The organism is Streptomyces sp. NPDC029041, assembly GCF_040637515.1.
In the GTDB taxonomy this organism is placed as follows: Bacteria; Actinomycetota; Actinomycetes; order Streptomycetales; family Streptomycetaceae; genus Streptomyces.
Genome location: NZ_JBEZWO010000017.1, coordinates 55,391 through 111,756 on the forward strand (window position 1 = coordinate 55,391; position 56,366 = coordinate 111,756).

At 72.8% G+C, this 56,366-nt stretch carries 51 protein-coding genes and 1 pseudogene (2 of these 52 running past the window's edge); 25 read left to right on the forward strand and 27 right to left on the reverse strand.

Annotation, left to right across the window (positions count from 1 at the left end; translation table 11 throughout):
• Positions 1 to 153: the 5' portion of a YiaA/YiaB family inner membrane protein gene (locus tag AB0F04_RS33135; RefSeq protein ID WP_362048551.1), read on the reverse strand. 99 nt of this gene lie to the left of the window's left edge; 153 of the gene's 252 nt are visible here — the first part of the coding sequence; it begins with the start codon at positions 151 to 153; its stop codon lies beyond the left edge, outside the window.
• Positions 154 to 212: 59 nt separating this feature from the next.
• Positions 213 to 1,364, reverse strand: coding sequence for an acyl-CoA dehydrogenase family protein (locus AB0F04_RS33140; protein WP_362048554.1), 1,152 nt, complete (start codon positions 1,362 to 1,364; stop codon positions 213 to 215).
• A gap of 82 nt (positions 1,365 to 1,446) precedes the next feature.
• Here AB0F04_RS33140 and AB0F04_RS33145 point away from each other — a divergent pair, with 82 nt between their 5' ends.
• The 3 genes from AB0F04_RS33145 to AB0F04_RS33155 all read left to right on the forward strand — a co-directional run bounded on the left by AB0F04_RS33145 (position 1,447) and on the right by AB0F04_RS33155 (position 4,134).
• Positions 1,447 to 2,088, forward strand: coding sequence for a TetR/AcrR family transcriptional regulator (locus tag AB0F04_RS33145; RefSeq protein WP_362048557.1), 642 nt, complete (start codon positions 1,447 to 1,449; stop codon positions 2,086 to 2,088).
• 47 nt (positions 2,089 to 2,135) lie between these two features.
• Positions 2,136 to 2,846, forward strand: coding sequence for a winged helix-turn-helix domain-containing protein (locus tag AB0F04_RS33150; protein WP_362048559.1), 711 nt, complete (start codon positions 2,136 to 2,138; stop codon positions 2,844 to 2,846).
• A 319-nt stretch (positions 2,847 to 3,165) separates the two neighbouring features.
• Entirely contained in the window at positions 3,166 to 4,134 is a 969-nt protein-coding gene (locus AB0F04_RS33155) for an EamA family transporter (RefSeq protein WP_362048736.1), read from the forward strand.
• Here the strand turns inward: AB0F04_RS33155 and AB0F04_RS33160 are convergent.
• The 11 genes and pseudogenes from AB0F04_RS33160 to AB0F04_RS33210 all read right to left on the reverse strand — a co-directional run.
• Positions 4,123 to 5,502 (reverse strand): MFS transporter, encoded by a 1,380-nt coding sequence (locus AB0F04_RS33160; protein WP_362048561.1) that lies wholly within the window; start codon positions 5,500 to 5,502, stop codon positions 4,123 to 4,125. The two genes, AB0F04_RS33155 and AB0F04_RS33160, sit on opposite strands and share 12 nt — an antisense overlap.
• Positions 5,503 to 5,691: 189 nt before the next feature.
• The gene (locus tag AB0F04_RS33165; RefSeq protein ID WP_362048564.1) at positions 5,692 to 6,774 is read right to left on the reverse strand and encodes a Zn-dependent alcohol dehydrogenase; all 1,083 of its coding nucleotides are present in this window, start codon (positions 6,772 to 6,774) and stop codon (positions 5,692 to 5,694) included.
• A 20-nt stretch (positions 6,775 to 6,794) separates the two neighbouring features.
• On the reverse strand, positions 6,795 to 8,183 hold the full coding sequence (locus AB0F04_RS33170) for an aldehyde dehydrogenase family protein (protein WP_362048566.1): 1,389 nt from the start codon (positions 8,181 to 8,183) through the stop codon (positions 6,795 to 6,797).
• 145 nt (positions 8,184 to 8,328) lie between these two features.
• Entirely contained in the window at positions 8,329 to 9,663 is a 1,335-nt protein-coding gene (locus tag AB0F04_RS33175; RefSeq protein ID WP_362048569.1) for an ABC transporter ATP-binding protein, read from the reverse strand.
• Positions 9,664 to 9,856: 193 nt separating this feature from the next.
• A complete protein-coding gene (locus AB0F04_RS33180) occupies positions 9,857 to 10,945 on the reverse strand; it encodes a class F sortase (RefSeq protein ID WP_362048572.1) in 1,089 nt (362 codons plus the stop codon).
• A 523-nt stretch (positions 10,946 to 11,468) separates the two neighbouring features.
• The gene (locus tag AB0F04_RS33185; protein WP_362048575.1) at positions 11,469 to 12,056 is read right to left on the reverse strand and encodes a hypothetical protein; all 588 of its coding nucleotides are present in this window, start codon (positions 12,054 to 12,056) and stop codon (positions 11,469 to 11,471) included.
• A 100-nt stretch (positions 12,057 to 12,156) separates the two neighbouring features.
• Complete coding sequence (locus AB0F04_RS33190) at positions 12,157 to 13,461, reverse strand: MFS transporter (RefSeq protein WP_362048739.1); 1,305 nt, start codon at positions 13,459 to 13,461, stop codon at positions 12,157 to 12,159.
• A 23-nt stretch (positions 13,462 to 13,484) separates the two neighbouring features.
• Positions 13,485 to 14,960 carry a CitMHS family transporter gene (locus AB0F04_RS33195; RefSeq protein ID WP_362048577.1) on the reverse strand — a complete coding sequence of 492 codons (1,476 nt, stop codon included), beginning with the start codon at positions 14,958 to 14,960 and terminating at the stop codon, positions 13,485 to 13,487.
• A 99-nt stretch (positions 14,961 to 15,059) separates the two neighbouring features.
• Positions 15,060 to 17,366: a molybdopterin oxidoreductase family protein gene (locus AB0F04_RS33200; RefSeq protein ID WP_362048580.1), complete on the reverse strand. Its 2,307-nt coding sequence runs from the start codon at positions 17,364 to 17,366 to the stop codon at positions 15,060 to 15,062.
• Positions 17,367 to 17,459: 93 nt separating this feature from the next.
• A complete protein-coding gene (locus tag AB0F04_RS33205; RefSeq protein ID WP_362048583.1) occupies positions 17,460 to 18,080 on the reverse strand; it encodes a TetR/AcrR family transcriptional regulator in 621 nt (206 codons plus the stop codon).
• A gap of 461 nt (positions 18,081 to 18,541) precedes the next feature.
• A pseudogene (locus tag AB0F04_RS33210) lies at positions 18,542 to 19,060 on the reverse strand (hypothetical protein); the annotation flags it as partial.
• A 153-nt stretch (positions 19,061 to 19,213) separates the two neighbouring features.
• On the opposite strand from AB0F04_RS33210, the gene hmgA reads away from it, so the two are divergent.
• The 3 genes from hmgA to AB0F04_RS33225 are packed head-to-tail and all read left to right on the forward strand — an operon-like array spanning position 19,214 to position 22,547.
• Complete coding sequence (hmgA, locus tag AB0F04_RS33215; protein ID WP_362048585.1) at positions 19,214 to 20,560, forward strand: homogentisate 1,2-dioxygenase; 1,347 nt, start codon at positions 19,214 to 19,216, stop codon at positions 20,558 to 20,560.
• Between the two features lie 56 nt (positions 20,561 to 20,616).
• The gene (locus AB0F04_RS33220; protein ID WP_362048588.1) at positions 20,617 to 21,366 is read left to right on the forward strand and encodes a GntR family transcriptional regulator; all 750 of its coding nucleotides are present in this window, start codon (positions 20,617 to 20,619) and stop codon (positions 21,364 to 21,366) included.
• A 26-nt stretch (positions 21,367 to 21,392) separates the two neighbouring features.
• A complete protein-coding gene (locus tag AB0F04_RS33225; protein ID WP_362048591.1) occupies positions 21,393 to 22,547 on the forward strand; it encodes a type ISP restriction/modification enzyme in 1,155 nt (384 codons plus the stop codon).
• A gap of 21 nt (positions 22,548 to 22,568) precedes the next feature.
• Here AB0F04_RS33225 and AB0F04_RS33230 read toward each other — a convergent pair whose 3' ends face one another.
• The gene (locus tag AB0F04_RS33230) at positions 22,569 to 23,285 is read right to left on the reverse strand and encodes a TetR/AcrR family transcriptional regulator (protein ID WP_362048594.1); all 717 of its coding nucleotides are present in this window, start codon (positions 23,283 to 23,285) and stop codon (positions 22,569 to 22,571) included.
• Positions 23,286 to 23,348: 63 nt separating this feature from the next.
• Here AB0F04_RS33230 and AB0F04_RS33235 point away from each other — a divergent pair, with 63 nt between their 5' ends.
• Both AB0F04_RS33235 and AB0F04_RS33240 read left to right on the forward strand, forming a co-directional pair.
• Positions 23,349 to 24,389 (forward strand): ATP-binding cassette domain-containing protein, encoded by a 1,041-nt coding sequence (locus AB0F04_RS33235; RefSeq protein ID WP_362048597.1) that lies wholly within the window; start codon positions 23,349 to 23,351, stop codon positions 24,387 to 24,389.
• A complete protein-coding gene (locus tag AB0F04_RS33240) occupies positions 24,386 to 25,168 on the forward strand; it encodes an ABC transporter permease (protein WP_362048600.1) in 783 nt (260 codons plus the stop codon). Before AB0F04_RS33235 ends, AB0F04_RS33240 begins: the two co-directional genes overlap by 4 nt.
• Before the next feature lie 174 nt (positions 25,169 to 25,342).
• On the opposite strand, the gene AB0F04_RS33245 is transcribed toward AB0F04_RS33240, so the two are convergent.
• From AB0F04_RS33245 to AB0F04_RS33255, 3 genes are all read right to left on the reverse strand, one after another.
• Entirely contained in the window at positions 25,343 to 25,609 is a 267-nt protein-coding gene (locus AB0F04_RS33245; RefSeq protein WP_362048603.1) for a hypothetical protein, read from the reverse strand.
• 126 nt (positions 25,610 to 25,735) lie between these two features.
• Positions 25,736 to 26,557, reverse strand: coding sequence for an anti-sigma factor (locus AB0F04_RS33250; RefSeq protein ID WP_362048606.1), 822 nt, complete (start codon positions 26,555 to 26,557; stop codon positions 25,736 to 25,738).
• Positions 26,554 to 27,096: a sigma-70 family RNA polymerase sigma factor gene (locus AB0F04_RS33255; protein WP_104778577.1), complete on the reverse strand. Its 543-nt coding sequence runs from the start codon at positions 27,094 to 27,096 to the stop codon at positions 26,554 to 26,556. The genes AB0F04_RS33250 and AB0F04_RS33255 overlap by 4 nt, the downstream gene beginning before the upstream one ends.
• A 227-nt stretch (positions 27,097 to 27,323) precedes the next feature.
• On the opposite strand from AB0F04_RS33255, the gene AB0F04_RS33260 reads away from it, so the two are divergent.
• The 4 genes from AB0F04_RS33260 to AB0F04_RS33275 all read left to right on the forward strand — a co-directional run bounded on the left by AB0F04_RS33260 (position 27,324) and on the right by AB0F04_RS33275 (position 34,167).
• Positions 27,324 to 28,856: a DUF4331 domain-containing protein gene (locus AB0F04_RS33260; RefSeq protein ID WP_362048609.1), complete on the forward strand. Its 1,533-nt coding sequence runs from the start codon at positions 27,324 to 27,326 to the stop codon at positions 28,854 to 28,856.
• A 101-nt stretch (positions 28,857 to 28,957) separates the two neighbouring features.
• The gene (locus AB0F04_RS33265) at positions 28,958 to 30,832 is read left to right on the forward strand and encodes a tetratricopeptide repeat protein (protein WP_362048612.1); all 1,875 of its coding nucleotides are present in this window, start codon (positions 28,958 to 28,960) and stop codon (positions 30,830 to 30,832) included.
• The gene (locus tag AB0F04_RS33270) at positions 30,829 to 32,403 is read left to right on the forward strand and encodes a nickel transporter (RefSeq protein ID WP_362048615.1); all 1,575 of its coding nucleotides are present in this window, start codon (positions 30,829 to 30,831) and stop codon (positions 32,401 to 32,403) included. Before AB0F04_RS33265 ends, AB0F04_RS33270 begins: the two co-directional genes overlap by 4 nt.
• A 141-nt stretch (positions 32,404 to 32,544) precedes the next feature.
• Positions 32,545 to 34,167, forward strand: coding sequence for a serine/threonine-protein kinase (locus tag AB0F04_RS33275; RefSeq protein ID WP_362048618.1), 1,623 nt, complete (start codon positions 32,545 to 32,547; stop codon positions 34,165 to 34,167).
• Between the two features lie 4 nt (positions 34,168 to 34,171).
• Here AB0F04_RS33275 and AB0F04_RS33280 read toward each other — a convergent pair whose 3' ends face one another.
• Entirely contained in the window at positions 34,172 to 34,978 is an 807-nt protein-coding gene (locus tag AB0F04_RS33280; protein WP_362048621.1) for an SGNH/GDSL hydrolase family protein, read from the reverse strand.
• A 336-nt stretch (positions 34,979 to 35,314) separates the two neighbouring features.
• Between AB0F04_RS33280 and AB0F04_RS33285 the strand changes: the two genes are divergently transcribed.
• From AB0F04_RS33285 to AB0F04_RS33315, 7 genes are all read left to right on the forward strand, one after another.
• A complete protein-coding gene (locus tag AB0F04_RS33285; protein WP_362048624.1) occupies positions 35,315 to 36,520 on the forward strand; it encodes a S8 family peptidase in 1,206 nt (401 codons plus the stop codon).
• Between the two features lie 495 nt (positions 36,521 to 37,015).
• Positions 37,016 to 37,837: a glycosyltransferase family 2 protein gene (locus AB0F04_RS33290; RefSeq protein ID WP_362048627.1), complete on the forward strand. Its 822-nt coding sequence runs from the start codon at positions 37,016 to 37,018 to the stop codon at positions 37,835 to 37,837.
• Positions 37,834 to 38,832 (forward strand): glycosyltransferase family 2 protein, encoded by a 999-nt coding sequence (locus AB0F04_RS33295; RefSeq protein WP_362048630.1) that lies wholly within the window; start codon positions 37,834 to 37,836, stop codon positions 38,830 to 38,832. Before AB0F04_RS33290 ends, AB0F04_RS33295 begins: the two co-directional genes overlap by 4 nt.
• A complete protein-coding gene (locus AB0F04_RS33300; RefSeq protein ID WP_362048633.1) occupies positions 38,825 to 39,625 on the forward strand; it encodes a polysaccharide deacetylase family protein in 801 nt (266 codons plus the stop codon). The genes AB0F04_RS33295 and AB0F04_RS33300 overlap by 8 nt, the downstream gene beginning before the upstream one ends.
• Positions 39,626 to 39,700: 75 nt before the next feature.
• Entirely contained in the window at positions 39,701 to 40,795 is a 1,095-nt protein-coding gene (locus AB0F04_RS33305) for a DUF5925 domain-containing protein (RefSeq protein WP_362048636.1), read from the forward strand.
• A gap of 112 nt (positions 40,796 to 40,907) precedes the next feature.
• Complete coding sequence (locus AB0F04_RS33310) at positions 40,908 to 41,303, forward strand: hypothetical protein (protein WP_362048639.1); 396 nt, start codon at positions 40,908 to 40,910, stop codon at positions 41,301 to 41,303.
• A gap of 25 nt (positions 41,304 to 41,328) precedes the next feature.
• Positions 41,329 to 42,105, forward strand: coding sequence for a DUF72 domain-containing protein (locus AB0F04_RS33315; protein WP_362048641.1), 777 nt, complete (start codon positions 41,329 to 41,331; stop codon positions 42,103 to 42,105).
• Between the two features lie 59 nt (positions 42,106 to 42,164).
• Here AB0F04_RS33315 and AB0F04_RS33320 read toward each other — a convergent pair whose 3' ends face one another.
• Positions 42,165 to 42,533 carry a GntR family transcriptional regulator gene (locus tag AB0F04_RS33320; protein ID WP_362048643.1) on the reverse strand — a complete coding sequence of 123 codons (369 nt, stop codon included), beginning with the start codon at positions 42,531 to 42,533 and terminating at the stop codon, positions 42,165 to 42,167.
• A gap of 72 nt (positions 42,534 to 42,605) precedes the next feature.
• Here AB0F04_RS33320 and AB0F04_RS33325 point away from each other — a divergent pair, with 72 nt between their 5' ends.
• Complete coding sequence (locus AB0F04_RS33325) at positions 42,606 to 43,535, forward strand: GNAT family N-acetyltransferase (protein ID WP_362048646.1); 930 nt, start codon at positions 42,606 to 42,608, stop codon at positions 43,533 to 43,535.
• Positions 43,516 to 44,037, forward strand: a complete 522-nt coding sequence (locus AB0F04_RS33330; RefSeq protein WP_362048649.1) for a DUF402 domain-containing protein — start codon at positions 43,516 to 43,518, stop codon at positions 44,035 to 44,037. Before AB0F04_RS33325 ends, AB0F04_RS33330 begins: the two co-directional genes overlap by 20 nt.
• Here the strand turns inward: AB0F04_RS33330 and AB0F04_RS33335 are convergent.
• A complete protein-coding gene (locus AB0F04_RS33335; protein WP_362048652.1) occupies positions 43,996 to 44,628 on the reverse strand; it encodes a class I SAM-dependent methyltransferase in 633 nt (210 codons plus the stop codon). The two genes, AB0F04_RS33330 and AB0F04_RS33335, sit on opposite strands and share 42 nt — an antisense overlap.
• A gap of 139 nt (positions 44,629 to 44,767) precedes the next feature.
• Here AB0F04_RS33335 and AB0F04_RS33340 point away from each other — a divergent pair, with 139 nt between their 5' ends.
• Complete coding sequence (locus AB0F04_RS33340; protein WP_104778565.1) at positions 44,768 to 44,902, forward strand: hypothetical protein; 135 nt, start codon at positions 44,768 to 44,770, stop codon at positions 44,900 to 44,902.
• A gap of 30 nt (positions 44,903 to 44,932) precedes the next feature.
• On the opposite strand, the gene AB0F04_RS33345 is transcribed toward AB0F04_RS33340, so the two are convergent.
• Positions 44,933 to 45,382 carry a GNAT family N-acetyltransferase gene (locus AB0F04_RS33345; RefSeq protein WP_362048656.1) on the reverse strand — a complete coding sequence of 150 codons (450 nt, stop codon included), beginning with the start codon at positions 45,380 to 45,382 and terminating at the stop codon, positions 44,933 to 44,935.
• A gap of 182 nt (positions 45,383 to 45,564) precedes the next feature.
• Here AB0F04_RS33345 and AB0F04_RS33350 point away from each other — a divergent pair, with 182 nt between their 5' ends.
• On the forward strand, positions 45,565 to 46,563 hold the full coding sequence (locus tag AB0F04_RS33350; protein ID WP_362048659.1) for a lytic polysaccharide monooxygenase: 999 nt from the start codon (positions 45,565 to 45,567) through the stop codon (positions 46,561 to 46,563).
• 127 nt (positions 46,564 to 46,690) lie between these two features.
• Here the strand turns inward: AB0F04_RS33350 and AB0F04_RS33355 are convergent, their stop codons facing one another.
• Entirely contained in the window at positions 46,691 to 47,551 is an 861-nt protein-coding gene (locus AB0F04_RS33355; RefSeq protein WP_362048662.1) for an alpha/beta fold hydrolase, read from the reverse strand.
• A 172-nt stretch (positions 47,552 to 47,723) separates the two neighbouring features.
• A complete protein-coding gene (locus tag AB0F04_RS33360) occupies positions 47,724 to 48,170 on the reverse strand; it encodes a MarR family winged helix-turn-helix transcriptional regulator (RefSeq protein WP_362048665.1) in 447 nt (148 codons plus the stop codon).
• Between the two features lie 79 nt (positions 48,171 to 48,249).
• Between AB0F04_RS33360 and AB0F04_RS33365 the strand changes: the two genes are divergently transcribed.
• On the forward strand, positions 48,250 to 48,624 hold the full coding sequence (locus AB0F04_RS33365) for a cupin domain-containing protein (RefSeq protein WP_362048668.1): 375 nt from the start codon (positions 48,250 to 48,252) through the stop codon (positions 48,622 to 48,624).
• A gap of 43 nt (positions 48,625 to 48,667) precedes the next feature.
• Here the strand turns inward: AB0F04_RS33365 and AB0F04_RS33370 are convergent, their stop codons facing one another.
• Both AB0F04_RS33370 and AB0F04_RS33375 read right to left on the reverse strand, forming a co-directional pair.
• Positions 48,668 to 49,663, reverse strand: coding sequence for a hypothetical protein (locus tag AB0F04_RS33370; RefSeq protein WP_362048671.1), 996 nt, complete (start codon positions 49,661 to 49,663; stop codon positions 48,668 to 48,670).
• On the reverse strand, positions 49,660 to 53,169 hold the full coding sequence (locus tag AB0F04_RS33375) for a DNA polymerase III subunit alpha (RefSeq protein ID WP_362048674.1): 3,510 nt from the start codon (positions 53,167 to 53,169) through the stop codon (positions 49,660 to 49,662). The genes AB0F04_RS33370 and AB0F04_RS33375 overlap by 4 nt, the downstream gene beginning before the upstream one ends.
• A 154-nt stretch (positions 53,170 to 53,323) precedes the next feature.
• On the opposite strand from AB0F04_RS33375, the gene AB0F04_RS33380 reads away from it, so the two are divergent.
• Positions 53,324 to 54,340 carry a DUF3533 domain-containing protein gene (locus AB0F04_RS33380; RefSeq protein ID WP_362048677.1) on the forward strand — a complete coding sequence of 339 codons (1,017 nt, stop codon included), beginning with the start codon at positions 53,324 to 53,326 and terminating at the stop codon, positions 54,338 to 54,340.
• A 268-nt stretch (positions 54,341 to 54,608) separates the two neighbouring features.
• Here the strand turns inward: AB0F04_RS33380 and AB0F04_RS33385 are convergent, their stop codons facing one another.
• Positions 54,609 to 55,691, reverse strand: a complete 1,083-nt coding sequence (locus AB0F04_RS33385) for a S1 family peptidase (RefSeq protein WP_362048680.1) — start codon at positions 55,689 to 55,691, stop codon at positions 54,609 to 54,611.
• Positions 55,692 to 56,083: 392 nt separating this feature from the next.
• Positions 56,084 to 56,366, reverse strand: partial view of a S1 family peptidase gene (locus tag AB0F04_RS33390; protein WP_362048683.1) — the final stretch only. It continues 623 nt past the right edge of the window; the window shows 283 of its 906 coding nt (coding positions 624-906); its start codon lies beyond the right edge, outside the window; the stop codon is at positions 56,084 to 56,086.

Here is a 56,366-nt window from a genome sequence, read left to right on the forward strand (position 1 = left end):
CAGGACGGCGATGGCGAGGAAGGCCCGCACCCAGGCGTCGGCGCTCAGCTGGTAGATGCCGATCGCGGTGGCCGCCATGGCGACGGCGAAGGAGGCGACGGCCTGGCCGTAGAAGGCGGCCGTGTTCTGCTGCTTGCCCGGTGTGTCACTCATGGGGAAAGCATCGGCGGACGTGGCCCGCGCCACATCCGCCGAAGTACTCAGAGACGTACTCAGAACGCCGAGACGCCCGTCAGCGCCCGCCCGATGACCAGCTTCTGGATCTGACTCGTGCCCTCGTAGAGGGTCATCACGCGGGCGTCCCGCAGGAGCTTGCCCACCGGGTACTCGTCGATGTAGCCGTAGCCGCCGAAGACCTGGAGCGCGTTGTTCGCGGCGCGGACGGCGGCCTCCGAGGCGAACAGTTTGGCCTTGGACGACTCCACGGCGAACGGCCGCCCCCGGTCGATCAGGTCGGCGACCCGCCAGGTCAGCAGCCGGGCGGCGTCGACGTCGAGGGCGATGTCGCTGAGCAGCTCCTGGACGAGCTGGTGGTGGGCGATGGTCCTGCCGAACTGCTCCCGCTCCCCCGCGTATCGCACGGCTTCGTCGAGGGCGGCCTGGGCGATGCCGACGCAGCCCGCGGCGACGGACATCCGGCCCTTGGCGAGGGCCGACATGGCGATCGAGAAGCCCTTGCCCTCCTCCCCGAGCAGGGCGGAGGCGGGTACGCGCACGTCCTCCAGGACGAGTTCGGCGGTGGCCTGGCCGCGCAGCCCGAGCTTGCCGTGAAGGGTGCGGCGGGTCAGTCCGGGGGTGTCGGTGGGGACGAGGAAGGCGGAGACGCCCTTGTGGCCGGGGGCGTCCGTGGAGCGGGCGAAGAGCAGGACGACGTCGGCCCAGGTGCCGTTGGTGATGAACATCTTGGTGCCGCTCAGGACGTAGTCGTCGCCGTCCCGCGCGGCCCGGGTCACGAGACTGCCCGCGTCCGAGCCCGTGCCGGGTTCGGTGAGGCCGAAGCAGCCGATCGACGCACCGGAGGTCAGCCCGGGCAGCCAGCGCCGCTTCTGCTCCTCGCTCCCGAAGGCGGCGACGGTCTTGGCGACGAGCCCCAGGGAGACGGAGACGATGCCGCGCACGGACGAGTCGCCCCGGCCCAGCTCCTCCGTGACCAGGCAGTACGCGAGGTGGTCGCCGCCGGAGCCGCCGTACTCCTCGTCGATCGTCAGGCCCAGGAAGCCGATGTCACCGAGCTTCTCGACGATGCCCCGGTCGACCTGCTCGGCGCGGTCCCAGGCGGCGACGTGCGGGGTGATCTCGCGCTCCACGAAGTCCCGCGCGAGCCGCCGGACCGCGCTCTGCTCCTCGCTGAGCTCCAGATTCACCACGAGTCACCCCACCGCACGCCGTAAGTATCGATTTAAATTAGCACTGCTAGTTTCTCGGTGCAGCCCTACTATGTGCGCCATGGCCCGACCGCGCAAGCCCCTGCTCAGCACCGACCGGATCGTCGAGACGGCCCGCGCGCTCGTGGACGCCGAGGGGCTGGCCGCCGTCTCCACGCGGCGGCTCGCCGCAGAACTGGGGGTCAGCGGGCCCTCGCTGTACAACCACTTCCGCACCAAGGACGAGATCCTGGAGGCGGTCGCCGACTCGGTGAGCGGCCAGGTGGACCTGTCGATGTTCCAGGACGGCAGGGACTGGCGGACCGCGCTGCACGACTGGGCCGTCTCCTACCGGGCCGCGCTGCGCGACCACCCGAACATCGTCCCGGTGCTGGCCCGCGGCCCGGGCCGCCGCCCGGCCGGGCTGCGCCTCGCGGACGCCGTCTACGGCGCCATGGTCGCCGCCGGCTGGCCGCCCGCGCAGGCCACCTCCATCGGCGCGCTGATGCGCTACTTCGTGATGGGCTCCGCGCTCGGCTCCTTCGCCGGGGGCTTCGTGGACGACGCGAGCGCCTACGACCCCGCCGACTACCCCCACCTGCAGCAGGCCCACCTCCTCTCCGAGCGGCAGGAGAAGATCGACGAGAGGGCATTCGAGACCGGGCTGAGGGCCCTGCTGGACGGGCTGGCGCGGCAGTACGAACAGGTGCGGCGCACGGCGTAGCGACACTTCGGCGCCCGCCGAACCGTTCGTGTTCCATGCTGGAGGGCATGACCACGAGGGACCCGCGGGCGACGGCCCTGGCACGGCTCGCCGCGCTGTTCGCGGACGAGACCCGGGCCGCGTGCCTGCTGGCGCTGCTCGACGGACGGGCCTGGACCGCGAGTGAACTGGCGCGGCACGCGGGAGTCGCCGCGTCGACGCTGAGCGAGCACCTGGGCCGGCTCGTCGCGGGCGGACTGCTCGCCGAGGAACGGCAGGGCCGGCACCGGTACGTCCGGCTGGCCGACGCGCGGGTCGCGCAGCTGCTGGAGGACCTGGCCGCACAGGTCGCGCCGGACGCGGCCGTACGGCCGCGCACCCTGCGGGAGTCGAGCGCCGGCTCGGCGATGGCCCGGGGCCGCACCTGCTACGACCATCTCGCCGGGCGGCTCGGCATCGCGGTCACCGACGCGCTGACGGCACGCGGCCTGCTGGAGCAGGAAGCGGGGTTCGCGCTCACCGACGCGGGGGTGGCGTGGTTCGGCTCGGCCGGGATCGGCCTGGAACGCCGGGGCCGGAGGCCGCTGGCCCGGGGCTGTCTGGACTGGACCGAGCGCCGCCCCCATCTCGCGGGCCTGGCGGGCGCGGCGCTGTGCCGGCACGCCCTGGAAGCGGGGTGGTGCGTGCGCATCGGCTCGGAGCGGGCCGTGAAGGTGACGGCGGCCGGTGAACGCGCCCTCTTCGATCTCCTGGGCGTGGCGGCGACGGCGCTGCGCTGAGACCCGAAGCCGGTCCGGACCTGTCGCGGCAGGTGACGGCGGCCGGCGAACGGGCTCTCTCGGTCTGCTGGGCGTACAGGTCGGTACCCACTGGGGTACCCGACGGCGTGAAAAAAATCGCCGGTCGACCCCGCGGCGGCGCTGCGCTGCGGTAACCGCGCACCACGCCCCGTCCCGCCGGCACCCCCTCCGACCGCACGACGCCCCATCCGGCCCGGCACCTCTTCGATCGCGCACGGCGCCTTCCGGCCCGGGCACGGTGCCCCGTCCGAAATCCGCGAGCCTTCGGGCCCCTCCCCCTCCTAGCCTCTGGAGCGTGATGTCGAACTCCTCCCCGTCCCGACCCGCCCGCCGCGCGGATCTGCTCGCCGCCGGTGCGGCCGCCGTGACCGTCGTGCTGTGGGCCTCCGCCTTCGTCTCGATCCGCAGCGCGGGTGACGCGTATGCACCGGGCGCGCTCGCGCTCGGGCGGTTGCTGGCCGGGGCGCTGACGCTGGGGGTGATCTGCCTGCTGCGGCGGGAGGGCCTGCCGCCCCGCTCGGCCTGGCGCGGGATCGCGCTATCGGGCGTGCTGTGGTTCGGCTGCTACATGGTCGTCCTGAACTGGGGCGAGCAGCAGGTCGACGCGGGCACGGCCGCCCTGGTCGTGAACACCGGGCCGATCCTCATCGCGCTGCTCGGTGCCCGGCTGCTCGGCGACCCGATGCCGCCGCGGCTGCTGGCAGGGATGGCCGTGTCGTTCGCCGGTGCCGTGACGGTGGGTCTGTCGATGTCGGGCGAGGGCGGTTCCTCGGTGCTCGGGGTGGTGCTGTGCCTGCTGGCGGCGATCACGTACGCCGCCGGTGTCGTGGCGCAGAAGCCGGCGCTGGGCACGGCGAGCCCGTTGCAGGTGACGACGTTCGGGTGCCTGGTCGGCGCGGTGCTGTGCCTGCCGTTCGCCGGGCAGCTCGTGCGGGAGGCCGCCGCGGCGCCCGCCACCGCGACGCTCAACATGGTGTATCTGGGCGTCTTCCCGACCGCCCTCGCCTTCACGACCTGGGCGTACGCCCTGTCCCGGACGACCGCGAGCCGGATGGGCGCGACGACGTACGCGGCGCCCGCCCTGGTCGTGCTGATGTCCTGGCTGTTCCTGGGCGAGGTGCCGGGGCTGCTCACGCTGGTCGGCGGTGTGCTGTGCCTTGCGGGTGTGGCGGTGTCGCGGTCGCGGTCGCGGGCGGCGGCCCGGGCAGTGGTTCCGGCGGCGGCGCCGGAACCACGGCCCGAGGAGACCCGGGACTCAGCCCGCTGACTCGGCCTTGGCCTCCGGCTCGGCCTTCGTCTCCGGCGCGGCCTGAGCCTCGGCCGCGCGCGCCCGGTCCGCGAGGATCTTGATCGACACCAGGGCGATCACCGAGAGCACGACGATGTAGCCGGACACGGCCATCGAGGTGCCGGTCGCCTCCAGCAGCAGCACCATCACGAAGGGCGCGAGGCCGCCGCCCGCCACGGCTGCGATCTGGTAGCCGAGGGAGGCGCCGGTGTAGCGCATCTCGGGCGTGAACAGCTCGGCGAACAGGGCGGCCTGGGGGCCGTACATGATGCTCAGGAAGCAGCTGGCGACGAACGTGCCGACCGCGAGCCACAGCAGCGAGCCGGTGTCGATCAGCAGGAAGAGCGGTACGGCCCACAGGGCGATGCCGACGGCCCCGAAGGCGTAGATCCGGATACGGCCCACGCGGTCGGAGAGGGCCGCGGCGGCCGGGATCAGCACGAGCTGGGTGAGGCTGACGCAGAGCGAGACCATGAGCACCGGGCCCTTCTTCATGTCCAGTTCCCGGGTCGTGTAGTCGAGGACGCCGGTGATGAGGATGTAGAAGGTGGCGGTGTTCACGGCGAAGGAGCCGCCGGCCAGGAACACCGTGCCCAGGTGGCCGCGCAGGATCGTGCGCAGCGGCGAGCTCTGCTCGGACTTCTCCTTCTCGGCGAGCGCCCGTTCGGCCTCCCGGAACGCCGGGGTCTCCTCGACGCGCGTGTGGATGTACCAGGCGAGGCCGAGGACCAGCAGGCCGACCAGGAACGGCACCCGCCAGCCCCAGGCCGCGAACGCCGAGTCGCTGGTGAGCGCGCCGGCCAGCAGGAAGACGGTGTTGGCGGTGACCACGCCGATGGGGACGCCGAGCTGGACGAAACTGCCGTAGACACCGCGCTTGCCCTCCGGGGCGTACTCGGTGGCCAGGAGCATCGCGCCGCCCCACTGGGCGCCGACGGCGACGCCCTGCGCGACCCGGAGCAGGACGAGCAGGATCGGCGCGGCCACGCCGATCGTGTCGTACGTCGGCAGCAGGCCGATGGCGGTCGTGGCCACGCCCATCAGGGTCAGGGCGAGGACCAGCATCGGCTTGCGGCCGCGCTTGTCGCCGAGGTGGCCGGCGACGATGCCGCCGATGGGCCGGGCGAGGAAGCCCACGGCGAAGGTCGCGAACGAGGCGAGGACGCCTGCCGTGGCGCTGCCGGCGGGGAAGTAGAGGTCGCCGAGCACGAGGGCGGCGGCGATGCCGAAGACGAAGTAGTCGTACCACTCGACGGCCGAGGCGAGCGCCGCCGCGGTGGCCACCCGGCGTCGGTTGCCGACGGCGGGCGTGGTGGTGACGGGCTGAGCGGAAGGTGCCGTGTCCATGCGGTGCACGCTCCGGGGGTGCGGGGACGGAACGGGGGGTGGCTCGAGTTCCGGGGAACGTACTGACCGGACGGTATGGACGTCAACGGGTCGTGCACCAGGACTTTTACCTGTACTTGGCATCGATCACGGGCCGGGCACGCCGAGGACCCCGGCCTCGCGAGGAGGCCGGGGTACGCCGGAGCCGGGCTAGAAGACGACCAGGGCCCGGCCGCCCTTGCCCGCCAGCATGTTCTCGAAGGCCGCCGGAATGCCGTCCAGGCGGATGCGTTCCGTGACCAGCGCGCTCAGGTCGAGGCGGCCGGCCCTGATGTGCCCGGCCAGGACCGGGAGGTCTTTCGCCGGGTCGGAGTTGCCGTAGACGCAGCCGGAGAGGGTGCGGCCCCAGTGGAAGATCTCCAGGGCGTTGAACGTGACCTGCTGGTCCTTGCCGCCGATGCCGACGACCGTGGTGCGGCCGCCGCGCCGGGTGGAGTCCCAGGCCGTGCGGATGCTGACCGCGCGGCCCGCGCACTCGACGGCGACGTCGACGCCCTGCTTGCCGGTGAGACCGCGGATCTCGCGGGCGGTGGTCTCGGAGGCGACGACGTAGTCGGTGGCGCCGGCCGCCCTGGCCAGGTCCTCCTTCCCGGGCGACACGTCCACCGCGACGATCTTCGACGCGCCCGCGATCCGGGCCGCCTGGAGGGCGGCGAGGCCCACTCCCCCGACGCCGAACACCGCGACCGTCTCGCCCTGGCGGACCCGGGCCGCGTGGTGGACGGCTCCGTAGCCGGTGAGGACGGCGCAGCCGAGGAGGGCGGCGTCGGTGAGCGGGACACCGTCCGGCACGGGCAGCACGCAGGACGCGGAGACGACCGTCTCCTCGGCGAACGCGGCGACGTTCAGGCCGGGGTGGAGGTCGGTGCCCTCGGTGGTGCGGGCGTAGACGTCGGCGGCGCCGCTGAGGGCGTTGGCGCACAGCCACACCTCGCCCAGGGAGCAGGCGTGGCAGGCACCGCAGGACGGGGCCCAGTTGAGGACGACCCCGTCGCCGGGCGAGACGTGGCCGACCCCCTCGCCGACGGCGACGACCGTGCCGGCGCCCTCGTGCCCGAGGACGGCCGGGACGGGCAGGCGCATGGTGCCGTCCGACAGGGACAGGTCGGAGTGGCACACCCCGGCGGCGGCGAGCCGGACCCGGACCTGGCCGGGCCCGGGGTCGGGAAGTTCGATGCCGGTGATCTCCAGCGGGGAGCCGACGGCGGGCAGGACGGCGGCGCGGACAGCCATGACGGAGGGACTCCCCTGGACTAGAACTGGAGGGACTTGGTCTGGAGGTACTCGGCCAGGCCGTGCACGCCGAGTTCGCGGCCCACGCCGGACTGCTTGTAGCCGCCGAACGGGGCGAGGGGGTTGAAGCGGCCGCCGTTGATGTCGACCTGGCCGGTCTCCATGCGGCGTGCGAAGGCCACCGCCTCGGCCTCGTCCCCGGCCCAGACGGCGCCGGCCAGGCCGTAGACGGTGCCGTTGGCGATGCGCAGGGCGTCCTCCTCGTCCTCGTACCGCAGGATCGACAGGACCGGGCCGAAGATCTCCTCCTGCGCGATGGTCATGTCCTCGGTGACGTCGGCGAAGACGGTCGGGCTGACGAAGTACCCCTCCGCGCGCGGCGCCTCGGGGCCGCCGGCGACCAGGCGGGCACCCTCCGCGACGCCCTTCTCGATGTAACCGCGGACCCGTTCCTGCTGCTTGGCGTTGACGACGGGGCCGATGCGGTCGCCGTACTTGGCGGCGGCGGCCGCGGCCAGCTCGACGGCTTCGTCGTACTGGTCGCGGTGGACGAGCATGCGGGTCCAGGCGCTGCACGTCTGCCCGGAGTTGGACATGACGTTGGCGACCCCGACGTTGACCGCCTTGGCCAGGTCGGCGCTCGGGAGGATGACGTTGGCGGACTTGCCGCCGAGTTCGAGGGCGACCTTCTTGATCTGCCCGGCGGCGATCGCGGCGATCTGCCGGCCCACGGCGGTGGAGCCGGTGAAGGAGACCAGGTCGACGCCCGGGTGCTCGGCGAGGGCCTGCCCCGCGACCGGGCCGAGGCCGGTGATCAGGTTGAAGACGCCCGCCGGGACGCCCGCCTCGTGCACGGCGTCGGCGAAGAGCCGGGCCACCAGCGGGGTGTCCTCGGCGGGCTTCACCACCACCGTGCAGCCCGCCGCGAGGGCCGGGGCGACCTTGGCGACGATCTGATGCAGCGGGTAGTTCCAGGGCGTGATCGCGGCCACGACACCGACCGGCTCCTGGTGCACCACCGAGTTGCCGGTCTTCTCCTCGAAGGCGTACGTCGCCGCCAGCTCCGCGTACGAGCCCGCCACCGCGATCGGCACGCCCGCGTGGACGGCCTGCGAGAACTTCAGCGGCGAGCCCAGCTCGGCCGTGACGGTCTCGGCGATCTCGTCCGCGCGGGCCGCGAGCACATCGCGGAGGGCGGAGAGCCGCGCCGCCCGCTCGGCCGGCGGGGTCGCGGCCCAGCGCGGAAGAGCGGCGCGGGCGGCCCGTACGGCGGTGTCGACGTCCTCGGCGGTGCCCGCGGGGACGGTTCCGATGACCTGCCCGTCGACCGGGTTCACGACCTCGATCACGTCCTGGCCGGCGGCGGGGCGCCAGGCGCCGTCGATGTACATGCCGTCGTGTGCCTTCATCGCGCTTCCTCCGGGGCGGGGCGTCGTCGTCCGCCACATAAACTAGCGGCGATAGTTTTTTGACGCCAGACGTCCCGGTGTGGCGGGACCGGGATGCCGCAGGCCATCACAGCACGGCGCGGGTCCCCTCCGAAGGTGTGGCTCCTCACTCCCCCAGGTCGGGCTGCCGCGCGGGATGCGGGCAGATGCGGTCGCCGTGCCGGTCGAAGACGAAGAGGTGGGCGAGGTCCACCAGGAGCGGCACCTGCATGCCGTGGCGCAGGGCCAGATCCGGTGTGGTGCGGACGATGAGGTCGCCGGGCAGGCGGGCGTCGGCGGTCGCGGTGCCGGGTGAGTCCTCGGAGTGGTCCACGGTGATCACGGATCCGGCCCGTCCTGCGCCGGACCGCTCCCGCAGCCGGGTGAGGACCGAGCCGTCGCGGCGCCGTCGGGCGGGGCGGCCGGGACGGGGGCGCGCGGCCTCCAGTTCGGCCACGACGGCGGGGGTGGAGCCGGTGTTGAAGTGGACGAGGATCTCGTGCCCCTGGAACTCCACGTGCTCGACCAGGCCGGTGATCGGCACCTCGCCGGGCCGGGCGGCGCTGTGGTGGGCGATCCGGACTGCCTCCGAGCGCAGGCCGACGATGACCTCGCGGCCCTGCTGGACGCGCAGCAGCTGATGGTCGAGGGAGAGCGGCTCCGGCAGCCGCAGGAACTGCTTGCCCAGGCTGATGGTCATCGCCCCGTCGAGCGGAGCGCGCACCAGGCCGCGCAGCAGGTTGATGCGCGGGGTGCCGATGAACGCGGCGACGAAGACGTTGCCGGGCAGCGCGTAGACCACGCGGGGGCTGTCGACCTGCTGCAGCACACCGCCGCGCAGCACGGCGACGCGGTCGCCGAGCGACATGGCCTCGGCCTGGTCGTGGGTGACGTAGATCGTCGTGACGCCCAGCTTTTTGGTGAGCCGGGATATCTCGGCCCGAAGGTGGGTGCGGAGCTTGGCGTCGAGGTTGGACAGCGGCTCGTCCATCAGGAAGGCGGAGGGGTGGCGGGAGATGGCCCGGCCCATCGCGACCCGCTGCCGTTCGCCGCCGGACAGCTGCCCGGGCAGGCGGTCGAGGAGGTCCTCGATGCCGAGCATGCGGGCGGTGGCGTCCACCCGGGCGCGATGATCCACTCCCGGGGACTCGAAGCGCAGCGGGAAGCCGATGTTGTCGCGGCTGGTCATGTTCGGGTAGAGGGCGAAGTTCTGGAAGACCATCGCCATGTCCCGGCCGGACGGCGGCAGGTCGTTGGCGTACTGGCCGTCGAGCAGCAGCCGGCCCTCGTCGATCTCCTCCAGCCCGGCGATCATCCTGAGGACGGTCGACTTGCCGCAGCCGGACGGGCCGAGCAGCACGAGGAACTCGCCGGGCGTGATGTCCAGCGTCAGCCGGTCCACCGCGCGCGGGCCCCGCGGGTAGGCCTTGCTCACATCGTGCAGGGAGATGGCGCGTGTCATGAGGGCCCCCGAGGGGTCATCCGGGCGATGGTGCTCCGCGGTCGGAAGCCCCGTGCGGGTCGTACGGGGCTGTGGGTCACGGAAGTTAACGGAATGTGCCCGGCCGGGGGAAGACATCGGGCGAGATCGGGGGCTTCGGTCCATCTGGTGAGAAGGCGGACGGCCCGTCCCGGTCGTCGGGCGGCGGGCCGGGTCAGCGGATGCCGGTGAGATGGGCGAAGACGACCAGGTTCCCGGAATAGCCCTTCCTTCGGTCGTAGGTGCCGCCGCAGGTGATCAGCCGCAGCTCGGGGCGGCCCCGGGCGCCGTACACCTCCTGGCTCGGGAAGCGCGCCTTGTCGTACGACTTGATCCTGTCGACCCGGTAGACGGCGGTCCGCCCGTCGGAGCGCCGGGCCTCGACGATCCGGCCCCGCTTCAGTTCGGTCAGCCCCGCGAAGACGGCGGGCCCGCTGTCGGTGTCCAGATGCCCGACGGCCACGGCGGTGCCCTGTTCGCCCGGTGAGGCGCCGTGCCGGTACCAGCCGACCAGCTCGGGGTCGTCGTCCGGCGGGGCGGTGAGGCGGCGGTCGCGGTCGAGGCCGAGGTCCATGACCGGGGCGTCGACGCCGAGGTAGGGGATGAGGAGGCGAGTGGCCCGGGAACGGGCCAGGGGGCGGAGGCCGGCGGGCGGGCGGGGCTTGCGGGCCGCGGGGGCGGGGGGCCTGACGGCAGGGCGCTGCGTTGTGGTCGCGGTGCGGCCCGGGGGCCTGGCGGGCTCGGCGGGTTTGTCGCCGCGGGGCCCGGGGGTGGAGGCACCCGGGACACGGGCACCAGGGGCGGCGGAGCCGGGAGTGCGGGGCCCGGGGGCGCGGGACCCGGGGGCGTGCTTGGTGGGGCCGGCGGGGAGGGCAGCGGAGCCTGGGGCTCTGGGCAGGGCGCTCTTGCCTGTGCTTGGGGTGCCGGGCAGGACGGTCCTGCCCGCGCCCGGGGTGCCGGGCAGGGCAGTCTTCTCCGGGCCGGGGGTGCCAGGCAGGACGGTCGTGCCCGTACCGGGGGCGCCGGGCAGGGCGGTTCTGCCCGGCCCGGCGCCGGTCGGGCGGGCGTTCGCGCCCGGGCCTGTGTTCGTGCCCGTACCGGTGCCCTCACCCTCGCCCGACGCCTGTTCGGCCGTCCCTGATCCGGAGCCGGACGGGTGGGCGGCCGTGGTGAAGTCCGGCTGCAGGGCCGTGGCCGTCGTCGCTCCGGGCTCTTCGCCCCGGTCCCAGCAGACTCCGGCCACCACCAACAGCGAGACGGCCATCACGATCGTCCGCGTCAGCCGGTAGCCACGCGTCCGGTACCAGGGCCTGCGCGCGCGCCGCCGGGGCCACCCCCGGGGCACGCCGACGGGCGCGGCGTCCCGCCCCGCCGGGCCGGCGCCGGTCCCCGGCCCACGCCGGACCACCCGAGCCGCACCGGGCCCGGCCCCACGGCGGAACTGCCGGACATCGTCAGGGCCGGTCCCCCGCCGCCCCGACGGCACTCGGGCGGGCCCCGCCCCGCCCCCGCGCCGGACGACCTGAGCGCCGGCGGGCCCGGAGCCGGGCCGGGTTCCGAGACCGGAGCCCGCGCCCCGCCGGTCCCCGGGAGCCGCCCCGGGCCCGGCACCACCCCCACGCCGCCCCGACGGCACGTCGACGAAACCGGAACCAGCCCTCCGCCGGTCCGCCGGGGCGGCACCGGAACCGGCGCCGCCTCCTCGGCGTCTCACCGCCCCGGCATCGGGCCGCCCGAGCGCGCCACCGCCCCGCACCGGCCGGCCGGGGCCCTCCGCGGAACGCGGCCTACGCGGCGCCATCGGGGCGCCGACGGAGCCGGAACCAGACCGTCCCGGCGACGGCGGCCAGGCCGACCGCGGCCGCGCCGGTGACCGGCGTGAAGGCCTCGCTGCGGGCGATGCCGCCGCCGCCCGCGGGCGGACCGCCGACCGGCGTCGTCGGCTTGGAGGTGGGGCAGTCGACCTTGAACACCTTGAACTTGCCGGCACCGTGGGCCTGGTCGGTGAGCCACGTCAGCTTGTACTGCCCGTTGGGCAGATTGACGGCCTCGGTACGGCCCATACCGGTCGGGTCGGCGACGAAGCTGCCGGTGCGCGTGGCGCCGCCCGGGACCTCGGGCTGGGTCTGGATCGTCCAGTTGATCTGCTCACCCGCGTCGAAGTTGAACGCGGCGAGGTAGAAGTCGCAGACCTTCGGGTCGTTGCGCTGATTGACCGCGGCCGTCGTGCTGGCGTGGATCTTGACGTCTCCGTTGTCCCCCGGGATGGGAGCGGCGACGGCGGACACCCCGCTCAGGGTGGTCCCTGCGAGAGTGAGGGCGGCGAGGACGGCCGTGCGGGTACCGGCGCGGCGCGCGAGGGGTACGACGGGCATGAACATGCCTCCAAGTCAGATGATTTTCATACAAACACCTCGTCACCTGACTTTCTGGTACCTCACCGCCGAAAGGGCCGCAGCACCGCCCTACGACGCGTCAGATATCGCTCTTCCGGCGCAGCGGCGTCCCGCCCCCGAGACCCCTCCGCACCCCACGGCCCTCATCGCCCGCTTTCTCCGGCTCCTCCGCCCCGTCCGGCGCGTCCCGGCCGGCCGGCTCGTCCGGCTCGTCCGGCTCCCGCGGCGACCGCACGGCGACCCCGGAGGACAACAGCAACAGCACCCCCAGCATCACGAACGGCGCCGCCACACCCGCGCCTCCGGCGATCAGTCCGGCCGCGGCGGGCGCGGCGACCTGGCCCAGCCGGTTGCCGGTCAGGCGCAGGGCCAGGGCCGTGGAACGGGCGTCGTCGGGGGCGGCCTGGACGACCGTCGTCATGGACAGCGGCTGACCGACCCCCAGGCAGAAGCCGAGCGCGGCCAGCAGCAGTCCGAGCGCCCACACCGGCACCGGCAGGGCGATCCCCGTGCACAGCAGGGCCGCCAGCAGACAGGTGAGCGTCAGCAGCAGGGGCCGGCCGAGCAGCCGCAGCAGGGGCGTCAGCACCAGACGGCAGGCGATCGTCGCCGCGGCGCGCAGACTGAGCAGGACGCCGATCACGGACGGCGCGATGCCCCGGTGCTCGCCGACCACCGGCAGGTAGGCGGTCAGGATGTCGGTCGCGGACAGCACGGCGAGGCTGATGAGGATGCCCGCGGGCACCCCGCGGGTGCGCAGGATGCCGCGGACCGGGACCCGGGGCCCCTTGCCCGCGGCGGACGAGGACGCCGTGCGACGATGCTCGATGCGCCACAGCGAGCCGAACGCCACCGCCGCGGTCGCACCCGCCGCGATGAGGGCGAGCGCGCTGCTGCCCGCCATGTCCCCGCCGCCGATCAGCGCGCCCGCGGCGATGGGGCCGACCAGCTGGCCGAGGGCGGCGCCGATGGTGAAGTGGCCGAAGTTGCGGTCCTGCTCGTGCGGTGCGGACTGGCGGGCGACCAGGGACTGCGAGCCGATGACGAAGCACAGGTGCCCGAGGCCCATCACCCCGCTCCACAGGGCCATCGTCCACAGGGAGCCGGCCACGCCGCTGAGGGCGCAGCCGCCGGCGATCAGCACCACACCGACCGGCAGCAGGGGCGCGCAGCGGCCGTGGTCAATGCGGCGGCCCAGGGGCACGGCGGCGAAGAGGGGCAGCAGCGCGTACACACCGGCGATGACACCGACGGCGCGCTCGTCCGCGCCCAGCGCGAGGGCCCGGTAGGAGACGGCGGGCCGGGCCATCGACACCGCCCCCTGCGCGAAGCTGAAGGCGATGACGAGGCGGAGCAGCCAGCCGCGGTTCCCACCGGGCCTCACGATGACGTCCTCCATGGAGTGGTTCAGATGATCCCGAACAGCATGCCCGCGCCGAGGATGACCAGGCAGGTGAGGGCGGCCCACTTCACGACGAACCTGGTGTGGTCGCCGAACTCGACCTTGGCCATGCCGACCAGGACGTAGACGGCGGGGACGAGCGGGCTGGACATGTGCAGCGGCTGGCCGACCAGCGAGGCGCGGGCCATCTCCAGCGGGGTGACCCCGTGCGCGGCACCCGCCTCGGCGAGGACGGGCAGGACACCGAAGTAGAAGCCGTCGTTCGACATGAAGTAGGTGAGCGGCAGGCTCAGGATGCCGGTGACGAGGGCCATGTGCGGGCCCATGCTGCCGGGGATGACGTCCACCATCCACTTGGCCATGTGGTCGACCATGCCGGTGCCCTGGAGGACGCCGGTGAAGACGGCGGCGGCGAAGACCATGCCGGAGACGTTCAGGACGTTGTCGGCGTGGGCGGCCAGGCGGGCCTTCTGGTCGGGGATGTGCGGGAAGTTCACGGAGAGGACGAGCGCGGCACCGATCAGGAACAGCACCGGGATCGGCAGCCACTCCATGATCATGGCGGTGAGCAGGCCGACCGTGAGCAGCGCGTTGAACCAGTACAGCTTGGGGCGCAGGGTGGGCCGGTTCGGGTCGAGGCCCTGGAAGGCGCCGTCGTCACCGGAGGCGGTGGCGGCGGAGCCCGTGGCGCCCTCGGGGGCGTCCGTGCCGGAGCCCGCGGCGGCCGTGCCGCCCTTGCGCATCGAGACCTTGCCGCCGCCGGAGGCGCCGGAGCCGACGAGGACCGTCTCGCTCTCCTTCTCCTCCTCCAGCACGTCGTCCAGCGTCAGCACGCCGAGCCGCCGGCGCTCGCGCACGCCCAGCACGTAGGACAGGACGAAGACGAAGGCCAGGCCCACCAGGAGCGCCGGGATCATCGGGACGAAGATGTCGCTGGCGTCGACCTTCAGCGCGGTCGCGGCGCGGGCGGTCGGGCCGCCCCAGGGGAGAGTGTTCATCACGCCGTTGGCCATGGCGGCCACACCGGTCATCACGACCAGGCTCATCTTCAGGCGCTTGTACAGCGGGTACATCGCCGAGACGGTGATCATGAAGGTGGTCGAGCCGTCGCCGTCCAGCGACACGATGGCGGCGAGCACGGCGGTGCCGACGACGATCCGCATCGGGTCGGCCTTACAGAATTTGAGGATTCCGCGGACGATCGGGTCGAAGAGACCGACATCGATCATCACGCCGAAGTAGACGATCGCGAACATGAGCATCGCCGCGGTGGGGGCGAGGTCGGTCACGCCGTCGAGGACGTAGTCGCCGAGCTTGGCGCCCTTGCCGACGAACACGCAGAACAGCGCGGGAATCAGCACGAGCGCCGCGATCGGCGACATCTTCTTCATCATGATCAGGACCAGGAAGGTCGCGATCATGGCGAAGCCGAGGATGGTCAGCATGAGTGGATACCTAACGTTCGCCCTTGAACATCCCACCAGGGCCGGCGGTTCCCGCGACGTTAGGTCCCGCAAAGCAGCGTTAACAAGACGTTGACGTGCGAGCAATAAGCGCAAAACTGCTGGTCACAGCTTTGCTCAGGTCAGAGCGTTGAGCTTTTCGGTCACGGAGGCACATTCGGCGGGGCTCGCGGGGGCGACCTCGACGGGCACGCCGTTGAGAACCGCGTTGCCCGACAGCGGGTCGAGGAGGCGGCCGTCGAGGAGCTGGTTGACGTTGACGCCGGGGTTCTTGGAGGCGTGGCCGAGGCGGGTGCCGGGACGGTCGTGCCCCCAGCCGTGCGGCAGGCTCACCACGCCCGGGCGGACCGCGTCCGTGACCTCGGCGGGCGCGACGACCTCTCCCCCGGCGCCCTTCACGCGCACGGCCGCCCCGTCCTCGACGCCCAGCCGCTCGGCGTCCTCGGGATGCATGTGCAGGGTGCAGCGGTTGGAGCCGCCGGTGAGGGCGGGCACGTTGTGCATCCAGCTGTTGTTCGAGCGCAGATGGCGCCGGCCGACCAGGACGAGCCCTTCGGGGCGTTCGGCCAGGGCGGCGCGCAGCCGGGGCAGGTCGCCCGCGATCGGGCCGGGGAGCAGCTCCACCCGGCCGCTGCGGGTCTTCAGGGGCTGCGGAAGTCGGGGCCGCAGCGGGCCGAGGTCGATGCCGTGCGGGTGGGCGAGCAGCTTCTCCAGGCTGAGTCCGTCCGGCCGTACGCCGAAGCCGTCGCCGTAGGGGCCGAGGCGCAGCATCATGTCCAGCCGTCGCTCCGGGCCGGTGTCGCCGGTGAGCCGGCCGGCGAGCTCGCGCGGGTCACCGTCGTATACGGGCGAGTGCGGTTCCTCGACCGCCTTGCCGAGGGTCTGGTCGATGACCATCTGGTCGACGGCCGCCGGATCGGCCCCGTGCTTCCCCGAGCTCTCGGCTTCGCTCGAGCAGGGGAGACCCCAATCCGTGACGGCGAGGATCAGCCGTGCCAGGATCTCCGTCTCCGCCATGCGGCCCGGCTCCAGGGGGATCGCCGGGCGGGTGTAGCGGACCTGGTTGCGCACGGCGAGGGTGTTGAAGGCGAAGTCGTGGTGGGGGCTCTGGGCGGGCGGGGGCGGGGGCAGGACCACGTCGGCGTGGCGGGAGGTCTCGTTGAGGTACGGGTCGACGCTGACCATGAAGTCGAGCGAGTCGAGCGCCTTGTCGAGCCGGTCGCCGTCGGGCGCGGACAGCACGGGGTTGGCGGCCACGGCGATCAGCGCGCGTACCGGCTCACCCTCCTCGGTGAGGGTGTCGATCTCCTCCGCGAGGGCCGACAGGGGCAGCTCGCCCTTGGCCTCGGGGTGTCCGCTCACCCGGGAGTGCCAGCGCCCGAGGGCGAAGCCGCGGCCGGGCCCGGCGGGGCGCGGGGTCTTGTCGGTGGCGGCCTGCGGGAAGAGCGCGCCGCCGGGCCGGTCGAGGTTGCCGGTGAGGAGGTTCAGGACGTCGACGAGCCAGCTGGCGAGAGTGCCGTGCGGGACGGTGCAGCTGCCGATGCGGCCGTAGACGGCGGCGGTCGGGGCGGCGGCCAGGTCGCGGGCGAGGGTGCGGATGACCCCGGCCTCGACGTCACAGGCCTCGGCGACGGCCTCGGGGGTGAACTCCGCCAGTTCCGCGTCCAGTTCCTCGATGCCCTGCACGTGCGGAGTGGGGTCGACGAGGCCCTCGTCGAGGAGCACCCGCGCCATCGCGGCCAGCAGCAGCGCGTCGGTGCCGGGCCGGACGGCGACGTGCCGGTCGGCGAGTTTGGCGGTGCGGGTACGCCGCGGGTCGATCACGACGAGGGTGCCGCCGCGGGCCTTGAGCGCCTTCAGCTTGCCGGGGAAGTCGGCGGCGGTGCACAGACTGCCGTTGGACTCCAGGGGGTTGGCGCCGATCAGGAGCAGGTGGCCGGTGTGGTCGAGGTCGGGCACCGGGATGGCGTTCGCGTCGCCGAAGAGGAGTCCGCTGGAGACGTGCTTGGGCATCTGGTCGACCGTGGAGGCGGTGAAGACGCTGCGGGTGCCGAGCCCGGCGAGCAGGACGGGCGGGTAGAGGGCGCCGGCCATGGTGTGCACGTTGGGGTTGCCGAGCACGACCCCGACGGAGTTCGGGCCGTGGTGCTCCACGACGGGCCGGATGCCGGCCGCCACCGCGTCGAAGGCCTCCTCCCAGGTGGCCTCGCACAGCTCCCCGTCCCGGCGCACGAGCGGCGTGCGCAGCCGGTCGGGGTCGGAGTCGACCGCGCCGAAGGAGGCGCCCTTGGGGCAGATGAACCCCTGGCTGAAGACGTCGTCGCGGTCACCGCGGGCGTGGGTGACGCGCGTGCCCTCGATGGTGAGGGTCAGGCCGCAGGTGGCCTCGCACAGGGGGCAGATACGCAGGGCGGTGCGGGACACGGGTCCTCCCGGGACGGCGGCTACGGTGACGCGCGGACGCGGCCGAGCATACCGACCGGTATGAACGGTGGGGAGGCCCTGACGGGATCGGCTTCAGTCGAGCACCCGGGCGAGATAGGCCCGCAGCATCTCCCGTGCCTCGTCGATGATCCGCTGATCCCCCTCCGGTGCGACCCGGAACGCCAGGTGGACGAGGGTGTCCGCGGTCTCCACCGCTATGAGGAAGACGCGCCGCAGATCGTCGTCGGGTTCGCGGTCGAGGTAGCCGGAGAGGAGTTCGGTGAGGCGGTCGGCGACACGGTGGTTGGGTTCGGCCTGGCGGGCGCCGACCGGGATCTGGTTGCCGAAGTCGACGAGGGAGAAGCCGGGCGCAGTGCGCTTCATGTCCAGGTACTCGTCGAGCACGGCGTCCATGGCCGTGCGCCAGCCACCCTCGTCGCCGGCGTCCCGCAGGCGCTGCGTGACGCGCTCGGAGTACCGCTCGAGGTTGCGCTGGGCCAGGGCGTCGACCATCTGGCGCTTGTTGCCGAAGAAGCGGTAGACCGAGCCGATCGGGACCGACGCCCGCTGGGCGACGGCACGGGTGCTCAGGGCGTCGTAGCCCACCTCGTCGAGCAGGTCGGCACAGGCGTCGAGGATCCTGGTCAGGCGTTCGGCACTGCGCCGCTGCACGGGCGCGCGCCGGAGCGATGTCGCGTGGGGCACGGGCTTCATGATGCCTCTCGGCCGCGGTCCGGTGAACCTCGGCCCCCGGCCGCCGGTCGCTCGCGACCGGATGAAGTCCGCGCCCCGGCCGCCTCTCGCCCGCTGCCAGATGCACCCCGCCCCCCGGCCGCCTCTCGCCCGCTGCCAGATGCACCCCGCACCCCGGCCGCCTCTCGCCCGCTGCCAGATGCACCCCGCACCCCGGCCGCCTCTCGCCCGCGACCGGATGCACCCCGCACCCCGGCCGCCTCTCGCCCGCGACCGGATGCACCCCGCCCCCCGGCCGCCTCTCGCCCGCGACCGGATGCACCCCGCGCCCCGGCCGCCTCTCGCCCGCGACCAGATGCACCCCGCCCCCCGGCCGCCTCTCGTGCGGCGTCCGGCGTGCCGAGGCCCGCGGACGGCACTCCCTCGCCGTCCGCTGATCCGCGGCCGGTGTCCGCGCCCTGGGTCCGGGCCTTGCGCCGGGAGGCGCCGTCCGGCGTCGCTCCCGGGCCAGGCTCCGAGGCGGTGATGTCGGCCGTGCTCTCCACGGGTTTGCCGTCCACCGCCCACACGGTGCCGTCATCGGCTTGGAGACGAGCCGTGACGTGATGCGTGCCGCGCGGCACGAGGCGGGCGTCCAGCCGGTAGGTGGAGGTGCGGAGCCGGGTCACGGGGCGGCCGTCGACGAAGAGACGCGCGAGGCCGCGCCCGGCCACCGCGCGGGCCGCGGCGCCGGCCGGCGAGAAACGGAAGTTCCGCACGGTCAGGCGTACGTCCCAGCCACCGGCCGCGTCGGGCTGCACCTCGATCCCGACATCGGGGGCGCCCTCGGGTTCCACCTCGCGCAGGGGCTGCCCGTCCTGGTCCCGGCCCTCGAGGATCTTGCCGACCGGTGCGGACGACGCACCGCCCTCCCGGGCGTCACCGGTGCCGCAGCCCGCGGACCCGGCCAGGAGGAGGACACAGCCCGCGAGCGCGGCGCAAAGTCTCCGTGTCCACGACATGTTCGGGAGCGTAGAACACACGTCCGCTCCCGCGGATCATTCTCAAGTCGGGTTCCGGTCATCCGTGAAGAGGAGGGGGCGCGCCCTCTTGCGTCGCTGACAACGCAATCCTACGGTTCTCCATAGGAATCAGACCGCAAGGGAGCAGCGATCATGGGCGATGGGGGAACCACCCGCGCGAGCGCGTTCGAGCACGGGGGAGCGCGGAAGACCGCCGAAGGGCTGGCCTACCTCTCCGGCTTCGGCAACGAGCACAGCTCGGAGGCCGTCCCGGGCGCACTGCCCGAGGGCCGCAACTCGCCCCAGCGGGCTCCCCTCGGGCTCTACGCGGAGCAGCTGAGCGGCACGGCGTTCACCGAGCCGCGGGCCCACAACCGCCGCTCGTGGCTGTACCGGATCCGTCCGTCGGCCGCGCACCCGGCGTTCACCCGGACCCACAGCGGCACGGTCCGCACCGCCCCCTTCACCCAGACCGTGCCCGACCCCAACCGGCTGCGCTGGAACCCGCTGCCCGACCCGGCACCCGAGACGGACTTCCTGGCGGGCCTGTGGACCCTGGGCGGCAACGGCGACGCCACCCAGCGCACCGGCGTCGCCGTGCACCTCTACAGCGCCAACGCCTCGATGGACCGGGTGTTCGGCGACGCCGACGGCGAACTGCTGATCGTCCCGGAGCGCGGCGGGCTGCTGCTGCGCACGGAGTTCGGTCTGCTGCATGCGGAGCCGGGCCATGTGGCGCTGATCCCGCGGGGGGTCCGCTTCCGTGTGGAGCTCCTTGACGAGTCCGCCCGCGGCTATGTGTGCGAGAACTACGGCGCCCCCTTCCGCCTCCCCGACCTGGGTCCGATCGGCGCCAACGGGCTCGCCAACGCCCGCGACTTCCGGGCGCCCGTCGCCGCCTACGAGGACGTCGAGGGCCCGGTGGAGGTGGTGAACAAGTTCTGCGGCAACCTGTGGACCGCCACCTACGACCACTCCCCCCTCGACGTGGTCGCCTGGCACGGCAACCACGTGCCGTACGTCTACGACCTGCGCCGCTTCAACGCGCTCGGCACCATCACCTACGACCACCCGGATCCGTCGATCTTCACGGTGCTGACGTCCCCGTCCGACACCCCGGGCCTCGCGGGGGCCGACTTCGTGGTGTTCGCGCCGCGCTGGCTCGTCGGCGAGGACACCTTCCGGCCGCCGTACTTCCACCGGAACGTGATGAGCGAGTACATGGGCCTGATCGAAGGCGCCTACGACGCCAAGGCGGAGGGGTTCGTGCCGGGCGGCGGGTCGCTGCACAACATGATGTCGGCGCACGGCCCGGACCGGGAGACCTTCGACCGCGCGAGCGCCGCCGAGCTGCGGCCGCAGAAGGTCGACGACGGCCTGGCGTTCATGTTCGAGACGCGCTGGCCGATCACCCTCACCCCGCACGCGGCCCGCGCGGAACACCTCCAGCAGCGCTACGACGACGTCTGGCAGGGCCTGGAACGGCACTTCCGCCCCTAGGGGCTGCCGACGGAAGCCCCTTGCACTGATCATTTCCTACCGGTACGGATGACCCCGTGACCTCCTTCGCCCCGGACTCGATCGTTCTGAACCGCAAGCTGCCGCTCTGGTACCAGGTGTCGCAGTCGCTGCGTGCCTCGATCCTCGGCCGCTCGCCGCAGGACCCGCTGCGGCTGCCCACCGAGGAGCAGCTGGCCGGGCACTACGGCGTGAGCGTGCTGACGATGCGGCAGGCGCTGAAGGAGCTGGAGGACGAGGGGCTGATCACGCGCCACCGCCGGCGGGGCACGTTCATCGAGCCGCACGCGCGCCGGGGTTCGCCGGTGCGCCTGCTCGGCTCGGTGGACGCGATCGTGGCCCAGCAGTCCGGCATGACGACGGAACTGCTCGACCACGGCAGCGCGCCCGTGCCGGGTGAACTCGCCGAGTTCTTCCCGGACCTACGGGAGGTCGCGACGTACCACCGGCTGCGCTGCGACGAGAAGACCGGCGAGCCGACGAACCACGCCCGCAACTACGTCCGCCCCGAACTGGCCGCGCGGATCGACCTGGACGACCTGGTCCGGTGGCCCATGACCAAGGTGCTGCGGGACGTGGTGGGGGTGGACATCAGCCGCATCACGGACACGGTGGAGGCGCGACTGGCCGACCCGGAGACCTCGAAACTGCTGCAGGTCCCCCTGTTGAGCCCGATCCTGCACTACACCGGGGTGACCTACGACGTCGCCGGGCGGCCCTTGGACGTGGCCGTCATCCACTACCGCGGCGACCGGTTCTCCTTCACGGTGACCCTGGACGCCACCTGACCCGCCGTTCGCCGCCAGGTCGTACGATGCCGTGCGTGACGCACGACGACGCTCCGCTGCTGGCGGACCTCATGCCGTGGTCCGTCGCACCGCCGCGGCTCGGCCGGGGCTGGCCGGCGGCGCCGGACGCGGCGTCCCTGAAGGCCCGCTGGGACGCCTTGGTGAAGGCCGAGGGGCCGGACCGCGCATCCCTCTTCGAGCCGACCCGTTCGCGCACGCTGCACACGGCGGTCGGCCAGTTGCCCGGCCGGGCCGGCAGCGGCACGGAGAAGCTGGTGCGGGCCTTCGGGCCCTGCCCGGAGCCGGTGCGCGTCCTGCTCGCGCCCTACGACGAGCAGTGGCTCATCCCCGACCAGCGGCTGATCGACGCGGCCCGCCCCGAGCTGTGGCGGGTGGCGGACGAACGGCAGGTCTTCGTGGTGGAGACGCCCGAGGCCGACCCGCCCCTGCTCGCCACCTCACTGCTTCCGCTGGTGCGCCCCGGCCGGATCCGCCCGCTGTTCCGGCGCCCGGGCGGCCGCGAGCCGAATCTGGCCCCGGGCCTGCTGGACCACCTCGGCACCCGCCTGGGCGGCATCCCGGCGCCGCTGGACGTACTCGCCTGGATCACGGCCACGGCCCGCCCGGGCCTGACCGTCCCGCTCACCGGCGACACCGGCGCCTGGGAACGGGGCCTCGAACGGGGGCACCGGCTGCTGTGGCTGATGCGCCGCGACGGCGATCGCCCGAAACTCCCCGGCGGCCGCCGCCCCTACGTCCGCGCCCCACTGCCCTCCCGGCCGCTGGGCCTGCGCTACGACCGGGACGAGGAGGCCCTGTTCCTGGACGAGGGCCGTATCTCCCCGGTGCCGCCGGAGGCCTGGGACTTCGAGGTGGGCGGGGTGCGCGTCCTGCAGGAGTGGTTCGCGACCCGCGTCGCCACCCCCGAGCCGGGCACGCTGGCGGCGATCCGTCCCGCCACCTGGCCCCAGACCTGGACGTCGGAGCTGCTGGAGCTGATCACCGTCCTCGCGCTCCTGGCCGAGCTGCGCCCCCTCGAGCCGCCGGAGGTGCCCGACCCCGTCACGGCGACGGAGCTGCGCGAGGCGGGCGTCCTCCCGGTGCCGGACGGGGCCCGCCGCCCTGCGTCGGTACTGGAGGGGCCCGAGGAGGGTCCCGAGGGGCAACTGGCGCTGCTCTAGCGCCGCCCCCGGGCGAGCCCGCTAGCGCGGCTCGGGGTCGAAGGCGTCCAGGACGCGTTCGAGCGCCCGCCGGAACACCGCCTCCAGATCGACCGGGCCGCTCTGCTCGGTGAAGGCCGCGGTCAGCCGCGGATACGCGCCGGTGGCGATCTGGCTGCCCAGGTAGGCCATGCGGACGGCGTTCTCCTCCTCGGCCGTCCACGGCATGGAGCGGGTGCGTTCGGCGGTGGCGATGTCGTTCCCGGTGTACGTCGTCACGACGCCGTTGAGCAGCGCGACCAGCTCCGTCTTGGTGCCGGCGGGCACGTCGAGCGGTTCGAGGCAGGCCAGGCAGTGCTCCAGGTAGCGCAGGGTGTTGGGGCTGAAGCCGAACACCCCCGGCATCAGGCGCGGCACCCAGGTGTGGCGGTGCATGATGGCGCGCGTCTCCTCCGCGTTGCGCAGCATGTCCGCGCGCCAGTCGCCCGTGGGTTCGAACATCTCGTGCTCGGCACCGACGGCGTCGATCATCAGCTCGTACAGGTCCTCCTTGCGGGGGACGTAGTTGTAGAGCGACATCGTGCCGCAGCCCAGTTCCGCGGCGACGCGCCGCATGGTGACCCCGTCCAGCCCCTCCGCGTCGGCGATCCGCACGGCCGCCGCCGCGATGTCGGCGCGGGTGAACGCCGGTCTCGGCCCACGGCCGGTGCGCTCGGGGCGCGCCCAGATCACTTCGGGTACGGCCGCTCGGCCCGCCATCGGTCATCACCTCGGCCACCATCCTAGTTACGTACGCCGTACGTAGTGCGCTATGGTCACGCCATGACTTCTACGTACGCTGTACTTAGTGAAGGCCTGGAGAAGCGCTTCGGGGAGGTCCGTGCCCTGCGCGGGCTGGACCTGGCGGTCCCCGAGGGGTCGGTCTGCGGGATCCTCGGACCGAACGGGGCGGGGAAGACGACGGCGGTACGGCTGCTGGCCACGCTGCTGCGGCCGGACGCCGGCTCGGCGCGGATCGCGGGGCACGACCTCGTCCGCGAGGCCGCCGCCGTGCGCAGGAGGATCAGCGTCACCGGGCAGGACACCTCGATCGACGGGGACCTCACCGGACGCCAGAACCTCCACCTGTTCGGCCGGCTGCACCGGGTGCGCGGTCCGGCCGGACGGGCCGCGGAGCTCCTCGACCGCTTCGGTCTGGCCGAGGCCGCCGACCGTCCGGCGTCCACCTGGTCCGGCGGCATGCGCCGCCGCCTGGATCTCGCGGCGAGCCTGGTCCGCCGCCCCGACGTGCTGTTCCTGGACGAGCCGACGACCGGCCTCGACCCGGTCGGCCGCACCCTCGTCCGGGACGTGGTGCGCGGCCTGACCGCCGAGGGCACGACCGTGCTGCTCACCACGCAGTACCTGGACGAGGCCGACCAACTGGCCGACGACATCGCCCTGGTGGACCGGGGGCGGGTCACCCACACCGGGCCTCCGGCGCAGCTCAAGTCGCTGGTCGGGGCGCACGCCGAGGTCGTCGTTCCGGATGCGGACACCCTCGCGAAGGCGGCTGCCGTGCTCGACCGGCTGACGGGCGCGCAGCCCTCGTTCGACCACGGGCGCAACGCCGTCGGCGCGGTCAGCAAGGACCCGACGCTCACGATCCCGCTGCTGGTGCGCGCCCTGGACACGGCGGGCGTGCCACTGCTCGACGTGAGCCTGCGTCCGCCGACCCTCGACGACGTGTTTTTGCGCCTGACGGAGACGGCGCCGCGCGGAACGACCGGGACGACCGGGACCACCGGAACGACCGGGACGACCGGGACGACCGGGACGACCGGGACGACCGGAACGACCGACGAGAGGGAGTGTGCCGCATGAGCATGCTGGCGTACGACGGGATCGCGATGCTGGGCCGTCAGTTGCTGCGGCTGCGGAACAACCCGGGCCTGCTGATCCTCACTCAGACCATGCCGATCAGCATGCTGCTGTTCTTCGGCTACGTCTTCGGCAGCGCCCTGGCAGTGCCGGGCGAGGCGTACCGGTCGTTCCTGGTGCCGGGCCTGCTGGTGGCGACCGCCTCGGGCGGGCTCATGGCGGGCATGTTCCAGGCGGCCCAGGACACGCACCGGGGCGTGACGAACCGTTTCCGCACGCTGCCGGTGAGCCGGGCGGCCGTACCGCTGGGGCAGGCCGCCGCGGACCTGGTGGCCACCGCCGCCGGGACGGTGCCGTTCCTGCTCGTGGGCCTCGCGGTCGGCTGGCGGGTCGAGGGGAGTGCGCTCGAAGCGGCGGGGGCGCTCGCGCTGCTGATGCTGTTCCGCTTCGCCTGCACCTGGGCCGGGATCTACCTCGGCCTGCTCACCCGCGACGAGGAGGCGGCCGGCCAGCTGGGCGGGGCGACGTTCCTGCTGCCGCTGCTGTCCAGCGCGTACATCCCGGCCGACGGACTGCCGGGCCGGCTGCGGACGGTCGCCGAGTGGAATCCGATCAGCGCGGTGGCGACGGCCCTGCGGGACCTCTTCGGCAACGCGCCGGTGCCCGACGGGGCGGCCTGGCCGGTGGCCCACCCCGTCGCGGGGTCCGTCCTGTGGTGCGCCGTGCTGCTGGGGGTGTTCGTGCCGCTGGCCGTGCGCCGGTACGCGCACGGGGAGCAGTGAGCGGGCGGCAGTGACCGCGAACGCCGCCCCCGGTCACTGCCGGGCGGGGACGAGGCACCGACAGGGGGCGTGCCGCGCTCGGACCACACCTGGCGCCGCTGCGTGCCGCGGGGATGACGGACGGGTGTCGCAGCGCCGGCGCCGGAGGCGGTGTGACCGCCCGAGCGCGGACCCCTACCTGCTGCCGAAGAGGGAGCGGCGCAGTCGGCGCAGCGGCGCGAAGAGTGAGACGCGACGCACGCGCGCGCCCCTGCCACTGCGGTCGTGCGACTGACGCGCGGTCAGTTCCTGCATCAGTGAGGTCGCCTCGACCGTCTCCCGCTGGGGGACGGCGGGGCCGCCCAGCACCGAGAGGTGGCGGTCGAGGCGCGAACTGGTCGCGCTGCTCCCGCAGGTGATCGCAGGGACCCTGGCCCTGCTGCGCACTGTTATCTGTTCCATGTCACTCCCCACCCGTACGAGTCCACCCGGCCCGGGCAGGTTAACCCTATCGCCCTGTCCGGGCACGCGTGTATCGCGGTCACAGGATTCACCTTCCCCATAAGGGGGTTGACGATGTATCTCCGATTACTCTCCGAATCCAACACTTTTCAGGGCGAGTTGGACGATCGGCTGCGTAGTGGGCTGCGGCGACCCCCCGGCGGGCTCGACGGTCACGGCCAGTGACGTCGCGGAGGTGCCCAAACCCGTCGCGACCAGGGGCGTGTCGCCGTCGAAGAGGCCGAGGGAGCGTGGTTGCGCACCCGGGCGCATGAGCCACAACTGGTGCACGCGGCCACCCGACGGGGTGCCGTATCCGCCGAGGGTGACCACCGCACTCCCCTCCGTGGCGGAAGCGATCACTCCGAGGGTGCGGCCCCGCACGTCCCGGCCTCTGCCCGCACGGGCGTCCGGAGCCGCCAGAACGTGGGCGATCTCACGTGACCGATCTTGCTCGGCGGTCAGCCGGTCCTGAGCCCGGTTCGCCTGCACGGCGAACAGCGAGGCGACGACGAGGGCCGCGGCGGCGGTGACGGTGGCGAACGGCACGAACAGCGGGATCCGGCGCCGTTGCCGCTGCCGGGGCGGCGGCTGGACCCCCCAGACGTGCGGGGGCAGTTGCGCCGCCCGTCCCCGTGCCGGCTCGCGCGCCGCCACCCCCTGCGGTGCCGGGTCCTGCGGAGTGGTCCGCACGGCGAGCAGGACGCGGTCACGCATCGCGGCGGGGGGCGGCGTGGCCGTGGACCAGGCGAGCCGCACGGCGTCCTCGGTCAGGGCGCGCACCTCGGCGGCGCAGCGGTCGCACTCCCTGAGGTGCTTGCCGAAGCGGACCCGCTCGGCGGGTTCCAGGGCGTCGAGCGCGTAGGGCGCGGCGAGCGAGTGCAGGTCCTCGCGACGGAAGAGGCTCATGCCACACCTCCCAGGCACTCGCGCATACGGGTCAGCCCGTCCCGCATCCGGGTCTTGACGGTGCCCAGCGGCAGGGAGAGCTGCTCGGCCACCTCACGGTACGTGTAGCCCTCGTAGTAGGCGAGGGTGACCGACTGGCGCTGCAGGACGGTGAGCCGGTCGAGGCAGCGGCGCACCCATTCCCGTTCGAGTCCGGCCTCGACCTCCTCGGTGACCTGGTCGAAGGCGGGCTGGTTCGCGCGCAGCGCCTCGCGCTGCTCGCGTTCCCCGGCCGCCCGGGCACTGCGGACCCGGTCGACGGCGCGGCGGTGGGCGAGGGTGAGGATCCACGACATGGCGCTCCCCCGGCCCGGGTCGAACCTCGCTGCGGACCGCCACAGTTCGAGCAGCACTTCCTGAGCCACCTCCTCCGACTGGGCGGGGTCGCGCACCACACGCCGTACGAGACCGAACACCGGCCCGGACACCAGCCCGTACAAGTCCTCGAAGGCCTTCTGGTCCCCACCTGCAACGAGCAGCAGCAGCTCGTCCGCCTCCACTCGGTCCCCCTCTCCGAGCCCGCACCGGGCCTGTCCTCTCGCACGAGGCACTCGCAACGCACACACCTCCGGACGGGGTTACGGATCAGCGCGCCGAAAACGCGGGTCGCCCGGCGATGAAACAACTTTCCCGATCCGCCGTAAGAACGTTTGAGATTCGACCAATCCGCTTCGCCGACCGCTCCGAATGGCGTGTGTCAGGCAAGTTGGCACGGAGGACGGACGGCATGACACCTATCTCCAGGACCGGTGCGGGACGCGCGAGCATCGCGACCGTGATCTGTGGCGCGCTGGCCGCCGGCGGGCTCGCAGCCGCCGGTGTGAGCGCGCTGGCACCCGAGGAGGCCTCCGCCTCCAGCCATCGCGAGGCCCCGCTGATCTCGGGGACCCCGCAGTACGACAACACCGACGTGTACGCGTTCGTCAGCCCGGACAAGCCGGACACGACGACCATCGTCGCGAACTGGATCCCCTTCGAGGAACCGGCAGGCGGCCCGAACTTCTTCACGTTCGCCGAGGACGCCCAGTACGACCTGCGCATCGACAGCAACGGTGACGCGAAGGAGGACCTGCTCTTCCGGTACACGTTCAAGACTCATGCGAAGAACGACAAGACGTTCCTGTACAACACGGGCCCGGTCGAGAGCCTCGACGACCCCGACCTGAACATCACGCAGACGTACGACCTCGAACTGATCAAGCTGCGGGACCTGAAGGCGGTGTCGAAGACCAAGGTCGCCGACGACGTCCCGGTCGCGCCGTCGAACGTCGGCAAGGCGTCGATGCCGGACTACAACACCCTGCGCAAGCAGGCCGTCCACAAACTCGCCGGCGGCGCCCAGACGTTCGCCGGGCAGGCCGACGACCCGTTCTTCCTGGACCTGCGCGTCTTCGACCTGCTGTACGGCGGGAACCTCTCCGAGGTCGGCAACGACACCCTCAAGGGCTACAACGTCAACTCCATCGCCCTGCAGGTCCCCAACAGCTTCATCACCGAGTCGCACGAGCAGCCGGTCGTCGGCATCTGGTCGACGACCCAGCGCAAGAACGCCAAGGGCTACTTCACGCAGGTCTCGCGCCTGGGCAACCCGCTGGTCAACGAGGTCGTCAACCCCATCAAGGACAAGGACACGTTCAACGCGTCCACGCCGCGGGACGACGCCCAGTTCCTGGAGAACGTCACCAATCCGGAGCTGCCGAAGCTCATCGAGGCGATCTACAAGATCCCGGCTCCGGCCGAGCCGCGCAACGACCTGGTCGACGTCTTCCTCAAGGGCGTCAAGGACCTCAACCAGCCGCCGCACGTGACGCCGTCCGAGCAGCTGCGGCTCAACACGTCCGTCAAGCCGGCCGCCAAGCCCAAGCGGCTCGGTGTCCTGGACGGTGACAACGCGGGCTTCCCGAACGGCCGTCGCCTCACCGACGACGTGATCGACGCCTCGCTCCAGGTCGTCGAGGGCGAGCTGCTCGGTGCGAAGAACGACCTCGGTGACGCGGTCGACAAGAACGACAAGAAGTTCGAGAAGTCCTTCCCGTACGTGGCGCTGCCGACGGAGGGTTCGCGCGGCCCGCTCGCCAAGGGCGTGGACGGCGGCAACGACGTCCGCAGCCAGCTGGGCGACGCGCTCCGGCCGGCCGGTGCGCAGGGTTCGGACGACATGGGCCTGATGGCCGCGTCCGCGGGCGCCGGGGCGGGCGGCATCGTCCTGATCGGCGCGGCTCTGATGTGGTGGCGCCGCATGCGGAACCGGGCGTACTGACCCGCTCCGCTCCCACCGACCGGCGCGGCCCGTTCCACATCCCCCACGGCGCGGGCCGCGCCGCCGACTTCCGCACCAGCACACCCGAACGAGGAGAGGTCATGCCTCCGCGTACGACCGACAGCACACCGGAGAGGCGCGGCGACGACCGCGCGCCGTCGTCGGCCACGGAGCCCGGGACCACCGGGGACCGGGAGGGTGGTGCGGCGGCCGGGACGGAGACGAGCGGGCCACGGGGCGCGGCGACCGAGGACTGCCGAGACCGGCCTCCCGCGGCAGGCACGGACTCCGGCGAAGCCGGGCGCCCGGCGGACACCTGCCGGGACGTGGAAGCCGCCGGTGCCGAGCCGCGGCCGGACACCGACCGCGCGGAGACCGATGAAGCAGAGACCCCGACGGACACCACCCGCACGGAAGCCGGCGAAACCGGGAAGTCCGCCGGGTCCTTCGGTGGACAGCGGGCCGGCCGCGCGGCACCCGCCGACGACGGCGGCGCCGGCACGGCCGGTGCTCGCCCCGCCGACGGACGCACCGGGCCGGAGGCCGGTACCGGGCACGAGGCGCGCACCGACGCGCCGGCCGTCGATCCCGATGCGCGTCAGCGGGTCGCCGCCGTGCGGCGGGCCGCCGACGGGGGGCGGCGGTGGCGTGGGCTGCATGTGGCGGGGTGTGCGGTGCTGCTGGCGGTCGCGGTGACCGGCGGGGCCGTCGCGGTCGGGGGTGTGCAGGACGGGAGGACCGGTGCCGACGCCGTGTCGGCGGCCGGGGCGTTGTCGCCCGGCGACCTCGCGCGCGGGGACCTCGACGCCGGGATCGCGTCCCTGCAGAAGCACCTGCGGGCCCAGCCGAGGGACTTCGGCAGCTGGGCCACCCTCGGGGTCGCCTACGTCGAGCAGGCCCGCACCAAGGGCGACCCCTCCCGGTACGCGCAGGCCGAGAGCGCCCTGAAGCGGTCCCTCGCACTGGAACCGGGCAACGACCAGGCGCTGGCGGGCCGCGCGGCCCTCGCCGCCGCCCGGCACGACTTCCCCGCCGCCCTGGCCCACGCCGGCCGGGCCCTGAAGCAGAACCCCTACAACGAGCGCGCCCTGTGCACCCGTATCGACGCCCTCGTCGAACTCGGCCGGTACGACGACGCCGCGAAGGCCGCCGACACCGCCGACGACAGGCGCCCGGGCATCCCCGTCTTCACGCGGTACGCGTACGTGCACGAGCTGCGCGGCGACGTCCGCACGGCGCGTGCGGTACTGCAGCGCGCCCTGGGCTCGGCGCACGCGCCCGCCGACGTCGCCTACGTCGCCACCGCCCTCGGCCAGCTCGCCTGGAACCAGGGCGAGTACAAGACGGCCCTCGGCCACTACGCCCGGGCCCTCGCCGCCGACGACGCGTATCTGCCCGCTCTGGAGGGCCGCGCCCGCGCCCAGGCCGCGAGCGGTGACCGTGCCGCCGCAGTCGAGGGGCTGGAGCAGGTCGTCGCCCGGTTCCCGCTGCCCGGCCCGCTCGTCGCCCTCGGCGAGCTGTACGAGGACCGGGGCGCCGACGGCGACCGGGCGAAGGCCGGCGACCAGTACGCCCTCGTCGACGCCTGGACGGCCCTCGCCCGGGCCGGCGGTGCCAACACCGACCTGGAGACGGCCATGGCCGCCGCCGACCACGGCGACAAGAAGGAAGCCCTGCGCGCCGCCCGCGCCGAGTGGGAGCGCCGGCACAGCGTGCACACCGCCGACGCCCTCGCCTGGGCCCTGCACGTCAACGGCCGCGACGAGGAGGCCCTTTCCTACGCCCGCCGGGCCACCGCCACCGGCTACCGCAACGCCGTCTTCCTCTACCACCGCGGTGTCATCGAGCGCGCCACCGGGGACGACCGCGAGGCCCGCACGCACCTGAAGGCGGCACTGGACCTGAACCCCGGCTTCTCGCCGCTCGGCGCGCGCGAGGCCCGTACCGCACTCGAGGACCTGGAGGGGAACCGGTGACCCTGCGCCGGCTGTTCGCGTCCGGCGCCGCCGTTCTCACGGCCGCCTGCGCGCTCACCCTGCTGCCCGCCGCCACGGCGAGCGCCCACCCGCTGGGCAACTTCACCGTCAACCGCTACGACGGCCTCGTCGCCGCCCCCGGTGAACTGCGGGTCCACCACGTGGAGGACCTCGCGGAGATCCCGGCGACCCAGGCGGGGCCGGACATCGAGCGCCTCGGCATCGCCATGTGGGCACGCGAGCGGTGCGCCGCGGCCGCCGAGGACAGCCGGGCGACCGTCGACGGCCGAGGGGTCGACCTCACCGCCGAGCGCAGCAACGCCCGCGTGCGGCCCGGGCAGGCCGGACTCGACACCCTCCGCGTGGAGTGCGAGCTGACCGCGCCCCTCCCGTCGGGCGGCAAGACCGTGTCCCTCGGCTTCCGCGGCGCCGGTGCCGGCAACGGCCCGGGCTGGCGGGAGATCACGGCGCGGGGCGACCGTATGACGCTCGCCGCGTCGGACGTGCCGGAGAAGTCGATCTCGGACGAACTCACCAGTTATCCGGAGGAGTTGCTGTCCTCCCCGGCCGACACCGCGTCGGCCGCCCTGCGGGTGCGCCCCGGCGGCGCCGCCCTGGCCGACGAGGAGTCGGACGCGCCCGCGGCCTCCGTGCTCCCGCGCGGCGCCGACCGCTGGACCCGTGCCCTGGACGACCTGGTGGCCCGGCAGGACCTCACCGCGGGCTTCGCCGCGCTGGCCCTCCTCATCGCCGTCGTGCTCGGTGCGATGCACGCGCTCGCCCCGGGCCACGGCAAGACCATCATGGCGGCGACGGCGGCGGCCCGGGGCGGTCGGGCACGGATGAAGGACGTCCTGCCCATGGCCGCCTCGGTGACCGTCACGCACACCCTCGGCGTGGTCGCCCTGGGCCTGCTGGTCACGGCCGGTTCGGCGGCGGCGCCCTCGGTGATCGCCTGGCTCGGTGTGGCCAGCGGCCTGCTGGTGACGCTGGCGGGCGCGAGCCTGGTCCGCCGCGCCCTGCGCAACCGCGCGCACACCCACCACCACGACCACGGAAGCCACACCCACGACCACCACGGCCACGCGCACGACCACAAGGATCACCACCACGGCCACGGCCACGACCACGACCACGACCACCCGCACGATCACGCCCACCCGCACTCCCACCCCCACACGATCGAGCACAGCCACGGCGGCTTCACCCACTCCCACCCCGTCGCGCCCACCCTCCGCGGCACGATCCTCATGGGCTTCGCCGGCGGCCTCGTGCCCAGCCCGTCCGCCGTCGTGGTCCTGGTCGGTGCCGCCGCGCTCGGGCAGGCCTGGTTCGGTCTGCTGCTCGTCGTCGCGTACGGCGTCGGGCTGGCCCTCACCCTCACGGCCGCCGGGTACGCGGTCGTCAAGGCGGGCAGCGGCATGACCAGGCTCCTGGACCGGCGCCCGCGCTGGTCCGCGGGCCCGATGGCGGCGCTGGTGCGCCGGACCGCCCCGCTCGGTTCCGCCTTCGCCGTACTGGTCCTCGGGGCCGGGCTGGTGTTCAAGGGGGCGGCATCCGCACTCGGCTGAGTTACGTTCGTGAGGCATCGGATGTCCGGAGAAAAGCGGACGTCGTGAGGAAATCCGACCGCGTGGGGAAGAGACACCCCATGGAGATTTCGCCCGGCTGCGAATGGGGGCGCCGTGTTCGAAGAACCGGGCCATGAGCGCGTGATCGCTGGCCGCTACCGCCTCCTCGCACCGCTCGGCGAGGGCGGCATGGGGACCGTGTGGCGCGCCCGCGACGAGGTGCTGCACCGCGAGGTCGCCGTCAAGGAGGTCCGCGCGCCGTCCGGGCTGGCGGGCGACGACGTGCAGCGGATGTACGCCCGGCTGGAGCGGGAGGCCTGGGCGGCGGCCCGGGTGGCCAACCGCAACGTGGTGACCGTGTACGACGTGGCGACGGACGACGGCCGTCCGTGGATCGTCATGGAACTGGTCCGCGGCCTCTCCCTCGCCGAGGTCCTGGACGCCGAGGGCCCGATCGCTCCGCAGCGTGCCGCGCACATCGGGGCCGAGGTGCTGGCCGCGCTGCGGTCCGCGCACGAGGCCGGGGTGCTGCACCGCGATGTGAAGCCCGCCAACGTGCTGATCGCGAACGACGGCCGGATCGTGCTCACCGACTTCGGCATCGCCATGGTCGAGGGCAGCTCGGCGCTGACCATGACCGGCGAGGTGATCGGCTCGCCCGAGTTCCTCGCCCCCGAGCGGGCGCTCGGCCGTACGCCGGGCCCGGAGTCGGACCTGTGGTCGCTCGGCGTGCTGCTGTACGCGGCGGTCGAGGGTCACTCCCCCTTCCGTCACGACACCCCGCTGAGCACACTGCGGGCGATCGTCGACGAGGAGCTGCCGCCGCCGTACCGGGCCGGTCCGCTCGCCCCGGTGATCGAGGGCCTGCTGCGCAAGGATCCCGAGCAACGGCTGCCGCCCGAGCGGGCCGAGGAGGATCTGCGGGTCGTCGCCGCGGGCGGTTCGCCCCGCGCGGACACCACGCGGGCGGTTCCGTTCCCGCCGACGGTCGTGGGCCACCCCGAGCCGGCGCCCACGCCCCCGATGCCATACCCGGGGCGTACGGCGGCATCCGGTGCGGGCGCCACCACGACGGCCACCCGCCACGGCCGGGACCGCCGGGCCGGCCGGGTGCTGGTCGCGGGCGTGATCGCGCTGGCGCTCGCGGTGGGCGGGCTGACGTACGCGCTGCTCGACAACGGGGACGGGTCCGGCGGCGACGACCAGGAGGCCGGGGACACCACGCCCACCGCGACCAAGAGCCCGCCGCGCGACACCGCGACCGAGAAGTCCAGTCCGTCGCCGACGCCGAGCAGGACGAAGGAGAGCAGTCCGCCGCCGCAGTCGGTGCGGGTCGCCCTGGAGGGCCGGCGCACGGACTACTCGGGCCCGTGTCCGCCGCGGAACGCGCAGGCACCCGAGTTCACGGCGACGCTCACGGTGGGGCGGCTCCCGGCCGAGGTCACCTACCGCTGGGTGACGCGGGACGGCCAGGTGCTCGACGGGGGCTGGAAGACGCTGTCGTTCACGGAGGGCGGCGACCGTTCGAAGCGGGACACCGTGCGGGTGACGACGCGGGAGGAGACCGGGACGTTCGAGAACGAGATCAGCGTCGAGGTGCGGGAGCCGGTACGGGAGACGTCCGAGTCGGTGCCCTTCTCGGTGACGTGTGAGACGGAGACCCCGACGGGCGGGGCCTCCCCTTCTCCTTCCGGCACGGATCCGGACGCGCAGCCGGGTTCGGACCCGGGGTCCGGACAGGACTCGGACCCGGACTCCGGCTGAGCGGTCAGTCGTTGCTGTTCAACACGGGCAGGTAACCGCCCGACTGGCCGGGTGCCTTCGGGTGGTACGACTCACCGATGTTGAGCCAGCTGACGCTGTGCAGCCAGGAGTCGGCGGAGCAGATCTCGTGGCCGGTGAAGGTGGTGCGGACGTCGCCGAAGGCGAAGCCGTGGTCCGCGGCGCGCTTGGCGACGGCGGTGTTGAGGTGGTCGGAGGCGTCGTTGATGGCCTTGCGCTTGGTCTCGGACAGGCCGAGACAGCTGGTGCCGAGCTGGTAGAAGCGGGGGTAGCCGAGGACGACGACCCGGGCGGCCGGGGCCTTGGAGCGGATCGCCGAGTACACGCTGTCGAGCTTGCCGGGCAGCGTGGAGTCGACGTACGCCCGGGCGGTGTTGATCCGGGAGACGCAGGCGCTGTCGGACTGGGTCACACAGGTCGTCATGACGTCGGCGAATCCGGCGTCGTTGCCGCCGACGGTGATCGAGACGAGGGCGGTGGAGGCGCTGAGCGGAGTGAGCTGACTCGCCAGAACATCACCCGTACGGGCGCCCGAGCAGGCGGTGAAACCGAAGCTCGAGGGTGAGTGGGCGGCGGCCCAGAGGTAGGGGTAGGCCTTGGTGCTGCGCTTGCAGTCGCCGCTGGAGCTGATGTAGCTGCCGGCTCCGACTCCTGAGGAGTAGGAGTCGCCGAGGGCCACATAGCCGCCTGGTGCGGCGAGTGAGGACGCCTGCGCCGTCGCTGCCCCGGAGAGGGCGGTGCCGACGGCGAGGAGGAGCGAGCTCACGAGGACGACAAGTCGGGAACGTCTCATGGAACCTCCCTTTAGCAGGATCTCTGCCATAACCGTCGTAGCAGCGACGCGCGTTGACAGGAAGTGTCCATGCCAAGTCTTTTCGGCCTCTCCCCCGATACTTGGCGCGTTCACCACGGCTCGTGTTACGCGCCGCACCTCTCTTGTTACGTGCTCATGACAGATTTGTTGACTGATGCTCAACTCTCTTGTTCTACACCGGTAGTTGGTCGACGCTTTACTCCGGCCGGCAGCGGAACGCGGCGCTCCCCGGCCCGTGTGCGCGAACACGCGCACATCCCCACATGACGCGCGTCCCACCCAGGCGCGCGCCGCCAAGAGGAGGACTCCCTCGTAATGGCACAACTGCGTAGCAAGAGACTCGGGCTCGCCGCACTCACCTCGCTGGCGACCGCCGCCCTCGTCGGCGGGCTCACCGCCCTTCCCGCCCAGGCCGCACCCGCCGAGGGCCGGGTGCTCGCCGCGGACTCCCCGACCGCGATCAAGGACAGCTACCTCGTCACGCTCAAGAAGAGCGCGGGCCTGAAGGCGTCCTCGGCCGCGGGCAAGGGCCTGGTGAAGGAGTACGGCGGCTCGGTCGACAAGACGTTCGGCAAGGCGCTGAACGGCTACTCCGCCACCCTCTCCGCCACCGAGGCCCGGCGGCTCGCCGCCGACCCGGCGGTGGCCTCCGTCGAGCAGAACCAGCGCGTCACGCTCGCCGCCACCCAGACCAACGCCCCGTGGGGCCTGGACCGCATCGACCAGGCCTCGCTGCCGCTGTCCGGCACCTACACCTATCCGGACAGCGCGGGCAGCGGCGTGACGGTCTATGTGATCGACACCGGGGTGCGCATCACCCACCAGCAGATCAGCGGCCGCGCCGCGCACGGCTACGACGCCGTCGACGGCGACACCAACGCCTCCGACGGAAACGGCCACGGCACCCACGTGGCCACCACGATCGCGGGCTCGACCTACGGCGTGGCCAAGAAGGCGAAGATCGTGGGCGTGCGCGTGCTGAACAACAGCGGCTCAGGCACCACGGCCGGCGTGATCGCGGGCATCGACTGGGTGACGAGGAACCACTCCGGCCCCTCGGTCGCCAACATGTCGCTCGGCGGCGGTGCCTCCGCGACCCTGGACACGGCGGTCCGCAACTCCATAGCCAGCGGCGTTACGTACGCCGTCGCCGCGGGCAACAGCAGCACCTCCGCCTCCTCGTCCTCCCCCGCCCGGGTCGCCGAGGCGATCACGGTCGGGGCCACCACCAGCACGGACGCCAAGGCGAGTTACTCCAACTACGGCTCCGCCCTGGACATCTTCGCGCCCGGCTCGTCCATCACGGCCGGCTGGCACACCAGCGACACCGCGACCAACACCATCTCCGGCACCTCGATGGCGACCCCGCACGTCGCGGGCGCGGCGGCGGTCTACCTCGCCGGCCACACCTCGTCCACCCCGGCCCAGGTCGCGACGGCCCTGGTGAACGGCGCCGTCACCGGCAAGGTCACCAGTGCGGGGTCCGGTTCGCCGAACCGCCTGCTGCAGATCGTTCCGTGACCCACGTGAGCACCCGCACCTGAACACACGTTCCCCGGAGGCCCTGATCGCCTCCGGGGAACGCATGTTTATGAGAAGGGAACGTGCAACTTCCGTCGCACGAACGGTCCCTCGCACCGGCCAAACCAACAAAAACGTGAGGTGCCGTTCCAGGTCTTGCCATACGGGTTCAATCGTCAATACCGTCATACATCTCACCCGCATCGGTCCGTCAGTACGCGGCTCCAGGGGAGGGCTCAAGGACCGCGACGAACCGGCGCGGGGCGCGGTAGGGGGGTGCCGTGCTCGGTGACCGCAAAGGTCTCCGGGCCGTGCCGCGCGGTCGGCTGCCGTTTTTGCGGCCGGCCAGCTTTGCCAGCTCACCCTGCGTGCCGGAGCTTCATCCCGGCACGCCTCGCCGTCTCGGCGTGCCTCGGGTGAGAACCCCCCTTTCGAACCGGACTGGATCCGGACTGCCCTGGGGGGGCGGTCCACCGGACGAGAGGGACCAGACTCATGAGCTCAGTTCTGCAGCCGGCCACGACGCAGCAGCGTCCGCCGACCGCCTCGACATACCGACCCGTCTCCTCTCACCTGGCGATCGCGCCGCCGGTGAGCGTGGTGATCCCGGCCATGAACGAGGCGGAGAACCTGCCCTACGTCTTCAAGACCCTGCCCGACTGGATACACGAAGTGGTCCTGGTCGACGGCAACTCCACCGACAACACCGTCGAGGTGGCCCGCGAGCTGTGGCCCGAGGTGAAGGTCGTCGAGCAGCGCGGCAAGGGCAAGGGCGACGCCCTGATCACCGGGTTCCAGGCCTGCACCGGCGACATCATCGTGATGGTCGACGCGGACGGCTCGGCGGACGGCGGGGAGATCCTCAGCTACGTCTCCGCCCTGGTCTCCGGAGCGGACTTCGCCAAGGGCTCCCGCTTCGCCAACGGCGGCGGCACCGACGACATGACCTTCATCCGCAAGATGGGCAACTGGGCGCTGTGCACGGCCGTCAACCGCAAGTTCGGCGCCCGGTACACCGACCTGTGCTACGGCTACAACGCGTTCTGGCGGCACTGCCTCGACAAGATCGACCTCGACTGCACCGGCTTCGAGGTCGAGACCCTGATGAACATCCGGGTCGTGAAGGCCGGGCTCAAGGTGCAGGAGATCCCGAGCCACGAGTACCTGCGCATCCACGGCGTCAGCAACCTGCGGGCCGTGCGGGACGGGCTGCGCGTGCTGAAGGTGATCCTCCAGGAGCGCTCCAACCGGCGTGCGCTGCGCCGCCGTTCGGCCCGTTCGTCGATGCCGGCCGCGATGCGGGGAGAGGTGTCTTGAGCGGTCCCGGCATCTCCGTCGTGATCTGCGCGTACACCGAGGACCGCTGGGAGGACATCCTCGCCGCGGTCTCCTCGGTCCGCGCGCAGTCACGGCCGGCCCTGGAGACGCTGCTGGTCGTCGACCACAACGAGACGCTCCGGGAGCGTCTGGCCAAGGAGTACAAGGAGACCGCCGACGGTGCAGCGGTGCGGGTGCTCGCGAACGCGGGCCCCCGCGGCCTGTCCGCCGGCCGCAACACCGGCATCGCCGCGGCCCGGGGCGAGATCGTGGCCTTCCTCGACGACGACGCCGTCGCCGAGCGCGACTGGCTGCGGCACTTCGCCGAGGCCTACACCGACCCATTGGTGATGGCGGTCGGCGGGCGCACGGAGCCGGTCTGGGCGTCCGGGCGGCGGCCCGACTGGTTCCCCGAGGAGTTCGACTGGGTGGTGGGCTGCACCTACCGGGGTCTGCCGCGCGGCCGGGTGCGGGTGCGCAACGTGCTCGGCGGCAACGCCTCGTTCCGGCGCAGTGCCTTCGGCCTGGCGGGCGGTTTCGCCACCGGCATCGGCAGGGACGGCGACAAACGCCCGCTGGGCTGCGAGGAGACGGAGCTGTGCATCCGTCTGACCCGGGCCCGGCCCGACGCGGTCCTGCTGATCGACGACCGGGCGGTGATCCACCACCGGGTGCCCGAGGTCCGCGAGCACTTCCGCTACTTCCGCACCCGCGCCTGGGCCGAGGGCCTGTCCAAGGCCCTGGTGGCGCGGAGCGTCGGGGCGGAGAAGGGCCTGGAGTCGGAGCGCCGGTACGCCACGCGGGTCCTGCCCGCCGGGGTGGCCCGGGGCCTGCGGGACGCCCTGCTGGCCCGGTCGGGCGGCGCGGGACGGGCCGGCGCGATCGTGGCCGGGGTGCTGACGGCGGCGGGCGGTTACGTCGTCGGCAGCGTCCGGGCACGCCGGGGCGGGACCACGTTCCAGGTGCCCGAGGTGGAGGTGACGGCCCGTGAGTGACGAGCGCGTCCCCATCCTCATGTACCACGCGGTCTCGACCGACCCGAACGAGGAGACGCGTGCCCTGTCCGTGGCCCCGGAGGCGTTCGCCGAGCAGATGGCGGTGCTCGGCGACCGGGGATTCAGGCCGCTCACCACGGCCGGGCTGGCGGCGTGCTGGCGCTCCGGCCGCGCGCTGCCCGAGCGGCCGGTCCTCATCACCTTCGACGACGGCTACGAGGGCGTGCACCGGCACGCCCTCCCCGCCCTGGCCAAGCACGGCTTCCCGGCCAGCCTGTTCGTCTCGACCGGGTGGCTCCGCGGACCGTACGACACCGGCGGCGGCCTGGACACCATGCTGGACTGGGACCAGGTCCGTGACCTCGCGGCGGCCGGTGTCGAGATCGGCGGGCACAGCCACAGCCACCCGCAGCTCGACCAGGTCTCCGACGCCACCCTGCGGTTCGAACTGATCCACTGCAAGGAGATCGTCTCGGACCAACTGGGCTCCGTACCGGCCTCGTTCGCCTATCCCTACGGCTACTCCAGCCGCCGGGTCCGGCAGGCGGTGCGCGAGACCGGCTGGGCCCAGGCCCTCGCCGTCGGCAACGGCCTCGCGCGGCGGGCACAGGGGCCGTACGCGCTGCGGCGGGTGACGGTGCGCCGCCGTACGGGCATCGAGGAGTTCGAGCGGATGGTCGAGGGGCGCGCGATCGCCCGGACGTTCGCCGCGGACCGTGCCCTGACCAAGGGGTACGCCGTGGTCCGCAGGGCCCGGCAGGCGCGCCGGCTGGTCTCCCGCGCCGGGGACTGACCTGCGCGGGGACGACATGCCGCGTGCACGCGGAAACCGGGTGCACGCGGCGTCCCCGTGCCGGATCATGGCGGCATGTCTGGAAACCCGCACGAGGCGCTGCCGATCCGGCTCAACGTCGACGACTCCGACTCCCCGTCCGACGTCGTCGACGCGCTGTTCCTCGGCCGCTTCGCGACGGGCGAGCAGCCGTTCTCCCACGCGGTGAACATCGACCGCGTGCGGTCCGGGGCGACGCTGATGCCACCGGGCGCCCGGGTGCTGCGCGTCGCCCGGGACGACGACCGCAGCGCGACCCTCGCCGAGGGCGACGGCTGGACGCTGCTGGTCTCCCGCTGGAACCGGGGCGCGGACGTCACGGTGACGGCGACCCGCGAGGAGCTCGCGAAGAAGATCCTCGACCAGGCCACGGACGGCGCGGCGGACGAACCCGAACCGCAGCCGGAGAACGTCACGATGGGCTTCTGGTACGTCTCCCCGCGCCGCGGCCCGCACCGCACCACCCGCCAGATCGCGGCGGGCACCTGGGACGAGGTCCGGCCCAACTACACCGCGCCGGTGGCGGACGCCATGGACCGCCTGATGAAGACGACCCCGGAGGACATCGCGGGCCGGCTGCTCCTGCTGCACGGCCCACCGGGCACCGGCAAGACCTCCGCGCTGCGCACCCTGGCCCGGTCGTGGCGCGACTGGTGCCAGGTGGACTGCGTCCTGGACCCCGAGCGGCTCTTCTCCGACGTCGGCTACCTCATGGACATCGCCATCGGCGAGGAGGACGCGACGGGCAAGGGCCGCTGGCGGCTGCTGCTCCTGGAGGACTGCGACGAACTGATCCGCGGCGAGGCCAAGCACACGGCGGGCCAGGCCCTGTCGAGGCTGCTGAACCTGACGGACGGACTGCTGGGCCAGGGCCGCAACGTCCTGGTCGGTGTCACGACCAACGAGGACCTGGAGCGCCTGCACCCGGCCGTGGTCCGCCCCGGCCGCTGCCTCGCCCGGATCGAGGTCGGCCCGCTGACCCGGTCGGAGGCGGTGAACTGGCTCGGCCAGGAGGACGGCATCGGCCGCGAGGGCGCGACGCTGGCGGAGCTGTACGCGCTGCGCCGGGGCACGTCCCCGACGGCCCTGCCGGAGCCGCGCGGGGGCGTGGACGCGGGGCTGTATCTGTAGCGGGCCCACCCGCTGGTTCCGGTCACAACCGCCTCTCACCTGCCTGTTACCCAGGCGTGCCACAGTGTGCGGCGGAGCGACGCCGAGCTCCGCATGGACCAGGGAGGCTCTGATGGCGCACCCGGCGCCCACCGTGTTCAGCGAACCCGCCCACCGCGTCGCGCGATGGGTCCTGCCCGTCGTGCTCGGTGCCGTCTACGGCAACTGGGTCGCGGTGAACCGGCGTCACGGCGGTCCGGTCACCGGGCCGGACGTGGCGTCGGGTGTGTGGAGCGCGCTCGCCTTCATGGCCCTGTGCATCGCCGTGGTCCAGGCGACCCGGCGCCTCAGGCGTGATCTGCACGCCCTGCACGCCCTGCTGCGGGCGGCGTTCGCCGGTGCCGCACTGGGCTTCCTGTACAGCCAGACCGGCGACGACGTCCGTCCCGTGGTCATCACGTCGGTGCTGGTCACGGCAGCCCTCTTCCTGCTGCTGTTCTACCGCTTCCACACGCGCACCGACGCTTAGCGTGGCCTGGTGCTTTCATAGGGGTATGACACTGTTCGTCGGCACGTCCGGGTGGCAGTACAAGGACTGGCGGGACGTCCTGTACCCGTCCGGGCTGCCGATGCGGCTCTGGCTGGAGGAGTACACGGGGCACTTCGCCACCGTCGAGATCAACAACGCCTTCTACCGGCTGCCGGCCCGGGAGACGTTCGAGGACTGGCGGCGGCGGGTGCCCGGTGACTTCGTCGTCGCGGTCAAGGCGAGCCGCTATCTGACCCACATCAAACGGCTCAAGGAACCCGAGGAGCCCGTGCACCGGCTGATGAGCCACGCGGCGGGCCTCGGCGACCGCCTCGGTCCGGTCCTGCTCCAGCTCCCGCCCACACTGCGCGCCGACCCGGGCCTGCTGGACGCGTGCCTGGCCTGCTTCCCGGCCTCGACCCGGGTCGCGGTCGAGCCGCGCCACGACTCCTGGTGGACACCGGAGGTCCGCCGCGTCCTGGAGTCCCGGCGCGCCGCCCTGTGCTGGGCCGACATCCTGGCCCGCCCGGCGACACCGCTGTGGCGCACGGCCGACTGGGGCTACGTCCGCTTCCACCAGGGCCGCGCCAAGCCCTGGCCGCGCTACGGCCGGCGCTCCCTGGCCACCTGGCTCGACCGCATCGCCACGACCTGGACCGACGACGAGGACGTCTACGCCTACTTCAACAACGACCCGGGCGGCGCGGCGGTGGAGGACGCGATGGCGTTCGCACGGGCGGGAAGATCGGCGGGCCTGAACATCACCCGCACCCCGGAGCGGCTGACGCAGCCGTCCGGCTAGGGCCTCCTGTGCCGCGGGGCCCGCCCTCCGGGCGGACGACGGGACTTCGCGGACACGACTCAGCCCCCGCGAGCCGCCCGCAGGGCGTCCCGGACCGCGGCGAGCGCGGCGTCCTCGCCCAGTCCGAGCCGCCGGGCCCGCTCCGCAAAGGCCTGCGCGGCCGAGGCCAGCTCGCGGTCCGCCGCCGACCCGGCCGCGGCCACGAACGTGCCGTTGCGGCCCCGGGTCTCGATCACCCCGTCCGCCTCCAGCGCCCGGTACGCCTTGGCGACCGTGTTCGCGGCGAGGCCCAGCGACTCGGCCAGCCCCCGCACGGTCGGCAGCCGGTAGCCCACGGGCAGCGCACCGGAGCGCGCCTGCTCGGAGATCCGCGCCCGCACCTGCTCGTAGGGCGGGGCGCTGTCGTCGATGTCGATCTTCAAGGTCACAGGCCCGATTGTCGCGCACCCGGCGGAAAATGAGAGGCATCCCGGAAGGTCCTACGCGTAGCGTGCGCCCTCATGACTGTGATCGTGCGCGACCTGCGTCCCGATGTCCGAGCCGATGCCGAAGGGTTCTCCGACACCCGCCGCCTCGCCCTTCCGTACATGTTGTCCACCCCCGAGTCGGTGGTGCACACCCTGACGCACAGCCACCCGGACACCCGTTTCGGGCAGCTCGTCGCCGAGGAGGACGGCGAGATCATCGGCACCGCCCAGGTCAGCGTCGCCCACGACAGCACGGAGCCCGGCCAGGGCTCGGCCAACGTCTACGTACGCCCCGACCGCAGGAACCGCGGCGCCGGTTCGCTGCTGCTGCGGACGGCGGAGGAGCGCCTGGGCCGCCTCGGCGTCACGAAACTGTTCGCCTGGGTTCTGGACGAGCCGGACAACCGCGCGTTCGCCGAGCGGCACGGTTACCGGGCCAGCCGCTCCGCCTGGTTCCTGCGCCTGGACCTGGCGGGCGGCACGCTCCCGCCCCGGCAGGAGCCACCGTCCGGCGTCGAGCTGCGCACGGCCGCCGACTTCGCGGACGACCCACGCCCCCTGTTCGAACTGGACGCGGCGACGTCGTCGGACGAACCGAGCGACATCGACGTGGAGTTCACGGACTACGAGGCCTGGCTCGAGGAGAACTGGAAGCACCCGCTGCTGAACCGCGAGCTGACCACCGTCGCGCTCGTCGACGGCCGGCCCGCCGCCTTCAGCGTGGCCTACACGGACGGCGACTCCCGTTACGCCACCGCCATGACCGGCACCGCCCGGGAGTTCCGCGGCCGGGGCCTGGCCAAGCTCGCCAAGAACGACTCGCTGCACCGCGCCCGCGCGGCGGGGTGCACGGAGGCGTTCACCGGCAACGACACGGGGAACGAGCCGATGATCGCCATCAACAAGTGGTTCGGCTATGAGATCTGCGCGAAGGAAGTGCGTCATGTCCGCGAACTCGGCTGACCGGAACCCGCAGCCGGCCGACAGGAACACCCGGCTGGACGTCGTCCTCGTCAAGGCGGGCCGTACGAAGATCCGTTACAGCGGAGAGCTGCTGGCGGACGACGGCACGCGCGTGGCGGTCCGCGCCGCGTGGGCGGGCTCCGGCGTCCGCGACTTCGGGTTCGTCCGCTTCGAGCCCGGCGACGTCTTCACGGAGTACTACTGGCGCGACCGCTGGTACGCGGTGAAGGAGGTCCGCTCCGCCACGGGCGCGCTGAAGGGCTGGTACTGCGACGTCACCCGCCCCGCCCGGCGCTCCGGCCCGGAGCTGGTCGTGGAGGATCTCGACCTGGACCTGTGGCGCTCCGCGGACGGCACGGACGTGCGACGCCTGGACGAGGACGAGTTCGCCGAGAGCGGCCTCGGCGCGTCGGACCCCGAGGCGGCGTCCGCCGCCCTGGCCGCGCTCGACGAACTGGAGTCACTGGCCCGCGGCGACGGCTTCGCGGCCCTCCTGGCCTGAGCCGCCGGTCACGGCGACCACCGCGTACCGCTCGTCCGTCACCGGCCCGCCCCACAGCAGCGGATCGTCCGAGAGCCGCTGCACGCGCACCTGACCGGCGACCGGGGCGAGCAGACCGGTGAGCCGCTCGGCGGGTATGCCGACCGGCTCGATGGCCCCCCACACCCCCTCGACCAGCACCAGCCGTCCGCCCGGCCGCAGCAGACCCCGCCAGTGCCTGAGGGCCCGGGCGGGGTCGGGCAGGGCCCACAGGACGTGCCGGACGAGCACGGCGTCGAAGCGCTGCTCCCCGACCGGCGGTGCCGCGGCGTCACCGACGAGGAACACGGCGTCGCGCCCGGCGAGCTTTTCCCGGGCGCGGGACACCATCGCCGGGGAGAGGTCCACGCCCGTCACCCGGTGCCCCTGCTCGGACGCGAGGAGTGACAGGCTGCCGGTGCCGCAGCCGAGGTCGAGTACGTCGCCGGCGCGTCCCGGCAGCCAGTCGCGCAGCCGCCCGGCCCAGGCACGGCGCACCTCGGGGTCGCGCAGGCCGTGGTCCGGCTCCTCGTCGAAGGAGGCGGCCTCGGCGTCCCAGTCCACATTCGTCATGGGCCCCAGAGTGACACCCGCCACTGACAATCCCATCGTGACTGCCGCCACTGACAGAACAGGAGCGATGAGTCACCCTCCCCCGAAAGGTCTACCTCCGTGAGAACGCGGAACCCGGTAGACCCTCAAGGAGGCAGCCATGCGCCGTGTGACCGTGCAGAAGCCCCTGAAGAAGTCGGACGTCCGCCGGGTCCGCGAGGAGGCCGACGAGCGTCCCGCCGGGCGTCCTGAGGTCCGCAAGGACATCGCACGCACCTGGTGGCCGGACGCCTGAGCGGCCGGTGCGGGTCATGAGACGCGACGCTCAGAGCAGCCGCTTGCGGTAGTGGACGCGGTCGTAGGGCCCGTCCGTGCGGCGCTCCAGGAGTTCGTAGCCGTACTTCGGGTAGATCTGCTGGTTCTCCCACATCAGCGCGTTCGTGTAGAGCCTGACCTCGGGCAGGCCGAGGGAACGCGCGTGTGCGTCCACGAACCGGAGCAGCCGCCCGCCCACTCCCCCGCCCTGCGCGGCGGGGTGGACGGCGACGGTGTCGAGGAAGAGGTGGTCGTCGAACGCCTCGACCACGACGAGCCCGGTCACGGGATCGCCCGTCACGAACACCCGGCCCGCGGCCACGTTCGCCGCGTGATCCTCCTCCATGGGCTGGGGCACCAGTCCGATGCGCTCGATGTAGGGGCGGAAGGCCGCGTCGACCACCTCCGCGACGACCGCCACGTCGGCGGCCCGGGCCGGCCGGATCTCCTCGTCTGCCATGCCGCGACGGTACCTACCTGATGCCAGTCCGAACACTCCCTTAAGCGGGCCATAAGGATCTCCTTCACCCGCCCTCAGCAGGCGATTTCACGGTTCTCAGGGGCTAGCTTCGGAGCACCCCACGGGATTCCGGCCCGCATCGGCCCGGACCTGCCCCCTGCACCGTTTCGAGGAGTTCCCGCATGCCCGCACGCCGCAAGGTCGCCTCCGTCGCCGCCCTCGGCGGCCTTCCGCTCGCCCTGACCGTGCTGACCGCCGCGCCGGCCGCCGCGCACGGTTCGATGGGCGACCCGGTCAGCCGGGTCTCGCAGTGCTACGCCGAGGGCCCGGAAAGCCCGAAGTCGGCCGCGTGCAAGGCGGCGGTCGCGGCGGGCGGCGCCCAGGCCCTCTACGACTGGAACGGCATCCGCATCGGCGACGCGGGCGGCCGGCACCAGCGGCTCATACCGGACGGCAAGCTCTGCAGCGCGAACAACGCGGAGTTCAAGGGGCTCGACCTCCCCCGCGCCGACTGGCCCGCGACCGCCGTCCACAGTGGCTCGTACACCTTCAAGTACCGCGTGACGGCCCCCCACAAGGGCACGTTCAAGGTGTACCTCACCAAGCCGGGCTACGATCCGGCCAAGCCGCTCGCCTGGAAGGACCTGGATCTCGCGCACCCGGTCGCGACGTCCACCGACCCGGCCGCCACCGGCGGTTTCTACACCTTCTCCGGCAAGCTGCCCCGGCGCTCCGGCACGCACCTGCTGTACGCGGTCTGGCAGCGGTCGGACAGCCCGGAGGCGTTCTACTCCTGCTCGGACGTCAGCTTCGGCGGCGGTGGCGGCGCGGCGGGCGGCGCGGCTCCGGCCCCGTCCGCCTCCGCTCCCAGCGAGAAGCAGATCAAGGACGGCAACGGCAAGTCGACCATCGAGCACCACGGGCACGGCGACGACGACCCCGGCACGTCGGCGGCGCCGGCCGCGGCCCCGGAGAAGAGCACGCCGGACCGCCCGAAGGCGGCGCCCGCGCCCAACCGGCCGAAGGCGGCCGGTGCCACGGAGAACCTCGCCGAGACCGGCGGCGACAGCACCACCCCGTACGTGGCGATCGGCGGTGCGGCGGCGCTGGCCCTGGGCGCCTCGGCGCTGTTCCTGTCGGCCCGGCGCCGGACGGTGAGCGGCGGCCGGCACGACCGCTGACGCTCACCGCCCCACGACTCGGGGCCTGTCCGGCGGCTCAGGCCGGACAGGCCCCGAAACGTTTCTCTGATACGTGCCGACAGGTGACACGTATCAGCAGATGACACGTATCAACAGGTGACACGTGTCATTCGAAGGCCGATGCGCAGGTGGTGGGTGTGGCGTGGCCCGGGTCGAGGGCGTTGGCCACCTCGTGGAAGACGACCCGGTCCAGCAGCCCGGCGGCCACGTGCTCGGACAGGTCGACGGGGCACAGGTCCTGGAGCAGGACGTTGCGTACGTCCGGTCCGCTCAGGTACTGGCTGCGCCACGGCGTGACCACCTCGTCGTACCGGGTGGCGATGACGGTGTAGCGCACGCCGGGCACGGTGTCGCCGCCCGCGTTGAGCTTGGTGAGGAAGGCGGAGCCGGTGACCTGGTCGGCGAGGGCGGGGGTGTTCTTCGAGAGCAGGTCCGCGGCGCCGGGGAAGTACGGCAGCAGGTGGGTGAATCCGTTCAGGTCGGTGCCGTGGTTGCTGGGCGCGATGCCGACCAGGGCGTGCACCTCGGCGGCTCCCCCGAGGAACTTGAGGTAGTAGCGGGGCATCATGCCGCCCTGCGAGTGCCCGACGACGTCGGTCTCGTCGGCTCCGGTGGCCGCGAGCACCTTGTCCACGAACTCCTTCAGCTGTCCGGCGGACTTCTCGACGGGTCCGAGGCCGTGGAAGAAGGGGACACCCTCCAACTGGCCGTAGTCGAGGGAGAAGACGCAGTAACCGCGGACCTTCAGGTAGGGGGCGAGGCCCAGCCAGTTGTCGACGGAGTTCCCGAGGGTGCCGTGGACGAGGACGACGGGACGGGGGTGGGCGGCGGACGGCTTGCAGGAGTAGTCGTTCCAGCCGGAGCTCGGGGCACCGGCGGCCTGGGCGGTGGTGGCGGGGACGGTGAGGGCGGCGGCGGTCAGTACCAGCGCGGACAGGGGTCTGAGCACTCGCTTCCAGGGCAGCATCGGGTGATCTCCTTGCGACTCAAGGGGGGATGCGACGGGACTGGGCCCTGTGATCCGGATCACGAGGATGCTGTTCACTCGTCAAGTTACGGGCGAGTAGCCAAACTGGGAAGTTACGCGTCAGTAAAAACTCGCCGCGCAGCCGGTGCTGCGACTTCCAGCCGACACCCCCTCACCAGGCGGGCCGCACGGGCCCGTGCGGGGCGATGCACAGCAACTGCTCGCGCAGCGACCGCAGTTCGCGCTCCCCCAGCAGGTCCCCCCATTCCCGCACGACGTCCGCGGCCGCCTCCTCGGCCGCCCGCGTGCAGTCCCGGCCGCGCCCGGTCAGCACGACCAGGCGCGCCCGCGCGTCCTCGGGATGCGGCCGCCGCTCGGCGTACCCCTTGCGCACCAGCTCGTCGACGAGCTGACTGGCGGCCTGTTTGGTCACCCCGAGGTGGACGGCGAGGTCGGTGACCGTCGCGCCGTCCGGAGCGAGCCGGGCGAAGGCGAACCCGTGCGCGGGCCGCACCCCTTCGAAGCCGCGGGCGATCACGCCCTCGTGGATGCGTTGGGTGAGCCCGCCGGCGGCGGCGAGCAAGGCGGCGGACAGGGCCATGGCCTCGGAGTTCTGCACGCATGCATTGAAACACCCTTGACGAAACAGTCAAGAAGCTTGACTATATGGTCAAGCTGCTTGACCACTTGGAGGCCTCATGCCCGTCGTCCGATCGTCCGAAGCCGTCACCCACGAGATCCACGGCGCCCGTTTCGTCTCGTACGCCACCCCGGGCAGCGGCAGCAAGGAGCTGTGCGCCTGGCGGGGTGAGATCCCGGCCGGCCTGAAGGCGCCCGCGCACACGGTCAGCCGGGAGGAGATCTTCCATCTGCTCGACGGTGAGCTGCTGATCACCCTCGACGGCCGCACCGAGCGGATCGCCGCGGGCGACACGGTGATCATCAACCCCGGCGCCACCCTGACCGTCGAGAACCCGACCGACCGGACCGCGTACTCCTGGGTCACCACCTCGATCGGCCTGGAAGCACGGCTGGCCGACGGCACCCGCATCGTGCCGCCGTGGGCCAACTGACGTCCTGCGGAAGGCCGGCGTCATACGGCAGGGCCTGCGGGGTCTACGCCGCCCGTCCCCCGCGGCGTACGCCCCCTAGTCCCCCGGGCATCACCGCCCGCGGCCCGAACTTCGCCCGTGCCCGGTCCGCGACCTCCTCGATGCGGCGGACCTTCTCGTCCACCGGGTCGAAGGTCAGCTGGTGGGAGGCCTGGTCGGCGGGGCCGAGCCCCTCGGCGCGCAGGGAGATCGCCCGCACCCGGGCCCGCTGCAGCCCCAGCGCCTCGTACATGCCGTACGCGGCCCGGGTCAGTGCCGGGGAGTGGGCGGTCGGTTCGCTCAGGGTGCGGCTGCGCGTGGTGGCGGACCGGTCGGCGTAGCGCACGGTGAGGGTGAGCGTGCGGCAGACCTTCTCCAGGGCGCGCAGCCGGGCGCCGATCTCCTCGGCGGCCGACAGCAGCGCCCTGCGGTGCCGGTCCGGGTCCAGTTCGTCGCGCCCGAAGGGGCGTTCCGTCGCCAGGGACCGGGAGACGGCGTTCGGCAGGACCCGGCCGCGGTCGATGCCGTTCGCCTTTTCGCGCAGCTCGCGGCCGGCCTTCGCGCCGATCAGCCGCTGCAGCGTGGACAGCGGTGCGGCGGCGACCCGGCCGAGGGTGTCGAGCCCGTAGTCGCCCAGGGTGCGGGCGGTCGCGGTGCCCACACCGGGCAGCGCGCCGACGGGCTTGTCCGCGAGGAACTCCGCGATGGCGTCCGGCTCGTCGGGCACCGTACACGTCACCCCGGGCACGGCCTCACGCAGCGCCATCCGGGCCAGCAGCGGCCCGGGTCCGGCTCCGATCACGCAGTCGACGCCGTGGAGCGCGAGTGACCGCACCCGGATCACCGAGGCCAGTTCGACGGCGTCCCGCCCGAAGTACCGCTCGGCACCCCGCAGGTCGGCCAGCGCCCCGTCCGGTGGCAGGGCCTGGACGACGGGGGTGAACTCCTCCAGCATCCCGAGCAGATGGGGCAGATCCGCCTCGCTCGTCGGCGGCTGGAAACGTACGCAAAGGATGGTCATCCCGCACTCCCCGGACTCTGATGCCACAACTTCCTCGTGTTCGCGGGCTCTTCGCCCGCCGGACGCAGATCGGCCCAGGGGTGCATCTCGTACCCCGTGGACATGCGGATCTTCCGCTGCTCCATCGGATCCCTGGCCGCGGAACCGGTCGGCGCGGGCACGCCCTCCGACCCGGCGAGCCGCCGCCGCGCGGCGCCCTCACCGTCGCCTTCCGAACCCTCACCGCCGGAGCCGTCCTCACCGGGACCGGGACCGGCCAGCCGGGCGGCGACCCCCTCCAGTCCTTCCTCCCGGCGCACTTCCAGCAGGTCCGCGAGGTTCCAGGCGGCGGCTCCCACCACGCTGAGGCTGCGCGGACCGCGACGCTGCACCACCCCGCGCACCAGCAGCAGCCAGGAGTGGAAGACGGTGTGGGCGCAGGTGTCGTGGGAGTCGTCGAAGAAGGCGAGGTCGACCAGGCCCGTGCCGTCGTCCAGGGTGGAGAAGATGACGCGCCTGCCGGAGCGGATCGGCGGCGTCTGGGTGGCCGCCTTGGCGCCCGCGACCAGCACCGTCTCCCCGTGCCGGGCCTCGCGCAGCCGCCGCGCCGACACCACGCCCAGCTCGTCGAGGAACTGCCGGTGGTCGTCCATCAGGTTGCGTGAGGCGTCCATGGACAGCACGCCCAGCTCGGCACTGAGCCGCTCCGCGGAGGTGAGGTCGGGCAGCCCGGCCGGTGCGGTCTTCCGCCCCCCGGCCAGCGGCAACTGTCCGCCGCCCCCGCCGCGGGCGCCCCGGTGCAGCTCGGTCAGATGCAGTTGCAGATCACGGCGGTTGGCGCCGAACGCGTCCAGCGCTCCCACCTGCGCGAGCCGCTGGGCCACCGGGCGGCTGGGCCGGCCCCGCTCCCAGAAGTCGACCAGCGAGGCATACGGCTGGCCCTCGGCGATGCGCGCCGCCTCGGCCTCGCTGATGCCGTGCACATCGGAGAGAGCCAGCCGCAGCCCCCATTTACCGGACACCAGTTCGATACGGTGTGCGACCCCCGACGCGTTCACGTCCAACGGCAGCACGGGCACCCCACGGCGCCGCGCGTCCGCCAGCAGCAGCCGCTTGGGATACATCCCGGGATCGTGCGTGAGCAGCCCGGCGTAGAACGCGGCCGGATGATGCGTTTTCAGCCATGCCGACTGGTAGGTCGGTACGGCGAAGGCGACCGCGTGCGCCTTGCAGAAGCCGTAGGACCCGAAGGCCTCGACGATCTCCCAGGTCCGCTGGATCGTTTCCGCGTCATAGCCGTTCGCCGCCGCGTGCTGGGCGAACCACACCTTGATCCGCGCCTGCGACTCCGGGTCCGACAGCCCGCGCCGCACCCGGTCGGCCTCGCCGCGCCCGCACCCGGTCATGATGTCGACGATGTCGATGATCTGCTCGTGGAAGACGACGACCCCGTAGGTCTCCTTCAGCGGCCCCTCCAGATCCGGGTGCGGATACCGGATCGGCGCCCGCCCGTGCCGCGCCTCGATGAACGGCCGCACCATGTCGGCGGCGACCGGACCGGGCCGGAACAGCGAGATGTCGACCACGAGGTCGTGGAACGTGGCCGGCTGGAGCCGCCCGACCAGATCCCGCTGCCCGGGCGACTCGATCTGGAAGCACCCGAGCGTCTCGGTGGACTGGATCAGCCGGTACGTCTCCGGATCCCCCGGCGCCAACCCGTCCAGATCCACCCGGACACCCGACACCCGCCGTACTTCCGCCACCGCGTGCGCCATGGCCGACTGCATCCGCACGCCCAGCACGTCCAGCTTGAGCAGCCCGAGGTCCTCGACGTCGTCCTTGTCGAACTGCGACATCGGGAAGCCCTCGCCGCTGGTCGGCATGACCGGCGTACGCGCGAGCAGGGAGGCGTCGGACAGCAGCACCCCGCACGGGTGCATGGCCACCCCGCGCGGCAGGGCGTCCAGCGCCTCGACCAGCTCCCACAGCCTCCCGTACTTCTCCTTCTCCCCCGCCAGGGCCCGCAGTTCCGGCAGCTCCTCCAGCGCGGCGCGGGCGTCCCGCGCCCGGATGTGAGGAAAGGACTTGGCGACCCGGTCGATCTCGGCCGGGTCCATGGACAGGGCGGCCCCCACATCACGGATGGCGTGCCGCACGCGATACGTCTCCGGCATCGCGACCGTCGCGACCCGCTCGGTGCCGAACCGGTCGATGATCGCGCGGTAGACCTCCAGCCGGCGCGCGGACTCCACGTCGATGTCGATGTCGGGCAGCACGACCCGCTCCTTCGACAGGAACCGTTCCATCAGCAGCCGGTGCTCGATCGGATCGGCGTGCGCGATACCGAGCAGGTGATTGACGAGCGACCCGGCCCCCGACCCCCGGGCGGCGACCCGGACGCCCATCTCCCGCACGTCGTCCACGACCTGGGCCACGGTCAGGAAGTAGGAGGCGAACCCGTGGTGGGCGATGATGTCCAGCTCGTGGTGCATCCGCTCCCAGTACTCCCGACGCCGGTCGTACCCGCGCAGCACCATCCCGGCCGCCGCCCGCGAGGCCAGCGTCCGCTGGGCGGTACGGCGCCCCGCACCGACCAGATGCGGCTCGGGAAAGTGGACGGTACCGATCCCGAGATCGTCCTCGGGGTCGACCAGGCACGCGGCGGCCGTGGCCTGCGTCTGCTCCACCAGTCGGTGGGCGACCTCCCGCCGGAACCCCGCGGCTTCCACGATCCGTTCCGCCACCGCGGCCATGTCCCCGGCACCCTTGAGCCAGGCCTCGCCGGAGTCCAGTCCCCTGGCCGGGTCGACGGGCACCAGCCGCCGGGCGGCGTCCAGCACGTCGGCGACCGGCCCGAGACCCGGGTCGGCGTACCGTACGGCGTTGGTGAGAACGGGCCGGATCCGCTGCTCGGCGGCGAACCCGACGGTACGGGCGGCCAGCCGCAGCGAGCCCGGACCCGTACCTGTCCGGCCGTGCCAGACGGCTTCCAGCCGCAGGTCGTCGCCGTAGACGTCCCGCCAGGGCGCGAGCAGCCGCGCCGCACGGTCGGGCCGCCCCTCGGCCAGGGCGCGCCCGACGTCCGACGCGGGCCCGAGCAGCACGGTCACACCCCGGGCATGATTGCGCTCCCAGGGCAGCAGGGGTGTCCCCTCCCCCTCATGGGCGGCCGATACGAGCCCGCACAGGTCCGCCCACCCCCGGGCGCCGTCCCGGGCGAGATAGGTCACCCGAGGGGCCGACTCGTCCACGAAGGCACCGCCCCGCACCGGGGTCCGGCGCCGCCGTCGCCGCTCGCTCCCGGGCTCCGCGCCCCCCACCGCCAGATCGACCCCGAACAGCGGCCGGACCCCCGCCTTCCCGCAGGCCTTGGAGAACCGGACCGCGCCGGCGAGCGTGTCGCGATCGGTCAGCGCCAAGGCGTCCATGCCCCGCTCGGAGGCACGCTCGGCCAGCCGCTCCGGGTGCGAGGCTCCATAACGCAACGAGAATCCGGAGACGGTGTGCAGATGCGTGAACCCCGGCACACGCACCTCCCGCACTCGTGAGCCACACCAGCTCTCGAACATCTGTTCCCAACTGCCTCACCCCCACCATACCCCCATCCTCGAATGTGTGTACGACATCCGTTCGGCCCCGCCCCACCTGCGGAAACACCCCCCGTCCCCCGACCGTGGAGGCATGCCGCACAGCTCCCTCCTCGCCGAGGTGAGAGACGCCGTCACACCGCGGGCCACGCTGCTCATCGTCGGCGTGATCGCGCTCCAGCTGCTGTTCATCGCCTCGTACGTGGGAGCACTGCACGACCCGAAGCCCAAAGACGTGCCCTTCGGCGTGGTCGCACCCCAGGCCGCGGCCGGCCAGGCGGTCAGCCGGCTCGAACAGCTCCCCGGCTCCCCCCTGGACCCCCGCGCACTGCCGAACGCGGCGGCGGCCCGCACCCGGCTCGCCCACCGCGACATCGACGCGGCCCTGATCATCGACCCAAGGAGCAACACCGACACCCTGCTGGTCGCCTCCGGGGGCGGCAGGGTCCTCTCCACCACACTGACGGCCCTCGTCACCACCTTGGAGAAGTCCGAGCGGCGCACCATCCGGACGATCGACGTGATCCCGTCCGCGCCCCACGACCCCAACGGGCTTTCGTCCTTCTACCTGGTGATCGGCTGGTGCGTCGGCGGCTACCTGGGCGCCGCGGCCCTCGCCATCAGCGCCGGGGCGAAACCCTCCAACCCCACCCGCGCCGCGATCCGCCTGGCGGTCATGGCCCTGGTCGCGATCATCGGCGGGCTCGGCGGAGCCCTCATCACCGGCCCGGTCCTGGACGCCCTGCCGGGCAGCACCGCGGCCCTCTGGGGCCTGGGCACCCTGATCATCTTCGCCGTGGGCGCCGCCACCCTCGCCCTCCAGGGCGTCTTCGGCACGATCGGCATCGGCCTGGTCATCCTGCTGGTGGTCATCCTCGGCAACCCCAGCGCGGGCGGCGCCCTGCCCCCACCCCTCCTCCCGCCCTTCTGGAAGGCGATCGGCCCGGCCCTGCCCCCCGGCGCGGGCACCTGGTCGACACGCTCCCTCGCCTACTTCGACAACAACGCGATGACCGGCCCCCTCCTCGTATTGGCGGCATGGGCGGTAGCGGGAGCCGCGATCACCATGGCGGCGGCGACCGTACGCAAGCGCGCGAAGGCGACCCCGTAACCACACCCGCCGCCCCGCGCACCCTCCGGTCGGCACAAGGGGGGCGCCACCACAGCCGGCCCGCAGCCGCGTACGGCGAGCAGGGGCCGTGTCGGGCAACAGCCAGTCGGCGTCAGACCCCATCGCGACGTTCCGAGGACGGACACCCCCCGGCGCGGCCCCGACCCACACCCGGCGACAGGCGCAGCCACCCGCACCCCCACCCGGCGAGACGGCACGCAAAAGTCCCGCCCCTCGCACAAGGGGCGGGACTCCGCGCACTCACATGTCAGCCGATCTGCGTCCCGGTCGCCGACAGCGCCTCGGTCACCGGCTGGAAGAACGTCTCCCCGCCCGAGGTGCAGTCACCGCTGCCGCCGGACGTGAGCCCGACCGCCTTGTCCCCGGCGAACAGCGACCCGCCACTGTCGCCCGGCTCCGCGCACACGTCGGTCTGGATCAGCCCGTTCACGATGTCGCCGTTGCCGTAGTTCACGGTGGCGTCCAGCCCCGTGACCTTGCCGTCGTGCACCTGCGTGGTCGACCCGCTCCGGGTGACCGCCATGCCGACGGTCGCGTCCGCGGCGCCCGAGATCTTCTGGGTGGACCCGTTGTACAGGTTCACCTCACTCGGGTGGTCGACCTCAGCGGTGTACTTGACCAGTCCGTAGTCGTTGTCCGGGAAGCTGGAGTCCGCGTTGGTGCCGAGCTCCTTGCCGCTGGAGTCCGACCACGTGGAGATGCCCTCGGTGCAGTGACCCGCGGTCAGGAAGAACGGCTCACCGCCCTTGACCACGTTGAAGCCCAGCGAGCAGCGCCCGCTGCCACCGGTGATCGCGTCGCCACCGGCGACGAAGGGCTTGTACTCCCCCTTGGACCGCTTGAGTTCGGCCTTCGCCCCGAGCCCGTCCACGACCTTCGTCAGGGTCGCCCACTCGGCCTTGGAGACCGTGCGGTCGGCGGTCACGACGACCTTGTTCGTCGTCGGGTCGGTCACCCAGGCGGTACCCGGGATCGTCGCGTCCTGCTTCAGCGTGCTGCGGGCGCTCTTGAGTTCGGCGAGGGAGTTCGCCACGACTCTCGCCCTGGCGCCGGCCTTCTCCACGGCCTGCGCGGCACTCTCGTCGAGCACGTTCACCACGAGGCTCTTGCTCTTGGTGTCGTAGTACGTCCCGGCCGCGTCGCCGCCCAGGTCCTCGGCCAGCGACGAGGCGAGCTTTCCGGCCGCGGTGACCGACAGGGTCCGGGGCGCGGACGCCTCAGGGGTCTCGCTGGCGTTCGCGGTCTGGAACGTCACTCCCGCGGCGACCAGCGCGGCGATGCCCGCACCTGCCACGGCTGCACGCCGCTTGGGTATGCGTCGGTGCTTCAACTTACGTCCTCCTGTGGGGGGTCGGCACGAGAGGTTGTGGGGACCTCACGAGCCGGAAGGCTTCGTTGACGAGCGCCCACTATTCCGAGGACGGCGGGGAGCACACAAGGGTGAGTTCGAGACGCGCGTAGACAGCGCTTCGCACGCCTCCCCATTTTGACCGTCCGCGATCAAATCGGACCCAACTCCCGCGCGTTCACAGTGCAAACATTACGCGTGAGTAATGTGTGCCCACTCTGTGACGTCTACACGTGGCTGAATTCCGCCCCTCCGAAGGCCGGTTGGGAGGAGCCGTGAGAGGGCCCGCACACAGCACGAAGCCCCCGCACGCGATGCGCGCGGGGGCCGCGAGAGGTACTGCGAAGAGAAGTGCCGCGAACTGCCGCCGGGGCCTAGTAGACGCTGACGCCGTAGGCGCTCAGGGCCTCCGTGACGGGCTGGAAGAACGTCGTACCACCGGAGGAGCAGTTGCCGCTGCCGCCCGAGGTCAGGCCGTACGCCGTGCCGTTGCTGCCGTAGAGCGAACCGCCGGAGTCACCGGGCTCGGCGCAGACGGTGGTCTGGATCAGGCCGGAGACGATGTCCCCGCCGCCGTAGTTGACGGTGGCGTTGAGGGCGGTGACACGGCCGCTGTGGGTGCCGGTCGTGGAGCCGTCGCGGATGACGGTGGTGCCC

Coding starts and splice junctions, on each gene's coding strand:
- AB0F04_RS33245 (WP_362048603.1), bottom strand. CDS start 25,609: ATGGAACAGATAACAGTGCGCAGCAGGGCCAGGGTCCCTGCGATCACC.
- AB0F04_RS33355 (WP_362048662.1), bottom strand. CDS start 47,551: ATGCTGCCCTGGAAGCGAGTGCTCAGACCCCTGTCCGCGCTGGTACTG.
- AB0F04_RS33315 (WP_362048641.1), top strand. CDS start 41,329: ATGACACTGTTCGTCGGCACGTCCGGGTGGCAGTACAAGGACTGGCGG.
- AB0F04_RS33325 (WP_362048646.1), top strand. CDS start 42,606: ATGACTGTGATCGTGCGCGACCTGCGTCCCGATGTCCGAGCCGATGCC.
- AB0F04_RS33205 (WP_362048583.1), bottom strand. CDS start 18,080: ATGAAGCCCGTGCCCCACGCGACATCGCTCCGGCGCGCGCCCGTGCAG.
- AB0F04_RS33350 (WP_362048659.1), top strand. CDS start 45,565: ATGCCCGCACGCCGCAAGGTCGCCTCCGTCGCCGCCCTCGGCGGCCTT.
- AB0F04_RS33230 (WP_362048594.1), bottom strand. CDS start 23,285: ATGGCGGGCCGAGCGGCCGTACCCGAAGTGATCTGGGCGCGCCCCGAG.
- AB0F04_RS33240 (WP_362048600.1), top strand. CDS start 24,386: ATGAGCATGCTGGCGTACGACGGGATCGCGATGCTGGGCCGTCAGTTG.
- AB0F04_RS33180 (WP_362048572.1), bottom strand. CDS start 10,945: ATGGCCGTCTCGCTGTTGGTGGTGGCCGGAGTCTGCTGGGACCGGGGC.
- AB0F04_RS33340 (WP_104778565.1), top strand. CDS start 44,768: ATGCGCCGTGTGACCGTGCAGAAGCCCCTGAAGAAGTCGGACGTCCGC.
- AB0F04_RS33165 (WP_362048564.1), bottom strand. CDS start 6,774: ATGGCTGTCCGCGCCGCCGTCCTGCCCGCCGTCGGCTCCCCGCTGGAG.
- AB0F04_RS33145 (WP_362048557.1), top strand. CDS start 1,447: ATGGCCCGACCGCGCAAGCCCCTGCTCAGCACCGACCGGATCGTCGAG.
- AB0F04_RS33155 (WP_362048736.1), top strand. CDS start 3,166: ATGTCGAACTCCTCCCCGTCCCGACCCGCCCGCCGCGCGGATCTGCTC.
- AB0F04_RS33265 (WP_362048612.1), top strand. CDS start 28,958: ATGCCTCCGCGTACGACCGACAGCACACCGGAGAGGCGCGGCGACGAC.
- AB0F04_RS33160 (WP_362048561.1), bottom strand. CDS start 5,502: ATGGACACGGCACCTTCCGCTCAGCCCGTCACCACCACGCCCGCCGTC.
- AB0F04_RS33185 (WP_362048575.1), bottom strand. CDS start 12,056: ATGCCCGTCGTACCCCTCGCGCGCCGCGCCGGTACCCGCACGGCCGTC.
- hmgA (WP_362048585.1), top strand. CDS start 19,214: ATGGGCGATGGGGGAACCACCCGCGCGAGCGCGTTCGAGCACGGGGGA.
- AB0F04_RS33330 (WP_362048649.1), top strand. CDS start 43,516: ATGTCCGCGAACTCGGCTGACCGGAACCCGCAGCCGGCCGACAGGAAC.
- AB0F04_RS33310 (WP_362048639.1), top strand. CDS start 40,908: ATGGCGCACCCGGCGCCCACCGTGTTCAGCGAACCCGCCCACCGCGTC.
- AB0F04_RS33285 (WP_362048624.1), top strand. CDS start 35,315: ATGGCACAACTGCGTAGCAAGAGACTCGGGCTCGCCGCACTCACCTCG.
- AB0F04_RS33365 (WP_362048668.1), top strand. CDS start 48,250: ATGCCCGTCGTCCGATCGTCCGAAGCCGTCACCCACGAGATCCACGGC.
- AB0F04_RS33280 (WP_362048621.1), bottom strand. CDS start 34,978: ATGAGACGTTCCCGACTTGTCGTCCTCGTGAGCTCGCTCCTCCTCGCC.
- AB0F04_RS33225 (WP_362048591.1), top strand. CDS start 21,393: ATGCCGTGCGTGACGCACGACGACGCTCCGCTGCTGGCGGACCTCATG.
- AB0F04_RS33235 (WP_362048597.1), top strand. CDS start 23,349: ATGACTTCTACGTACGCTGTACTTAGTGAAGGCCTGGAGAAGCGCTTC.
- AB0F04_RS33260 (WP_362048609.1), top strand. CDS start 27,324: ATGACACCTATCTCCAGGACCGGTGCGGGACGCGCGAGCATCGCGACC.
- AB0F04_RS33370 (WP_362048671.1), bottom strand. CDS start 49,663: ATGACCATCCTTTGCGTACGTTTCCAGCCGCCGACGAGCGAGGCGGAT.
- AB0F04_RS33170 (WP_362048566.1), bottom strand. CDS start 8,183: ATGAAGGCACACGACGGCATGTACATCGACGGCGCCTGGCGCCCCGCC.
- AB0F04_RS33335 (WP_362048652.1), bottom strand. CDS start 44,628: ATGACGAATGTGGACTGGGACGCCGAGGCCGCCTCCTTCGACGAGGAG.
- AB0F04_RS33290 (WP_362048627.1), top strand. CDS start 37,016: ATGAGCTCAGTTCTGCAGCCGGCCACGACGCAGCAGCGTCCGCCGACC.
- AB0F04_RS33305 (WP_362048636.1), top strand. CDS start 39,701: ATGTCTGGAAACCCGCACGAGGCGCTGCCGATCCGGCTCAACGTCGAC.
- AB0F04_RS33175 (WP_362048569.1), bottom strand. CDS start 9,663: ATGACACGCGCCATCTCCCTGCACGATGTGAGCAAGGCCTACCCGCGG.
- AB0F04_RS33150 (WP_362048559.1), top strand. CDS start 2,136: ATGACCACGAGGGACCCGCGGGCGACGGCCCTGGCACGGCTCGCCGCG.
- AB0F04_RS33250 (WP_362048606.1), bottom strand. CDS start 26,557: ATGAGCCTCTTCCGTCGCGAGGACCTGCACTCGCTCGCCGCGCCCTAC.
- AB0F04_RS33345 (WP_362048656.1), bottom strand. CDS start 45,382: ATGGCAGACGAGGAGATCCGGCCGGCCCGGGCCGCCGACGTGGCGGTC.
- AB0F04_RS33380 (WP_362048677.1), top strand. CDS start 53,324: ATGCCGCACAGCTCCCTCCTCGCCGAGGTGAGAGACGCCGTCACACCG.